This window comes from Methanobrevibacter intestini (assembly GCF_047402955.1).
Classification (GTDB): Archaea; Methanobacteriota; Methanobacteria; order Methanobacteriales; family Methanobacteriaceae; genus Methanocatella; species Methanocatella intestini.
The window spans coordinates 57,672-115,342 of record NZ_CP187956.1; the positions used below are offsets into that span (position 1 = coordinate 57,672).

Consider the following 57,671-nt stretch of genomic DNA (forward strand, 5'->3'; position numbering starts at 1 on the left):
TTATTTAAGGGGATTAATTGTTTGTCACAATCCTTATTTTAATAGATGGTTTTCTGCAATACTGGGAACTCTGTTTACACAACACTCTGTTTACCAGTCACAATCCTTATTTTAATAGATGGTTTTCTGCAATTAAAAGAGGTGATGAATAACTATGAGAAATACGCAGGGTCACAATCCTTATTTTAATAGATGGTTTTCTGCAATATCTTGAAGGTTTAGAGTTTACTGCTAAATACGGCAGTCACAATCCTTATTTTAATAGATGGTTTTCTGCAATATAGTTTCTCAAGATTAGAGCAAATATTATTATCTGAGTCACAATCCTTATTTTAATAGATGGTTTTCTGCAATTTAATAGAAAAATCAGTACAAAAGATAGAGAAATGTCACAATCCTTATTTTAATAGATGGTTTTCTGCAATCTTTATTAATGGGATTGAAACTGTTAAAGTAAAAAAGTCACAATCCTTATTTTAATAGATGGTTTTCTGCAATATTAGGACAAATTATACACTTGAATGTTCAGATGGTCACAATCCTTATTTTAATAGATGGTTTTCTGCAATACCGAATTTCCTGAGTTCAGTAGAATGGATGTTCTCGTCACAATCCTTATTTTAATAGATGGTTTTCTGCAATATTACTAAAACAGGTACTTATAGTACTGCTTATGTTGTCACAATCCTTATTTTAATAGATGGTTTTCTGCAATGCATTAAGTTTCTTTTGGGATGAAGACCCAGGTGAAAGTCACAATCCTTATTTTAATAGATGGTTTTCTGCAATATTTTATTGTGCTTTTGAAGATCAGTTTTCCGAACAGTCACAATCCTTATTTTAATAGATGGTTTTCTGCAATAATACTTTCGTGCATACATCTAAAAAGTTAGCGTCTGTCACAATCCTTATTTTAATAGATGGTTTTCTGCAATCTCTTAGTAATATGTATAACTGAAAAAGCTACATATGTCACAATCCTTATTTTAATAGATGGTTTTCTGCAATAAAAATGTTTGAAAACTATACATTAATTAACATAAAGTCACAATCCTTATTTTAATAGATGGTTTTCTGCAATAGAGTACAGACGAAGATACATGGAGTAATAATCCTGTCACAATCCTTATTTTAATAGATGGTTTTCTGCAATTTAAACAAGATGTTTGGTCAGAAAAAGAAAAAGAAGTCACAATCCTTATTTTAATAGATGGTTTTCTGCAATAAATACACACAAAAAGCACAAAAGCATCAAAATTCGGTCACAATCCTTATTTTAATAGATGGTTTTCTGCAATAACAAAACGATACCTATATAACTGCATACTGCAGAAGTCACAATCCTTATTTTAATAGATGGTTTTCTGCAATGGTAATAAAGAAAAAAAACATATGATTTGTTAAAAAGTCACAATCCTTATTTTAATAGATGGTTTTCTGCAATTTTTGGAAGATTTTAATTTAAAAACTAATAATGATAGTCACAATCCTTATTTTAATAGATGGTTTTCTGCAATAGTCTTACAAGGGATTAACAAAATACGAAAGAAAAGGTCACAATCCTTATTTTAATAGATGGTTTTCTGCAATATTATAATGATTATGATAATTACCATAATCAAACAGTCACAATCCTTATTTTAATAGATGGTTTTCTGCAATATGTCTAATGCAATCTACAGATATCATCATGGTATGTCACAATCCTTATTTTAATAGATGGTTTTCTGCAATCTCAAACTCCTTAGGAGGGTAAACTACTGAATATGTGGGTCACAATCCTTATTTTAATAGATGGTTTTCTGCAATATACAAACAGTAGATACTTACGACGACTATACAAATTGTCACAATCCTTATTTTAATAGATGGTTTTCTGCAATAATAATGTAGTTGTAGTTAGAATAGGAAATAACGATTTGTCACAATCCTTATTTTAATAGATGGTTTTCTGCAATAAAAACTATAACAGCTTAAGGGATTTAAGTAAATTAGTCACAATCCTTATTTTAATAGATGGTTTTCTGCAATTAATATATTTGTTAAATATGCTAATAGTAGTGAAAAGTCACAATCCTTATTTTAATAGATGGTTTTCTGCAATAAAGTATGTGTAGAAAGTATTACTGGACGTGGTAAAAGTCACAATCCTTATTTTAATAGATGGTTTTCTGCAATATCTTTAAGAATATGTATCTGCTGCATCTGAATAAAGTCACAATCCTTATTTTAATAGATGGTTTTCTGCAATTTAAAATGGAATCTTATTACGAAGCAAAAGAAAATTGTCACAATCCTTATTTTAATAGATGGTTTTCTGCAATTCAAAACCAAGGAAATATACCAGGAAAAGGAATCAGTCACAATCCTTATTTTAATAGATGGTTTTCTGCAATATATTACACCTCCTTTTTTTAATAATATTCGATTGTCACAATCCTTATTTTAATAGATGGTTTTCTGCAATAAATAATTAAATAAATAAATCATTAAAGGAGATGACAGTCACAATCCTTATTTTAATAGATGGTTTTCTGCAATATGGCGATGGAAGGGTTCAATGTTGTAGTGTTTAAGTCACAATCCTTATTTTAATAGATGGTTTTCTGCAATCAAAATTATAGAAAATGTTTCTGTTGAGGAATTACAAGTCACAATCCTTATTTTAATAGATGGTTTTCTGCAATAAAGAGGGGAAAAAAAAACATACCATCTGCTAAATGTCACAATCCTTATTTTAATAGATGGTTTTCTGCAATAGCCTCAAAAATTTCTCAAAATTTCACTTTTTTATGCAAAAAACTTGTATTTAGTGACAGTTTCTGTGAACTTTACTTTATCCAACCTCTGTTATAAATTATTGCACAAATTATTTAAATACTTTTCTATTAAAACTAGCTAAAATTAAAGCAATAATTAATATAATATAAGAGCATACTCATCAAAACCACATGATAAAAATAATCTAAAGAAAACTAGCTGAAATACTGATTTATCTGAAAAATAAAAAGTATTAATTAGTTATAAAAAAATATTATCTAAAGAAAAATTAGGCAATCTTCACCACCTTCTTGAAAATCCAACATAATTTTTCTCTTCTCCTGTCAAATATTTTCCAAGTAATCTGCCCTGATAAAGAATTATATCTTCATAACTCATTTTTTTATCATTAAAGTTAATTTTAGAGTTTAGTTTATCCATTATTTTAGCTATTAATAGTTTACGAGCTTTATCCTGAATCCTGATTTGACCTTCATCAAATTCAAAATCATCAACATCAACCTGATTTTTATTTACAATAGCTAAAACTGTTTTATCAACTATCTGCTGTCTGAATTCTTCAATTAAATCAAATACCAAACTTGCTCTTCCATATCTGTCAGAGTGTAAAAAACCGCAGTACGGATCAAGACCTGCCAAATATATGGATTTCCACATTTCACTTTGAAGTACTGCGTATCCGTAATTAAGAAGGGAATTAACAGGATCTGTTGCACCACGACCACTTCTTAGGTTAAAACCCCATTTTTCATCTAAAACATGGTGAAATCCAATCCAGTATTCAACTGATGCTTGTCCTTCAAAACCTAATATTTTACTTCTTAAATTATCGCTTGTATCTTTTTTTAATCCATCTAATTTATCTAAATAATAATTCAGTTTATCCCTTTGTGCAGTTAAAAATTCATCATTTGACCTTGATTTTGCAAGTGTTCCTAAAACTGCTTTTTGGTTTTCAATTTTAGCATTGATAAAAGCTTTTGCTATTTGGCCGCTTCTTTTATCAGCCAATGCAAAAAATTGTTCTTTTTTAACTATCACATTTTTCTTTTCTGGAGGAGTTAATCTGTAATCGACATATCCTTTCCAATTTATTGATACACAGTCTATATCATGATTAGCCAGTAATGTTAATGCATCAAAAGTTATTGAACCTTTTCCAGTTAATAATATCTGAGATACATCTTCTGCTCTGAAATAGTCAACTTCTTTACCATTTTCTTTTATAACAATTTGATTGTCTCTTTTTGCAACAGATTTCCCAAAACCGTCTACAACTAATTTCATTAAAAATCACCTCAAACAAATACATATTCTTCTTTTTGCGGCAGTGACATAGCCCCTTCAATCAAGATGGAATCAACACAGGATTCACAAATTGGAAAAAGAGCTATACTGTCTTTATCTGAAGATAAGTAAAAATCAAACTCACTTGCAAGTTCAAATCTCTCTTCAATTTCCAGCAGCCCACAAAATACTGATTTTTGAATTCTTCTAAGTCCATAGTACCTTAATCTTTTTATAAGATTATTTCTTGGAGCATCTTCTGAAATATCATACATTACAATAACCATCATTTTTATAGAAACCTACTCTTCGTCAATAATTTGTTTAACAGATCCAAAACCCTGTGAAACTCCTTTACCAAATCCAAAGTAGTCAGGGATTTTAAATCTTACTTTAAACTCTCCTGTAAAACCAAGCATTTTAACTGATTTATAATTAACACTAACTGGTTCTAAGTGAGTTTTAACATAAATTCTACGGTTTACAATAATTCCTAAACCTTTTGCCATAGATAATATATTACCTATAAGAATTTTGTTTAAGAATAGTTTCCTTTCCTTCCAGTCATCCATTTTTTTATATTTTTTAAAATTTTGTGTGTTAAGTGCTAACCAAGGAGTTATAAATTTGTAATGAAACTCTTCATTAGATGTATTGATATCAAATTCTTTTTCATGCATAATTTTTTCCTCAATTAAATAATTTTTATCTAATTTAAACTCATATAAATCAGAAGAAATATCTTTTAATACTTTAGCACCTTCACCAACACCTAAAATTAAAGGTTGACCATTGATAATTTTATATTGAACCAATGGATAAGAATATAAAAATCTTTCATTACCATAATGATTATGTAATATAGATTTATCTTTAAACTGATTTCCAATATAACCCCTAATTTTACTAGCAGGAACATTTATCTCTTTATCTGTTTTAATCATAAGACTGCAAATATCAACTTTCATATTATTCTCCCATCACCTAAATTTTGGAAACTCTGCAAGTTTCATATATTTTTCTATATCTGGATAAAATAATTTGGAATTATTTAAAACTTTTTTATATAAATCAACTGCATCATCTTTATTCATAGGATTTAAACCATGAGCCAATATAGAATTATTTCTTTTATTTACTGCTATATTCAGCTGCCTATCTTTTATTGATTGATTGGATAAATTATCATCTAATTTTTCCAATATATTATATGCTTGAGATTTATGAACTTTAAAAGAATCCTTATTGTTTTTATAATCATTAATTCCAAAAGATTCGACCAAATATTTAACATCATCTCCTGTTTTTTTATTGAAATTATTTCTATTAATATGGAATATTTTACTTGTTTGAAATCTATTTAAATCTATTAAACCAAAATCATTTAACCTAATTTGAGCTATTAATTCAATAACACGATATAATCTTGCTACAGCATCATCATAAAAACCTTCTTCAATTTTTCTACAAGCATTATTCAATAAATCCGGAAGATAATAAAACATGGAATCTTTAGCATCTGTTAAAATTTTCAATTTTAAAAACTTTAAATTATTTTCTAATTGATTAATAAATCCATTTACATCCTCAAAGTCATGTTTTAAAAGATTTATAGGGCAATTATTAATAATTTCATTTTCTAAATAAACTGGAAGTTTAGATTTTTCATATCTTTTTGTAGTTTTATTATAATATTTAATTTTATTATTGAATATATCCCAACACTGATAAAATTTAACTAAATTAATATAATACTCTGCTTGTTTTTTTAAATTTGAATCAGATAATTTTAATTTAGCATTTTCAAAATTTTTTAAAGCTGCTTCAAACTGATAATGATTAAAAAAGTTTTTACCTCTTTTAAATTCTAAAAGAGCATAAGTTTTATAAGGATCATATTGGATTTTTATAGATTCAAAACCATTTTTAACAGTTCCAACACCACCTTTATTTCTAGATTTCAAATCAGATTCATCTTTAGAACCTACATAAATATATTCAAAAGAGTTGGTATATTTATCACCAGTTGAAGCTAAAATTAAACCAGTTACCATAGGTTTAGTTCCACCCGTAAAATCAATAGTTATATTATCAAAACCCCTATCGTGCAAATTCCTAAGAACCTCTTTAGATACTTTGTAAGCCTCATCCAAACTTTCATGAAATTTTAATTCTTTTCTTACATATTTATAACCTTTCGTTTCATGAATTATTAAATCAATACTTTTGAAAGATTCTTTTGTATGAATAAAATAAACTAAATCTGGTTTTATTTCATTAATAGAATAAATAAGAGGTTTAGGAGAACCTCCTACAGTCATAACAAGAACTTTTTTATTTGACATTGAACCATATTTCCCCCTTAATTATCTTTAGATAATTGAACCCATCCTAAAGGCATGTCTGAATTGACAATTAATTTTTTAGTTTTGGGAAAATCATAATTATAAAATTTACCTATTCCATTATCATTCCTAAATTTAGTGAAATCATTTAAAGATTTTCTTGAATTTTTAATATTTAACATTTGACTAACTGCTAAAACACCAGACCCCTGTCCTAATCTAATAAACGGTCTTTCAATACTATTTAACTTATAAATGTCATTATAAAAATCTTCAAGATTATATAATCCATTTTTTTCTGCAAAATTAATTTCTTCATCAAATAAATCCATTGAAAAATCATAGACACATTTAAAAATATCATCAATACCATAATTAGATGTTTTTCTATCTAAATTAGGATTTGCTGAATTATAATATTTAAATTTTAAAATTGAACCTCTATCAATTGTTTCTAAAAAAGTAAAAGTATTTCTTTTAGTTCCAAATGATTCAACACCATAAATAGCAGGTTCTTTAATTCCATTAAATGTATCTGTAAAATTTAAATTTCGCATAAAACTATCCAACTTTTTATTTTGAGTCTTAATTAGTTTTTCAACATCAAAATTCCTTTTATCAATCAAATTTAATTTAGAATATAAAATGGAATTCCTAATAGCTCCCTTAATTGAAGACCCCGGAATATAAGATTCATTTTTTGTTTTAATATTTTCTTTAATACAACCAATATTATACTTATCTTCAATATCATTACCATAACATAAATTACATTCATATAATGAATTTTTTAAAAAATTAAAATACAAATTTTTATTAGCTGTTTTAACAGAATTTAAAAGAAATTTATGCAATCCTCTTGGTTCTTCATTATTTCGTTGATTTTTAAAATTATCACCATTTTTTAAAACATCCAAAAAATCCATAAATAACTCAAAATCAAGATTATAAAGTTTTCGAGCAATAAAATCCAAATTTGATCTTGATAATTTAGTTATGCCTTTTCTTTTAATGAAATAAAATTCAGAACAGTAATATTCATTTCCAGTCCCTATAAAAACAGGTGAAAAAACTTCTAATTTAATGTTTTCAGAATTATCATTAAACATGTTAATCCTCCAAATTATATGGAATGTTAAATGCATAGCCAATTTCTACAGATTTTGAACTAGTATCCACTACTGAACCATAAATATTAGCAAAATTAGGGAAAACAGATCCTTCTTTAAAAAATCTAGTTTGTTTCCTTAAGCCATAAGTATCCCTTGATCTTTTCAAACCTAAATCATAATAAGAATTACCAAATTTAGAAATATTTTCTAAATCTAATTTATTTGGAATAAATCTGGATAATGTTACAAAATAGGAATAACTTTTATTAAACTTATTAAACATATCATAATCTTCAATTATAAACTCAAAATGACCATTTCCTGTTGAAATATCTTTTCCAAAACCTCTATCTCTTAAAAAATTTAAAGCAGCGATAAATAAGTTTTCTGAAGATGAATCATTAAAATCTACTAAAAAGAATAAACCTTTATTGTCATTGAATCTATAATTCTCTGAATAAAATATATTTACAGATTCATTAGTAATTCTATTTATAACATTATGGTTGTTAATTTCTTTAGAAAAAAACCCATCGTTTAACAATTCATTTGAATCATAAGTCAATAAAAATTTCTCATTATATTCATTTATAATAAACTCATTACCAATATTATCTAAAACATACCCATAATCATAATTACCATTTAATAAATTTAAAAATATATTTTCTTCGATAAACTCAATTTTTTTAAATTTTTTTAATAAACTAATATCCTTACAAATAGGATCATTAATAATTATTTTAGGATAAAATCTAATGTACTTATTATCATCAATTTTTAAAAATGGGAAAGTCGAAGATACTTTAAATGGAATTTCATCTTTATTTTTAAACATTTGCAAAATATCATTTAACTTATCTGGAAATAATTCTGAAAATGCATAAATTATTGCACCATACAAACTATCTGATGATAAAAATGGGAATCTAGATTTAGGTTCTAAATAAACAATTTTCATTTTTATCCCAACTATATTTATAAATTAAACTCTTGTATATCAAATTCAGAAAGTAAACCTATGTCATAATGACTAATTTCTGCATTATTTGAGATATAACACTCTCGAGATTTAAAACAACATGTTAAATTATCAAAATGAACCTGACCATATCCTCTAGAGCCACTACCTCCCAAATAATTTTCTTCAAGTAGCTTCATTGCTGTGAATATTTCTTTAAAGTTTTCTTTATCTTCATCACAATAAATGCCAAATACTATTTCAAAATCAAATTTCGAAGATTTTGGAATTCTTTCTGAAGGTCTTGGGTTAAAAGCTGATCCTTTAACTCTATTAATCGTATTTTCAACTTTTAATTCTGTACCTCTATTAATATCGTTATTGACATTCCAAAATTCTTCTTTAGTTTCATTATCTGGAAATGCATCTCTAACTATAATTCTTGTGGGGCCTTCATAAATACCATTATCATTTGAGAATCCAAAAATTTTACATGGTAAGCATTTACCACAATTACATGGACCAACATCTTTTTTATCAATCATTTCACTTCTTATATTATTTAAAGAATCTTTATTAAATAATTCAAATAATGATCGTAATTTTCCTTTTAATGAAGAACCTGGAATATATGGCAAATCTGTCTTTTTATCACGCATAACCATTCTATCAATCCCACCAATTTCTAAAGAGTCATTAGATTCTCCGATATATAATCCAGTATCACAAACAATTTTTCCTTTTAATATAATATTTCCTTTAAATTCAATTTCCATATTTATTCCCCCATTATAAAGAACGTGGTTTATTTGCTTTATAAAATGCAACAATAGCTTCTAAAAATTCTACAAACCTATTAAAATCCTCTTTAGATTGTACTTTATTCATTGCTGATTCTAATAAATTATAAAAATCTTCACTGATTAATTTTCTACCTTTAGCATATGCCAATTTAGGCATTAATAAAAAAAATTTAACTTTTAATTCATTCCAATTTTTAGTTTTAGTCTCTAAATTTATTTCTTTAACTGCTGCGAAGAATTTTCTTAATTGTGTTGTTTTTATGTCATCATTTTTTAACTGCCTAGTTAAAATATCAACATCACCATCAAATCTAACAAAATCATCAACATTATACTCTTTTAAACTATTTAACTTATTAATTTTTTTTGTAACTTCAACTATCTTTTTAGTCATTTAATCACCTTAATCTTAAGCTAACCCATGAAACAGGAATTTTAATCCATGGCATAAAACATTTACACTTTTTCATGAACCGATCCCTTAAATTATCATCTTTTATTAATCTTAATTTATACACAAATTTTGGAATAAAACCATTGAACTCTTTTTTATGGCAGTTTTCATCAACCCATTTATCTTCATCATTGATAACCTTTGAATTATATTGAAATGAATTTTGCCATGCAAATAACAATGAATAAACAAATCCTTTTGATACTTTTTCATCAATAACAAGTTTCTCTAAATATGAACTAAATTTCCTAATTTCATCAAAACTTTTAAATTGATTATTATCCCATGGTAAAACTTCATTGAATAAAGTAATTTTACTTTTTCCACAAGATTTTGATCTTTCTAAATAACTTTCAGAAAAATTAACAGCTTTACCAATAGGGAATTTAGGAGCTACAATACTTATCCCTGCAGATAAATCAATTGAAGGATTACATGCAGTCCATTGCTTAAATTCCTTTCTCAATTTACTTGCAAAATCAATGATATCATCATAAGGGCCTAAAACTAATAAATCATCCCCTCCAGAATAAGTTATATGAATTGTTGGAATTGCATATTCTCCCAATTTCTTTTTTTCATTATCATTTAATTCTTCTTTTGGCTTAAAAACATGAATTACATCTTCTGATTTATTATCATTTTGAATATTTAATTTGATTTCATCAAACTTTTCATTATCAAAAACCTTTGAATAAACTTTAAAATCAGATGCAATGTTATTTACAAATCCTGAAAAAAACATGTCCAATTGAGAACTTAATGAAGAAATTCTTGAAATTGAACAATTATTTCCATAAACCTCTCTTAAACCTTCAGATAATATCAAACCTAAATTATCCACATCCATTTTTAAAACACCTAATTTATTAGACCCTTTACTAATTTCTGCTAAATGTTCAAAATATAATGGCATATGATAATATTTTTTAAAATTAGGAACTGTATTGCCCATAAAACTAAAACTAAATGAAACATTATCATTAAATTCATAATTGGCTAAATTTAAAAAGTTTGTATCATTTAACTTTATAACTTCCACTTGTTTACACTTTTTGGATAATCCATTAACTGTATCAACTAATTTAGAATCATTTTTTATAAAATAATAACCTATTTTAATAGGGCGTATAATATAAATCCCTTTATAATTATCATTATTAATAACATCTTCAGAAATATCAATACATTTAATCATATACTTTGCATTAACTGAATTTTGACCTAATTTTTCATGAGATTCACACATATCACAAGTTTTTTCATCAAAGTTACGATTATAAGGCATTCCACAAACTGAACATAAATCATCATATTTAATTTCCTCATCGAAATTAAAGACCTCATCAAGATTATCTGAAAATTTATGTTTTTTATCTTCATTTAATTTATTGGATAATTTTCTAGTTATCTGACCAAATTTATCTAAATCATTACCGCAACATTCTATTGAAACTAAAGCTAAGTATAATTCAGCATTAAACTCATCAATAAAGAATTTATTAATTTTTGATTTGATTTCAGCTAATTTTTCTTTTGCCATTTTGGTATTTGGTCCAATTATTGTAAATCTTCCACCACCACAGAATAAAATGTTAGCTTCGCATAATTCAAGTTCTTCTGCAATATGTGTAGCTATTGCATCACAAAGCAGTGTCAGATAAAGAGATCTTCCTCTTAAACGTTTACTCATTCCGCTTTGTGCTTCCTGAGGTGAAGAGATTTTGAAAATAAATTTTTGAATTCCTGAAATATCTCCTTCAATAGCTAAATAACAGTTTAAATCATTAGTTTGAGTTAATTTAACATCACCATCACGATTAAATAAATATCTGGAAACTGCCAGAGCTGCAGTTGTTTTTGAGTGATCATATAATGAAATATCACTTTTTGATTTATATGCTGCTGAAGGCATAGTTGAAGCATATTTTTTTAATAAAGCAAGTAATGTATTAAAATCAGTTTTATTTTGAATTAATTCAAATTCAGAGTTAAATTCATCCCATAAATTATTATATTCAGGTACTAAATTCCACCCTCCCATAGTGTCCTTTTTAGCTGCAGGTTTTAAATTATTAAAACTTCCATCATCTAAAGACAATTTATTTAATGGGATATACTGTTCGTCAACTTTGTCATTACCTTCCAAAACAATTTTAGAAAATAATGAAATTAAAGGAGTTTTATTAACTTCTTGCGTATCGTCAATATCTTCCCTTTCAGAAGCAGAGTGATGGTCTGCTTTTTTTAAAATACTGCACAAATCAGGATAATTAGATTTTGTATGGTTATGATGATATAAAACCAAATCCACAATATCATCATTGTAGTATTTATCTAAAAAGTCGCAGGACCATTTGGCATGTGCTCCATTTTTACCATAATCATCCTGAGAATATTTTTTATATTCTTCAGAGTGACTCTTGTCTGTTCTTTGATAGAACTTTCCAATATCATGGAGTAATGCAGCAATTTTTAAATTTTCTACATTTTTAATTTTAAATTCCTCCTATCTTATTTAATATAATTCTAGTTTAAATTAATAAACATATAAATTTTTTTAATTGATTTTAAAGACAGATAATAAATTTTCAGCAATTTTACAATTAATTAAAACATTATATAATCCATTAATTCTAACACGTTAATAACAATTATGTACCTTTATTGTATATAAATATTACTAAAATTATTTAAAAAAAGTTATATCCTAAAAATTGAATAACTATCATTAGGGAGTTAAAGCATATGTTTTGTGACAATTGCGGATGTGAACTTGCAGATAATGCAACTTTCTGCTCCAAATGCGGAAAGAAACTAAAAAATAAAAACATATACATTGCACTGATACTGACATTCATACTGACAGGACTTGGTTCAATCTATGCAGGAAATACCAAAAAAGGATTAACATTACTGATACTCAGAGTACTTTTTGCTGCTTTGGCATTTTTTTCAAATATATTCGGCATTTTATCCGTTTTGGTTTGGGTTTACGGATTTTATGAAGTATATAACGATGTTCAAATTGCCAACAGAAATTCCAGTCCGAATCTGATTAATGATTTTAAAAACTGGAATCAGCAAAATAAGATAATAGCTATTTTAATAATATGTGCAATTTTAATCTTAACCCTCAACAGTTTTACCATTTTTTCATCAACAGACAGCTATTCTCCAGGTGATTCAGACACTTCCAACTATGGAAGCTACAGCTATGATAGCTATCCGTCACATTACAGAGGAGTGGATACATCACCGGATACACTTGCCAAAAATGATCCTGACTCATATTATGACTATTATGAATATGGGGACAATCCTGATGTTGATGATTATCTGGAATCAGAAGGTTATGATTAAAATTATAAGCAGTTATTCATATATCATTGAATTTTAAGTAGGAGTACATTTTTAGAAACATACTTCCTACAAGGACCTGCCATAACTTTAATAATTTTGGTGCAGATTATTAAATCAGGTCTATGTTACAATATTGTGTTTAATTAGTATTTAAATATTGTTATTAACAAGCACATAAATAACAGACATGAATGAAAAAAATCTGGTAAAAATATTGGCAGCTGCTGCAGTCATTTTAATGATTGTATTTATATCTCTTTTTTGTATAGATACTCATGAAAGCACCAGCCTAACTGTAAAATCACAGGACACTCTTAAAGACGGTGACTCATACAGTGTAGAGTTATGTGACTCCAAAGGAAATCCCATAGCTAATCAGGACATTTCCATTTCATTTGGATCAAATTCATTTAATGTTACAACTGATGAAAACGGAATAGCTATCCTGAAAATCAATAATGTTCCTGCCGGAGAGTATGATATTAAAATCCAGTATGACGGAAACAGCCACTATAAAAATACTTCAGCTGTTCATCATGCGGTTATCCTGAAAATCGAAAAAACCCGCAGCCTAGATGAAATTCTTCAAAGCGGAGAATACAAAAAAAAGATTGGTGATTACCAAATTGTTGAATACAATTATATGGGAGATATGGAATCTGCACTGGTTGAAGATTCAAACGGCAAAAAATGGATAATGGGCGGAGACGGGTTTACATCTGTTTAAAAAAAGGAGTTTACCATCCCATTTCTCCAATCATGCTGACAACATTTTTGCCCTCATCAGTCAGACGATACAGACGGCCTTTGTGGGCGTCTTCATTAATGCAGACTATTAGGTTGTGTTCTTTTAAATCTGTCAGTACATTGCTGACATGTTTTATTCCTACTCCTGATTCTTCACTGATTTTTGTTGGTATTTTAACATCGTTTTTTAAGGTTTCCAGTACTTTTCGCCTGTAGCTAGAAATTGCAACATAGCTACATTTTTTCAATAATTCATCATTGCTATTCACAGTTACCACATTTTCTCTAAAGTTGCTTTTTAAAAATAAGACCTAATTTTTAATAATCTGCACCTTGCTTTATATTTTATATTAGCATGTAATATATACTTTGTGGTAATATTGTTTTATAAGATATGATAAATTGTCCATGTTTTAGATATTATTTATATGAAAACAACTAAAAATTCATTTGAAAATTGCTGATATGATAAACAAATTTAAGCTTTATCTAAAAAATGTAAAATTAAACAAAACAATACTATTTTTGCAGACAACTATATAATAATTAGAATATTACAAGAATATCGCTATATTAACACAATATATTCTATTAATTTTAACACAGTTGTACAATTCCCGAAGCTGTTCAAAAAAAGCCAGTAATACTTTGACAAAACCCGAAGAATATTTTAAAGAAATTAGAAAATGAAACAAATTTTAAATAAGCAAATTAAAAATGAATATAAATGCTAAAAATAAATTACAATTTGAATATACATCCTAAAAAAACCGAAAGAAACTGAACTTAAATATAAAAACTTATAAAGCATTATTTAAAAAAGATAATAATATGTCTAAGTTAGATGCTTTTTTTAAATTTAAAGAAAATAATACAGACGTGAAAACTGAAATCATTGCAGGTATTACAATTTTTCTGGCTATGGCTTACATATTAATTGTAAACCCTGCAATGTTAAGTGAAACTGGAATGGACATACAAGGAGTATTTATTGCAACTGCACTTTCAGCTGCAATAGCTACAATATTGATGGGATACATAGCAAATTACCCATATGCACTGGCTGCAGGAATGGGTCTTAACGCATTTTTCACATATACCGTAGTACTGACTATGGGATACAGCTGGGAATATGCACTTTTAGCTATTTTTGTCTCAGGTATAATCTTTCTGGTTATCTCACTTACTTCCCTGCGTGAAAAACTATTTTACTCAATTCCCGACTCTTTAAGATTCGGTATATCAATAGGTATCGGTTTATTTATCCTTGCATTAGGTTTAAGCAACCTCGGAATCCTGTCATACTCTTCACAGGTAATAAATATCGGAGATGCAAACTGGGCCACACAGCTAATCGGACTTGGAAGCGCTTCTACTATTTTTACTCTCGGAAACCTTTTGGCATTAATCTGTTTTGTCATCATAATGGTACTGATGAAGAAAAATGTAAAAGGAAATATTTTAATCGGTATTATTGTAACATACCTTATCGGAGTTGTTTTAGAACTGGCAGGATGTCCTGTTTTACCTGACCAGTCATTAATACCAACAGCTATAATCAACAGCAATCTGGGCGGATCACTTGGTAATGTTGCATTTAAATTCGGAGAAGCTACCGGAGTATTTACCGGAGTAAGGGCATTTATTGACTTTATAATTATTGCTGTCACATTTCTGGTAATTTCCCTATTTGATACAATGGGAACCCTGACTGCACTTACTACAAAAGTTGACGGATATGATGAAAACGGAAAACTGCCAAGACTTAAAAAAGTTTTAAGTGTAGATGCACTCGGACCAATGATCGGATCCCTTTTAGGTACTTCACCTGTAGTTACATATATTGAAAGTTCCACAGGTATTATGGAAGGAGGAAGAACCGGCCTTACAGCTATTGTAGTCGGTATTTTATTCCTGCTTGCAATTCCGTTTGCACCAGTATTTACAATCATTCCAACCTTTGCAGTAGCTCCTGCACTTATTGTTGTAGGTATTTTAATGTGCGGACTGTACAAAAACCTTGATACAGGTAATCTTTCTGATTTAATCCCAGCACTGGCTGCCATTATTGTAACTCCACTTACACAAAGTATTACAACAGGTATTATTGCCGGTGTATTTGCATTTGTTATTGTCAAAGTTCTATTTGGTAAAGCAAAAGAAATATCCAAAGCAATGTGGATTTTATTTGCATTATTATTCATTTATATGGTTTTAGAGTTCATAATGTAGGAACTCTAACTTTTTTTATTTTTTGTCAAAATTTTTTTATTAATTAAATTGGAAAATCAGTTAATTAAATGAGTGTTATTAAAAAATTAGCTTGTTTAATTAAAGAAAGTTTAAATATTTTAAAGCAGCTAATTGAAAATAAGATATTTTATATTATATTATGCATATGAGTGTAAATAAAAATTTTTAAAAGAAATGATATAACAAAAAAGAAAAAAAAGGTTTATTTAAAAAACCTTATTGAATTTTAATTGTATTTCCAGTTTCAAATCCATTATACATTGAAGTAATAATGTATTCCCCTTTCATTAACTTAATGTTTAAGGATGCAACACCCTCATCATTAGTAACTTTATTATAGAATACACCATTTACATTAAATGTAACATTTTGGTTAGCTAACGGATTACCCTGACCATCTACAACTTTTGCCCTAAATGCAGAACCATCATTATACTTCATGTTTAAATCACTAGTTTCTAAAGTTGGTAAAACTGTAACAGTGTTTCCTACTTCATACTGACCGTACATAGTAGTGATTACATATTTGCCAGGTCTTAAATTAATACCTAAACTAGCTATACCTTTTGAATCAGTTTCTTTGTAGTAGAATACACCGTTGATGTTAAATGTTACAATAGTTCCTTCAACAGGATATCCCTGATTATCTAAGATTTTAACTGAGAATCTTGAAGCATTTTGATAGTATTTAACTAAGTCATAATTTTCAACAATTTTAGACAATACAGTAACATTATTACCTGTCTGTTCACCAGTAACTAAATTAAATACAGTAATAATATAGTTTCCAGGTCTTAACTGGATGTTTAATTTAGCAGTACCGTTTTCATCAGTAGTTTTGTTGTAGAATACACCGTGAATATTGAATCTGACAGTTGTATTAGCTAATGGGTTTCCATTAAAGTCTAAAACAGTTACATAGAATTGTGTACCGTTTCTGTAGTATTTAACTATGTTTTTACTGATGATTGTTGGTAAAATAGATACTGTGTTATTTGCACTGGTTCCAAAGTATTTGGAAGTTCCATTAAATGTAGTAACAACAGTATAATTTTTACTGTCTAAATTAAGACCCATAAAAGCAGTACCGTTTTCATCAGTCTGTTTGATATAGTCCCTGCCGTTTATTGAAATAGTCACATTCATATTAGCTAATGGATTGCCGTCAATATCTTTTAGGACAACTACAAATCTTGTACCGTTTTTATAGTACATTACAACATTTTCTGTTTCTAAAACTGTTTTAATAGAGTTTATTTCAACATTTTCAGATACATTGATGCTTTGGTAATTGTCTTTTGTGAAAGTTACATTAATTGTGTAATTTCCATAAGTTAGGTTTTTGAAGATTAATGAACCGGTTCCATTAATGTAAGTTAATGTGTAAGATGTATTATTTACAAGAACTGTTAAATTTCCATCAAGTTTTTCAGATAAGTTAACATTTACGGTTATATCTCTGTAATCTTTATCAATAGTTACATTCATGTTGATTTCTTTTTTAGCTACTGTGAAATTAACGCTATTATTAGCTAAATTATATTTTTCACTGCCTAAATAGGATACAATAGCCTGATATTCTCCGGCAGTTAAAATTTCAGGAACACTGAAAACAGCTGAACCATTGATAACTTTAACAGAATATTTTTTATTGTTAACTGTTAAAACAACATCATCAGTTACGTTGATGCCAGCTATTGAAGTTAAATTAATATTAGCTACCGGATTTTCACCATAAATAATGTCATCAATATTAACAGTTAAATTAACATCGGTTTTAGTAACACTGACAGTTTTCTGAACAGAAGATCCATTATATAATCCGTTATCCTGATAGTTAGCTGAAATTATATAATCTCCAACTTCATCAAAGTATACACTGATTTTTGCACTGCCATTAACTACACTGGCTGTATAATTAGTTCCGTTAATGTTGAAAATAACACTGCCTATTTTAGCTAATTTACCATTAGCATCAATTACAGTAGCTATAATTTCACTAAATTCCTGAACTTTAGGAGTAAGGTTATTTAAAGTAACTGTTGTATTCTGTTTATCAGCAACAGTAAATGCTTTAAGGCAGGCTACCTGTGAACTGTATGAATGATCATATCCTGAAAAAGTAAAATCATATAAATCTGTCCATTTTTCACCGTCATGACTGAAGTATGATACTCCAGGAGCATAATAACATCTGGTTGTTGAAACCTGTTCTGAAACAGGAACAACTGCATATCCTTTTTGAGGATTTGTAAGTTTTACAACAATTTTAAAGATATCTCCAACAGCTACAGGAACATATTCTTTTAATGGAATGGTGTAATATCCGCTGCCTTCATGTTTACTGTTTTGGGTAAGCTGCAATACATCATTTACATAAACAGAGATTTCATAATCAACAGTTGTATTGAAAAATGTTGATACAGCAGCAATTGCTTCATTACCTATTGCATTGTAAATATTCTGATACCAGATGGTTTTTTTACCGGTTACCAGGTAATCAGTCATTCCTGCAACATCATACTGGTAGTTTTTAGTATATCTTACAGTATCATTTAAAATATAGGTAAATGCCTGATTATCTTTATTTACAGCAAATAAAACTCTATCATAGTAAGAGATGTAGAAGTAACCATTATCTCCCCATGAAGATCCCCAGCTGTTTTTAACTATAAATGCACCGTTTCCTGCAGGACTATTGTAGAAATTACTTCTTGAATAATTGTCATCCCAACCAACTACAGTAATTGCATGGTTTCCACCGCCGGTGTATGGATCATAATAAGCATTAGTTCTGGAGTTAAGATAATTTGCTGAATGATAATATGAAGCATATAATCCGCCATATTTTAAAATAGCTTCTTTTATAGCATCATTATCAGTATAGCTGGTACGTGCAGGTAAAACATAAATATTTTGAACATGTATTTCACTATCTAAAAGTGGAGATAAAGTTCCCATATCATCAAACGGATCTAAAGTAGCATTAACAGGACCTAACCAGCTAGCCAAATAACCCATCGGCATTCCATTGTATCCTCCATTGTTAGTTTCCATTTGCCATCCATAAGCAGAATACATTTCAATTAAATTTTTCATATTTTCCACAGAGAAATTGAATGTTTTATTACTTGCTTTTAAAACACAGGTTTCAAGAGAAGCAAGTGCTGCAAATGCCCAGCAGTTACCTGAAGCTTGCTGATCTTTAACTTCAGTTACAAAGCCGTGTTCAGCTAAATTATATCTTGCTGGTAATGTACCATTGAATAATGATTTGTAAACAAATAATGAATAATTGTTACTGCTTGATACAATAGGGCTGAAATTAGATTGATTTAAGATATTAGCATTGTAACTGGCTTTATTATCACTAAATATAACTCCATCAACAGTCAATTTAGGATTTGCATTGGAAAATATTGCTCCTCCAAATCCGGTTGCTGCATTTGATACAAATTCAGAGTTTCTAATTTCAAAAGAAGTACAGTTATCACTAAATAATGCACCACCATTTAAAGCTGCATTTTTAGTAAAATTGGATTTAATAACAGTTCCAGAACCATACATCTTATATATAGCTCCACCTTCATATCTGGCAAGGTTATTTGTAAAATTAGAATAAGAAATTAACATTTCAGAATTTAAACTACAGATAGCTCCTGCAAAGTTTGCAGAACAGTTATTGAAAATACTGTCCTTAACTTCCAAATCAGTAGAAAACGCATAAATAGCTCCACCAGCATCATCTACAGATCTGCAGTTTTCAAAAGTTGTGCCGGTAATAGAAATTCCACATTCATTTTCAGAAGCTATAGCTCCACCAAACCAATGTGCAGAGTTATTAATAAACTTACAGTTTGAAATAGACAATTCTCCATATGGCAGGTAAATAGCTCCACCATACATTGCACTGTTATTTAAAAATGTACAGTTATATAATGTATTTTTAGGTGTATTAGTTACATAACCTGAATAATCAGTATTAACATAATTGTAGATAGCTCCACCATATGCATTGTTATATCCGTAACCTGTATCATCAACAGCTACACCATTTTTAAATATCACATTAGTTGCACTGACAGTACCAAAATTCTTAACAGTAGCATGATTTAAGGTTAAATCTTTTAAAGTTAAAGTATAACCAGTTCCAACATTAAATGCAATACCGTTAAACTTAATTATAGTATTTTGAGCACTTTGACCAATGAGTGTCATAGATGAATATATTCCTTTTTTAGCATCTAAATTATAAGTACCGTCTGCAAAATGAGCAGTACATCCTGAAGTTAATCTGTTATACTGCAAGTACTTATATGGACTAGACTGTGTTCCTCTTCCATCACTGTCTGCAGATGCATTGAAATAGATGTCATTAGAACCAGTAAGAACATCAGAAGTATCCCCACTATGACTATAAATAACTCCGCCATCATTAACAGCAGATATTTCAATTTGTTCATCACTGCTAACGACTGTCTGGTTATCAACAGCATCACTAGCAAAAGTAGATGGAACAATTATTAATAATAACAAAAATACTAAAAAAAGTACAATTGACTTATTAACATATTTAACCAATTTTTGTTCCTCCAAAATTTAATTTTATAATATCGTATAAACATATATGAAATATAATTTTATACATTAATACATTAGATTTACTAATATAAAAATACATACAACATTCATTTTAAAAAATAATAACAATGTATACAAATTAGTATTACAACTAAATAAATAAGTTATTAAGAAAAATATCGATGAACACCATATTTCACTTTACGGTTTAATAAAAATAAATATATTATAAAAGAAACTAAAATTAAAATAACTGATTTAAGGAATTATTTTATTATGCTATCTATTAATCAATGCTATTTAGATTTTGTTAAAAAAATCTTAAAGGAAGGAAAAGAAACTTATAAAGACAGCAATCATCATTTAAAAGAAAGTTTAGGTAATTTTTACATAATTGACGACCCGTTAAACTTAAAATTTGCTGCTAAATACCAGCATATGACTACTGATATGATGCTAAATGAAATCAAATCCGGAAAATATGATATTGAAGGATGTCCTATTAAAAGTGATGCATTATATGAATATGTCAGGTCATTTGAAAACAGTGATGATCAGGGATTCGTATACACTTACCCAAACCGTATATTGGCCCATTTTGACACAGACCAATTTGAAGTAATGAAAAAAAGAATGCTTCATGCAATTGGAAGTAACCGTGCAGTAGCTATTACCTATGATCCGAAATTAGACCAGAACCGTGAAGATATTCCATGTTTACAGTTCCTGCAATGTATTGTTCGTAACAATGAATTGACAATCCACTGTTTATTCAGATCCAATGACATTTTCGGTGCTTTTTATTCAAATATGTTTTTTATAGCTTATATTGGAATTAAAATGAAAGAAGAGCTTAACAAAGAATTATTAGGTGAAAAAGTAAACTTCGGAGGCATCCATTACCACTCCACAAGCGGCCATATCTACAGCAATGATATGAAAGCTGCTAAAAAATTAATAGCTATTAACAAATAGCTGATTTTTAACTTTTTTTAAATTGAAATTATTTTTATAATAAAAAAAAGAAGAAAAAAAGTCCAGATTTTAAAAATCTAGAGATAATTATCTGCCCTTTTTTCAAAGTATGCTTTTGGATGAGCGCAAACCGGACATTTTTCAGGCGCTTCTTTTCCTTTAAAGATATGTCCGCAGTTTCCACAAATCCAAACAATTTCTTCTTCTTTTACAAATACGCTGCCTTCCTCAACTTTTTTGAGTAAAACATCATAACGTTCGTTGTGTTCTTTTTCAATAGCTCCAACAGCATCAAATAGATAAGCTATTTCATCAAATCCTTCTTCTCTGGCTTCTTTTGCAAAAGTTGGATACATACTGGTCCATTCGTGATTTTCGCCTTCAGCTGCATCTTTAAGATTAGATGCAGTATCCAGAATACTGCCACCATGCAAGAGTTTAAACCAGATTTTAGCATGTTCCTTTTCATTATGTGAAGTTTCTGAAAAGATATTTGAAATTTGAACATAACCGTCTTTTTTTGCCTGACTTGCATAGTATTCATATTTGGTATGAGCCTGTGACTCACCTGCAAAAGCAGCTTTCAAGTTTGCTTCAGTTTTTGTTCCTTTTAATTCTACCATATAAAAAACCTCTTTAATTAAGAATAAACAATTATTATAAATAAATTTTTCGAAAATTTTTCATTGCTGTCAAGTTAAGGTTTTGCATTTTTTTAAAAGCTGTTTTGGATGTTTGATTTGCATTTTTTGTGATAATATTTCTTTTTATCTCTTTCTTTGTTTGTTGGTGCTTTGATTTTTGTGTATACTAGGTCTTTTCTTGCTATGTCTAGTATTTCTTCTACTATTTGTTTTATTTCTTCTTTATCGTCTGTTAGGAGCCGGGGCATTTCTTCTTTTATGTTTCCGATAAGTGTGTTTACATTGCTTTTGTAAACATATTTGTATTTTGTTGTTTCTTTTGGTTTTCGTGTTATTTCTTCTTCTGCGTCATGTTTGAGTGCTATTAGTATATTTAATAGGTATATGTGGCTGTAGAAGTCTTGTTCGATGATTATTTTCTTTTTTCCTGTGAATTTTTCAATGTGGAGTTTGTTTTTTAATCTGTCGTAGTTTTTTTCTATTGTCCATCTTGTGCCATATAATTCTTTTAATTCTTCTGGTGTTGCTATTTCTTTGGGTAAATTGGTAAATAGTGTTTCTGTTTCTCCGGTTTTGAGTTTTACGAATACTATTCTGACTTTTATTTCTCGTGTTTTTCTTGCGAATTTTTTTACTTCTTCTGTGAAAAAATTGTTGATTTGTGCTTTTTTTATGTTGATTTCGTGTGTTTCGTCGGTTTTTCCTTCTTTTTTCATTTTATTTTGTTGTTTTTTAAATGTGTGTGTTTTTCCACGTATTATGAAGTAAGAGTCTAATAGCATGGTTTTGAACATTATTTCTATGGAGTTATAGAATCTATCATAGGTTGTTATTGTCTTTGTGAGGTCTATTTTATTTTTTGCATCGTCTAAGTGCATTAATGCGTGTTCTATTTCGCTGGTGCTTTTATTGGTTATGTTTGATGAGATTATGAAGTCCCATTTTGTATCGGCCATGCAAGAGATTCTTGCAGTTGATGTATCTTTATTTAGTTCAGTTTTTTCTGGAATTTCAAATTCTTCTCTTGTTATTTTTGTGTTTGGGATTTCAACAATTGATCCATCAATTGCATAGACGTTAAAACCTTTGAAAGTTGTCATTTCGTCTTTATGAGCATATATTTTTGAAATTAAGCTGTCATTCATGTCAATATAAACTTGAGGATCAATAAATTGTCTTTTTTCAGAAACTGCTTGTTTAGTAATTCTAACACCTCTATCGTTCAATTCGTTTCTTAAAAAACGATTAATCTCAATAGATGTTGTTTTTTTATTATTGCACAATGGATATTTAATAATTGACTCTAAACTCAATTTTCCTTTTCGAGTAAAAGCAACATCACTTAATACATATTTTCGTTCAACAAAATTATTAAAATTTCCGAATTCATCTGAAACTATCCTACTTAAAAACATGCCTAAATCAACTCCAATTTAACTATATCAAACTAAAATAAACTAACATACTTAAATAAATATATATAATTACTAATAAATAAAATTAACTATAAAAAATACTTAAAATTAAATATAATTAAAATAAAAATAGATACAATTAAAATAAAAAGAATATAACAAGTTATAAAATAAATAAGCAAAAAATAAGAATAATTAAATGAAAAAAAACTAAAAATCAAAAAAAGCTTAGCTTGACAGCAATGAAAATTTTTAAAAAGAAATATCAATAACAATTTATATACATATTTATACAGATTCAATTTACAATAGAGGTGAAAACAAATGAGCAAATATTGCCCAAAATGTGGAAATGAACTACCTGATGATGCACAATTTTGTAATGAATGCGGATATTCTGTTTTAGTCGATGACAATTCTCCAGTGAAAGAAACTCCTAAAAAAGTTCAAAAAACCGAAGAAACTGAAACTTCTAAAAAAGATATAGATGAATTATTATTTAATGAAGCTCCGGCTGAAGCTAAATCCGACGACAATATGGATTCCAAAATATTCAGCAGCAAAGCTTCATTTAATCTCTCTAAAAATAAAATATTAATTCCTGTTGCAGTTATAGTTATTATAATTATAGGAATAGCCATTTTTAGCAGTAATCTATTTTACAATCCAGACAGTATCTCCATAACAATTACAGATATTTCAGGAACTAGTGATGAAAGCGGTTATTATTACAATGTCAATGCTATTTTTAATAATCTTCCATCAAATACTCAAGGTTACTTCTTAAAAACAACATATTATGACAGTAATGGAAACGCATTAGCTACTACAACTGAAGGATTAAATACGGTAGATAATAGTGAATATGGTTCTTATTTCGGATTTTACAACAGTCATAAATATTTAGCTATAGATCATGCCAAAATTGAGATTATACATGACGGCAATGTCGTAAAAGAAGCTACCGGTAATTTTGATATGAACAAATCAGATTTCTCAATAGATAATAACAACACTACTCAATCCTAAGAGAAATCTTTTAATTTACTTTTTTATAAAAATATTCTGTTTTTTTAAACACATGTTTAAATTTTATTCTATAAAATTAAATAAGACACATAATCCATCATTAATGAAAATAAAACAATACAACTTATTTTAAGAAAAATCAATAAGCAAATTTTATATAATACAAAAGGCATATTATAAATCGTGATAAATATACTTCGTTATATTTATATTAAGAGGCGAGTATTTATGAACAACGATATGAATGGAAAAGTAACGATAATAACTGGTGGAGGAAAAGGAATCGGATTTGGTATAGCTACAGCATTTGCAAAAGCAGGGTCAAACCTTGTAATTACAGGCAGAACTGAATCCACACTTTTAAAAGCAAAAGAAGAACTTGAAGACAAATATGATATAAAAGTATTGGCTATTGTAGCTGACGGTGGATATGAAGACCAGGTAAAAGATGCAATAAAACAAGTTGTTGATGAATATGGAAGAATTGATGTATTAATAAACAATGCACAAGCTTCCAAATCAGGATTAAAACTTGTAGAACATACAAAAGAAGACTTTGATTTAGCCATCAACTCAGGATTATATGCAGTATTTAATTTTATGAAATATGCTCACCCATATCTTAAAGAAAGCAAAGGTTCTGTAATCAACTTTGCATCAGGTGCAGGATTGTTTGGAAGAGACGGACAATCATCATATGCTGCTGCAAAAGAAGGAATCAGAGGTATGTCAAGAGTAGCTGCAACAGAATGGGGTTGTGACGGAATCAACATCAATGTTGTATGTCCACTTGTAATGACTGCCCAATTAGAACAATGGAAGGAAGAATATCCTGAAATTTATGAAAAAACAATACAAGGCATACCATTACAAAGATTTGGTGATGCTGAAAAAGATATTGGTGGAACCTGCTTATTCTTAGCATCGGAAGCTGCAAGCTACATCTCTGGAGAAACAATAACTCTCCAAGGCGGATCAGGTTTAAGACCATAAAGAAAAGATTCCTTTCTTTTCTTTTAAAACTTTTTTTTACATTGAAATTTTACTCCAGACATGTAACATAAACCATACATTTATATATGATGTAAACTTAATTTTACATGAGTAACATATATTTTACATAGTTGCTGAAAAATACTGGAGGAAGAAATATGATACTTGACATATACAATGACAGCATCAAATACTCAATAAAAAACTCAAAATCACTGTTTTACTTTGGACTAACATTATTTTCAATATTTATCCTATGGATGGCATATCTCTTAATATTAATCCATTATCAGAATGCAAATTTAAATTTAAAATTTGCCAGTTTAATTGTACCGGCAGTACTTACATTAATCCCAGGATTTTTATTTTTAGGATATGAATACAAAATACTAGAAATTTCCACCTGCGGAATGATTAATGGAACAGATAAAGTGCCTGAATTCAATAACTTAAAGGAAATGTTAATAAACGGAGCAAAAGTATTTCTTGTTAAATTCATATACTTTGCAATTCCTATAATAATATTAGCTGTTAGCAATATAGCATTTTTAAATCACATCTCCGGAGGAATAATCGGAACGGCAGGAGCAATCATATCCATAATATTGGGAATCATATTATACTTTGTAAGTTTCATAAGCCTGTCAAATATGGCTGCTCATAATAACTTTAAAAAAGCATTTGACTTTAAAGAAATAAAAGAAGTAATCTTAACAATAGGTCCTGCCAGATATATTTTATTTTACATAGGATTAACAGTAATAGAATGTGTAATTGCATTTGTACTGTTTACAATCACCATGATAGCTATGATGATTATCGGAACTTCAGGAATAAATACACTAACATCACTAGAACCTCTCTGGTGGGCAATGTTTATTATTACAAATCTTATATTTACACTGATAATTGCATTAACTGAATTATTTAAAACACGTGGAATCGGTCTTATTTATGAACCAATAGAAGAATAAAAAAAGTGTTATCTTTAATCAGATAACACCTAATTAATATTTACATTTTGAGTATAAATCGGATCACTATTAATCTCATTATATACTTCAATTACTGCTTTTGTAGGGATTTCATTTCCAAAATAAAATGCATCAATTGAATATTTGCCCGGATGAACATTATTTCCATTATAAGCATATGATTCATATAGTGTTAAATTATTAGAATTATAAAAACTAACTTTAACTTCCAAATAATCAAAATCTTTATCAACATTTAATGTTCCAGTTAAATCACCAGAAGTGGTGCCGTATTCATTAGATATAGATGCGCTTAAATCATTGAAAGATACAGAATCTGAAGCAGCCATACTATCTAAAATGCCTAAACCAACACTAACAAGTAAAAATAAAACAATTATGATAATAGTTAAAACAGGAATTAAAAAAAGCTTTTTATCTGTTGTAACTTCCTCTTTAGTTTGCATATATTCAACAATTGCTAAAACACCAGCAACAACAAATATAACACAGCCAATTACGCCATAATAACCAATAGTTATAAAAAGACCAAGTCCAATAATTATATATTGGATTGCAGCTATTCTAATATCCATCTTAGAAATATAAACTCCTAAAAGACCTAGAATAGCTATAATTATTGCTAAAGAACCATAAAATACAAAATCTGAAACCAATCCAGATAAACTAAAAACATTTAACCCTTCAATTATACCAATAATTACAGCTATAACAGCTACAATTGTAGAAATTGTTTTTAAATTTAGAGTAATCTCCATAAAAAATCACCATATTACATAGTATTTATATGAAACATAGATAATATAGCTTTTTAAATAGAAATTATTCTGCATCTACTTCAACAAAGATGTTTCTTCCCATTTCCTGAAGATATTCACTAACGTCTTCCTCAAATTCACCAATATAACTTAATTCATAAGGACTAACATTAGCATCTTCATAAACAATAACAAGTGAGTTCCATTTTTGATAATAGTATATTTTATTTTTTAAAATAGACGTAGTTAGTGGACATCCTTCATCATTAACAGTACTTGGCAATTTAGTAAAGTATTCATGATGAAGATGCTGTTTATAAGTACTTTCAAAAGGACACATGTCAGCTATCTGATTTACTAACTCACAATCCACCATATCTGCATGATACTCATTATCATTAATGGTTATTTTAAATTTCATTTACTTCACCTTATTACATAATATGTTTTAAACAATATTTAATACTATCTTAAAAAAAACAGTAAAGTGAAGTTAAAAATAGTAAATAAATGTGAAATTAATCACAAATTAAATGTTTTTTCCAAATTCAAAAGCTTGCTTTAAAGCATTTTCATTATGGTTAATTTCACCTTCACTTTCAGCATTTAAACCAAAAACAATGCCTTTTTCAGATTCAACACCAATGCAATTTAAAAATCCTCTTAACTCACAAACTGCAGAATCCAATGATTTTTGATTATCAGTAGCTGCTGAAAATAAGAAATAATAATCTTTATCACATAACTGTTTAGCTTTTGGAGTTAATCTGTCAATCATTGTTTTCATTTGTCCGCTGATTGTATTGAAATAAATAGGACTTGCAAATACAATAATGTCTGCATCTGCCATATCCTCTAAAATCTCAGACATATCATCATGAATAACACATTCTCCAGAAGATACACAACCTAAACAGCCTTTACAATAATTAATAAATCTCATTGGAAATGAAATTTTTTTAACTTCATTTCCAGCATCTTCTGCTCCTTTTTTAAATTCTTTAGCTAATATATCACTATTTCCACTTACACGGGGACTGCCATGTAATATAACTACTTTTTTACTCATCTTTTTCACCATACATACTGTCTATTGTATCTTCCTTTTTACTTTCAATAATTTTTTCATATTCCTCTAAAACATCAGTCTTTTCAGCCTTTGAAGTATCTTCTAAAACATTATCTTTAATATTCTCCTGATTTTTATTGATTTTATAAGCATCAGAATATAATAAACCTACTGAATATGAATTAAATAATCTTGTAAATGTTAACATGAAAAATGCGGCTATAATAACTCCAACATATGGAATAAGCATTATTCCTACTGAAATTATAAAAAATATCATATCTAAAACACATATTACAATAAACCATCCGACAGTTTTAAACCAGCCTATTTTTCCAATATCATTAAAAACTTCAAATAAGTCCAATCCGTCAGTTATACTGTTGTTAGCTAACATTCTTGCAATTCCCAAATTAGTAAAAATTATTTGAATAACCAAAACAATAACAGTTACTGAAAATGTAATGAAAACAGCAAACATGAAACTGGAAAGCAATGCTGGCGGAATATCTGCATTTCCATACTGAATATAAGGAGCTATATTAGTCCATATTTCCAATATCCCAGTTCCAAAAACTGTAATAAAAATAATAATCAACGGAATAATTGTATAAACTAAACCTATAACAAGATATTTGAAAAAGTTTAAAATATCTCTACCTACTTTAAAATCAGGAATTTCCTCTTTAACATCAATCCCACATTTGATTACAGAAACAGAATAACCTGTAAGATACATTGAAATTATACCTCCAATTAAAGTAGCTACAATAACTACCCACGGATTATCCGCACCAAATGAAGAGCAAATTGAACTTAAAAAAGAAAAAACAGTTAAAACTCCAAGCATTGCAAACTTGTTATAGTCACATAACGGATATAAAAATGATTTTTTAATATTTTCCCCTAAATTCATATTAACAACCTCTTAAAAATAAAAAGTTCCGTATGTAAATATTTAATAGTAAAGCTATATTAAATTTTAGATAAAAAAATAAATGGTTTATATATTTGAATATAATAAACCAACACATCTGTAATAAAATAAATAGAAATAAGATATAACAATAAATGAAGCAATAATTGAACCGGCAAATGGAATAATCATTGAAATTCCAACTCCAGCAAGGATTATAATAAAACCAGCAATCATCAATACAATTAACCATCCGATGCTTTTAGCTATTCCTATCTTTTTTAAATCTTTAAAAACTTTAGAAAGATTCACTGCTTCAAAAATATCATCATATTTAGCCAGTCTGGCCATTCCAATATTAGCAAATAACATGAAAACTATAGAAAGTACAACTGCTATAATAAATGTAACTGCCATTGAAGTTAAAAATGAATTTGAAATTGAATACATTCCAGTTTCATAATATGATTTCATTATTCCAGCTAAAGACTGTAAAAATCCTGATAAATAAGCTGTAACATATATAAGAATTAATGGAACTATCAAGTAACAGAACTGAATTACAAAGAGTTTTAAACCGTTAACAAAACCTGTTTTAAAATCAAAATCAGGTAACTCATTATCCTGCTTAAATCCATATTTCACAACATCCAATCCATAACCTAAAACTAAAATAATTGCAACAAATGAAACAACATTTAAAATTATCTGTAAAACTGAACTGTTAGCTGCTGAAACATTAAGAGTAGCTAAAACAACAACAATACCGAATATTGCAAATTTTTTAATATCAATAATTGGATATTTAAATGAATCACTAAAAATCTCACTTATATTCATCTAAAACACTCTCCAATGAAATATTATTGCTAATTAACTATTTAAAATTAATCATCAAAAAAAGAAAAAAATTGGTTTTATTCAATAGCTGAATATAATAAACCAACTGATCTGTATACAATAAATAAATTATATGTTGAAATTAAAAATGCTGAAATTAAAATACCTACATATGGAATTGATGAAATAAACATTTCAATAAAGGTAATAACAGCTATAATGACAAATAATAAAATCATCCAACCAATAACTTTACCAATACCAATCCTTGCTAAATCACGAGCTGCTTCAGGAATATCAGCACCTTCAGACAAACTGTTATACTTGGCAAATCTGCAAAGACCCATATAAAACAACAAGGTGAAAATAACAAATAATATTATACCTATAATAATAGTTATTGCTGCAGAACTTACTAAAGACAACATTACATCTTCAGGAATCACATTTACAAAATTAGGACCATATTGGGAAGCATAAGTTGCAATTTCTACAATTTGATTAAAGAAACCAGATGCAAAAGCTACAATAACAGCAATTACAAATGGAATGATATAGTATACAATACTTATTACTGCCATTTTTAATCCATCAACAATATTTGTTTGCAAATCAAAATCAGGAATTTCATCAGATTTTATAATAGCATTTTTTACAACACTTACACCATATCCCAATGTTATAAGAGAAGCTATAACACCAATAAGACCTAAAACAGAAGAAATTATTTCATTTCCAAGTTCTAAAGAACCTAATGAAGATATAACCATTATAACTCCAAGTATGCAAAATTTAGTCATATCGGAAAATGGATATTTTAAAGCATCATTGAAAATCTCAGTTAAACTCATTTTAAAGTCCTCCTTTTTAAATTAATTTAAATAAAAATCACTCAAACTGTGAGTTAATATTTATTTATTGAAAAATAAGTATTTAAACATATTGTATAAAATATTCAGGAAAACTTAAAAAAAGCCTCAAACAGGCCAGAAAAAAATAAAAAAAAGTTATCTGATAAAAGATAATTAAATTTAGTTATCTACACCAAAGGATTTTTTAAGCAAATCTACGTTTACATATCCTTCTTTGTAGACTTTACCAGTAGTTAAATCATTAATAACTACTTCTGCAGGAGCAAACATTCCTTTGTCGATTTTGTAGAAGTCAAATTCAGCTTCTTTAAATACATCGAAGAATGGTTTACCATATCCGTCAGCTGCAGATGAAGGTAATTTAGCTGCAACATCAGCTACATCATCATTTTCATCAGATTCAACATAGTAGTAAGTTCTTCCACCAAATAAAACTGCATCGTTAGTTTTACCCATAGCTTTAAGTCCGTCAGGGTCAATTGGTGCAATAGGAGCAATACCTGCAGCATGTTTTACTTTAGTTACATCAAATTTAATAGCTTCCAACATTTTGTAGGTTCCGTTTTCAACAACCCTTCCGGAAATTTGGATAGAACCAACAAGAGAAGAGGTAGGAGCTACAAGTAAATAAACATCTTTAACATCCACATTACATTCATCAGCAATGTATTGTGCAACATCTTCACCAGGCAATACATCAGCTTCTAAAGTTAAAATAGCTAAATCAGCTTCTGTGTCTTCATAACCAATTTCTTCATAGGTTTCAGCCGGTTTTTTACAGATTGCTCTAGCAGGACCGGAACCAAGTGCAAAGAAATCTCCTACAGATACAGACCATCCTGCTTTTTGAGATCCTAATGTGGAAATAGCTGGAGAATCTGTTTTAATTTTTACGGAAGGAAGAGCGAATTTTTCAGATAAATCACCAGGAATAGAAATTCCAACATCAGCAAGACCACCAAGACAAACTTTAGTGTAAAGTTCACCTGCTTTGAAACTTCCATCAACATTTACACCACAATCAATAATTGTAGCACCATTTGACAATTGACTAACAGCAATGTTTAATTCATCTTGTTTTTCAATCATTACATCTACGGTTTTTTTAGCTTCTAAGTTTACACTTACCATTATTTAACCTCATAATTTACTAAAATAAAATATATTTTTATTACTATTAATATTTACCTAAATGAATTTTAGATTCATCATATCTGTTTTCAGGTTCTTTATCTTCTTTAGGATAACCAATAGCTATTACTGAAAATGGAATAATATAATCAGGAATATTAAAATACTGTCTTAAACTATCTACTCTATCTTCAATTGGGTAAAATCCCAACCAGACTGCACCAAGGCCCTCAGCAACTGCCTGAAGCAGTATGTTTTGTGTACAGGCAGACAGATCCTGCTGAATCATAGGCATTACAACATTATCTTTTGTTGTATTTCCCAAAACAATAATCAGTTTTTGAGCATTTTCAGCTGGTCTTGCATATCTGCTCATTTTAGAAACAGCTTTTAAATCCTCTTCATCAGATACAATAATAAATTCCCATGGCTGGGAGTTGAAAGCTGAAGGAGCCTGCATTCCTGCTCTGATTAAATTTTTTATTTTATCAGTACTGACTTCATCATCACTAAAATTTCTGATGCTTTTTCTTTTAAATATCATGTTCACTGTATCACCTTACTCATTAATTCACCCATTTCATCATTTTTAAAAGGATAAGTTTTGCTGTCCATCAGCATGTGAATCTGATCTGCATAATTTATAGTAATATCCTCATCAGCCAGTATATATTCTCCACCTCTGGTAATTGAAACTACAATACATCCTTTAGGAAAAGGAATTTCCTTAATTGGCTTACCTGTATACTTCCAGCCAGAAGGAACAACATATTCTGATAAAATATGCTTTGAATGGTCTTTTATAAAATCATGACTGTTTTTAGCCAGTAATCTTTCAAATAAAGACTCATAAATCGGGCGGTTATTTAGCAGCATAGGAACTGCATATGCAATAATAGCTACTATCAGCATAGCTACTAATGATTCTGTTGACCCGCACATCTCAGAGAGCAAAACAACACCTGTAATTGGAGATCTTACAGTAGCTGCAAAAAAGCCGGCCATTGAAATAACAATAAACTTGTATATCAGATAGCTTTCAAGACCAAAAATCGGAATTACAACAGAACCGAAAATAGCTCCAATAAATGCTCCTAAAACTAAAAGCGGTAAAAATATTCCTCCAGGAGTTCCGGTTGAAAAGGAAACTACTGAAAAGAGATACTTAGCTACAAGTAAAAATATCAAAATACCCAATGACGGAATAGCTACATCAAGCATATTTAACATATAATGCCCTCCATCCAAGATTTCAGGAATAAACAATGCTACAACACCGGATATTAAAAATACACATACGAATTTAATTTCAAGTGGAACATTCGAGAGTTTAGCCAATCTGTCATTTGCCCTGATCATTCCAACATTATAAACATAACCTAAAATACCTAAAAGCAAACCTAAAACAATCAAAAGCCAGTAAGATGACAGCGGAAGATTATGTAATGGGAAATTCAGAACTGTTGCCTGTCCAAAAAAGGATTTGGATATAAAATCAGCAACAACAGATGCAGTCAGTGCTATAAAAATTAACGTTTTATCAAAACTGTGATTGATTTCTTCAATTATAAAAATTACTCCTGCTAACGGAGCATTAAAAGCAGCTGTAATACCTACAGTTGAACCGGCTAAAATAAGTCTCAGTTCATCTGTTCTTGATTCTTTAAAAATTCTTGAGATTCCCTTTCCGGCCATTCCCCCTATTTGAACAGAAGGACCTTCAGGACCTAAAGACAGACCACCCAGTGCAGTTAAGACTCCTGCACTAATCTTAGCTGTTAAAATTTTCAGCCAGTTAGTGTTTAAAAAACCTTTAACCTCTGCATTGATTTGAGGAATACCACTGCCAATACTATCAGGTTCCCATTTTACTAAAAAAGCTGTAAATAATCCTAAAATAGTTAATATAATAAACCAAAGTATAATTAAAAAAATATTTCCATTAATGAATTCCAAAAAATTTCTTAAAATACTTTCTGAGGAATATAAAAGAAATCTGTATAAACAGACCATTATTCCGGCAAAAATACCTACAAATATTCCCTGAACAGCTAGTTTGAAAATATGTTTGGGATTATCTACAACTGACCTTAATGTCTTCTGAAGCATTTTCATAGTATAATAGTTTATACCTAATAATATTTAAAAAATTAGTTAGAGGATCTCCATGTGTTTCCGCATTTTGCACATCTGATAAAGTTTGTTGGAGCTTCATCTGCAGACCTTGTTTGTACTGTCCACCAGTAACCTTTAGTTCCGCCACATTTATAACAGGTAATTGTTGTAGTAGGCAATGCTACATTCTTATTATCAGTAACTATTACTTCTGCTTTAGGATTTGTTTCTCCCTTAACTTCATACTGGTCTTTAACTTCATCAGATAAAGATTTTTCATATCCGCATTTACATTTTAATTTTTTATTCATAGGAAGTAATATAGCTCCGCATTCAGGACAAAATTCCATTACTTAATCACCTTATCTTATTTTATTTAATTGATTGAGTATTTATAATTTATTATGTTTATGCTGCTGATAGAATAAGAAGAAAATATTGCTTAATTTTTATGTAAAAATGTTTAAAGAAATACTGATAAATAAAATTTTAAAAAAAAAAGAAGTTAAATGTAGAAGGATTAACCTTCTACCATAATCAGTTTCCCTGACGATGGATCTTTATAGACTTTTCCCAGCTCAGTAAAACCTTGTCCAGAACTTTGAGATGTGTCTGGAGTATCATTTAATTCTTGACCTTGAGTAACTTCTGAAACCTGTTTCATAGAATCCATAACTTGCTGCTTTTGGTCTTGGCTCATGTCGGAAAAAATAACACTTTGCATATTCCAACTAATTACAACAAATATTAAAAAACCTAATGCAAGAACAAGCATTGCATCAACAAGGTTTGTTGTACCTGCCATAGGATCTATGTCATCATCAGAAGCTCTTCTCCTTCTCTGTTTTCTTCTAACCATAAAATCACTGTTTATTCATGAAAAAAAGAACTGCATCAGATAATGCATCTAAATCAGAAAGATATTGGTCATACCAACCTCTTCTAATTTTAGAGATGAAATAACATAACGCACCGGAACCGATACCTACAACAGTAGTATCAAATGCAATAGTTAATGCATCTGCAAGGGTATTTACATCCCCAGCACCTAATGCTGCAAGACCAGGACCTAATGGAATTAAAGTACCCATTAACCCTAATGTTGGTCCGACACGGGTAATAATATCTGTATTTCTTAAACTTTTATCAATTTTTTCTTCTTCATGTTCTACTAATTTACGAGCTAAAGCTTCTCTAGAATCACTATCTAGTGCTTCTGATTTTGCAATCTCAGTTAAAACTTTCTTTTGAGATTTTGGAATATCAGAACTAGATATAACATTCATTAAATCATCAATAGAACTTGCTGTATTAATTTTAAATATTAAATCCCTTATTTTTCCGACACCTACTTTTTTCATTGATGTGTATTCAGATATAAATCCACCTAAAGCAATAACAGAAATAATAGCAATTATTAATAATAAAACCATTACAGGAATTGTTAAACTTTGAGATATAACATTTAAAGCTCCGCTTAAATATTCTGTACCAGGTATTGAACTCATTTAATATCACCTAAATCTTATTTTAAGAGATTATCGCTCCTTTTATATAAAACTACACCTACAATTACTAATGCTGCTAAAGCAACCAAAATAGCAATTAAAGATTGAGAACTAATCATAGTTACTCCGCCAAAATGCCCCTGCATTGCTTGAGCAATACTTGGTATTACAATAGCAGACAATAAGAAATAAGCACCTAAAAATAACATGAAGTTTCCCAATATAATCGGATATGGTTTATCAGTTAATTTAACGATTATATTTGATGCAAAATAAGTAACAATCATTACAATCATTAAAGCAACCGCAACAACTATACTAAGTTTTTTAAATCCAAAACCTATAGTTGGTGCTACAATTAAAACAGAAGCAATAATTGATCCAAAACAACATGGACAAGGAGCAACAACAGCTAAACAGGTAGCAGTAGTTGTATTTTTATCATGAACTTTCCATTCTCTTATAGTAAATAATCCTGCAATAATCATAATAGATGCCATGATTATGTAAAAAACAGTATTGTAACTATAAATAGCTTCAGTAATCTGTTCGGCAAAGAATGATGCAATATATGTACATAATAAAACACCACCACCATAACCTATACAGATACCTGCGAATAATTTTTTTGACAAGTTAGCAAGACCGGATGCTAAACCAATTTTTATCCCAAAAATGATTACAGCCGCCAATACACCAAATTGCCATAATACACTCATCATATCCATATTAATTTCCTCGATATAATCAATAACAAATTAATTACACATAACCATTTCTACTTTAAAGTATATAAAATTTATCATTGCTGTCAAGCTAAGCTTTTTTTGATTTTTAGTTTTTTTTCATTTAATTATTCTTATTTTTTGCTTATTTATTTTATAACTTGTTATATTCTTTTTATTTTAATTGTATCTATTTTTATTTTAATTATATTTAATTTTAAGTATTTTTTATAGTTAATTTTATTTATTAGTAATTATATATATTTATTTAAGTATGTTAGTTTATTTTAGTTTGATATAGTTAAATTGGAGTTGATTTAGGCATGTTTTTAAGTAGGATAGTTTCAGATGAATTCGGAAATTTTAATAATTTTGTTGAACGAAAATATGTATTAAGTGATGTTGCTTTTACTCGAAAAGGAAAATTGAGTTTAGAGTCAATTATTAAATATCCATTGTGCAATAATAAAAAAACAACATCTATTGAGATTAATCGTTTTTTAAGAAACGAATTGAACGATAGAGGTGTTAGAATTACTAAACAAGCAGTTTCTGAAAAAAGACAATTTATTGATCCTCAAGTTTATATTGACATGAATGACAGCTTAATTTCAAAAATATATGCTCATAAAGACGAAATGACAACTTTCAAAGGTTTTAACGTCTATGCAATTGATGGATCAATTGTTGAAATCCCAAACACAAAAATAACAAGAGAAGAATTTGAAATTCCAGAAAAAACTGAACTAAATAAAGATACATCAACTGCAAGAATCTCTTGCATGGCCGATACAAAATGGGACTTCATAATCTCATCAAACATAACCAATAAAAGCACCAGCGAAATAGAACACGCATTAATGCACTTAGACGATGCAAAAAATAAAATAGACCTCACAAAGACAATAACAACCTATGATAGATTCTATAACTCCATAGAAATAATGTTCAAAACCATGCTATTAGACTCTTACTTCATAATACGTGGAAAAACACACACATTTAAAAAACAACAAAATAAAATGAAAAAAGAAGGAAAAACCGACGAAACACACGAAATCAACATAAAAAAAGCACAAATCAACAATTTTTTCACAGAAGAAGTAAAAAAATTCGCAAGAAAAACACGAGAAATAAAAGTCAGAATAGTATTCGTAAAACTCAAAACCGGAGAAACAGAAACACTATTTACCAATTTACCCAAAGAAATAGCAACACCAGAAGAATTAAAAGAATTATATGGCACAAGATGGACAATAGAAAAAAACTACGACAGATTAAAAAACAAACTCCACATTGAAAAATTCACAGGAAAAAAGAAAATAATCATCGAACAAGACTTCTACAGCCACATATACCTATTAAATATACTAATAGCACTCAAACATGACGCAGAAGAAGAAATAACACGAAAACCAAAAGAAACAACAAAATACAAATATGTTTACAAAAGCAATGTAAACACACTTATCGGAAACATAAAAGAAGAAATGCCCCGGCTCCTAACAGACGATAAAGAAGAAATAAAACAAATAGTAGAAGAAATACTAGACATAGCAAGAAAAGACCTAGTATACACAAAAATCAAAGCACCAACAAACAAAGAAAGAGATAAAAAGAAATATTATCACAAAAAATGCAAATCAAACATCCAAAACAGCTTTTAAAAAAATGCAAAACCTTAACTTGACAGCAATGAAAATTTATTTTAAAAATGTATAATATTCAATAAAAAATATATTTAAAGCTAATAAAACATAATATAATATTATTAAAAATAAAATGAGGCCAATTTATGTTTTGGAATGAGAAAATCGAATGTATGCCAAGGGAAGAACTTGAAGAACTACAATTGAAAAAGCTTCAAAAAACAGTAAAACGAGCTTTTGACAAAATTCCATATTACAATAAAAAATATACAGCATGTGAAGTTTTCCCTGAAGATATTGAAACTTTAAAAGATATAGAAAAATTACCGTTCATCACAAAAGATGATTTAAGAGAAAGCTATCCTTATGGTCTTTTTGCAGTTGATATGAAAGACATAAAAGAAATACATTCCTCTTCAGGAACTACCGGAAAACCTGTAGTATCAGGATATACCAAAAAAGACTTGGATACCTGGGCAGAAACAACTGCAAGAGGTTTGGGAATGATGGGCATCGGTGAAAATGACATTATCCAAAATACTCATGGATACGGATTATTTACTGGCGGATTTGGTGTTCATTACGGATCACATAAAGTTGGAGCAACAATAGTGCCTATATCAACAGGACAGACCAGAAGACAAATTGAAATAATGAAAGACTTTGGAGTAACCTGTTTAATTGCAACACCATCTTACGGAATTCATTTGGCTGAAGTAGCTGAAGATGACGGAATCAATCCCAAAGATATGAATCTTAAAGCTATCGGATTTGGAGCTGAAATGTGGAGTGAAGAAATCAGACAAAAACTAGAAAATCTCTTTGGAGCACCTGCATACAACATTTACGGATTAACTGAACTTATGGGACCAGGTGTAGGAATGGAATGCAGTGCTCAAAAAGGATTGCATATAGCTGAAGATATTTACTATCCCGAAATAATTGATTCAGCAACCGGCAAAACCTTAGGAGAAAATCAGAAAGGAGAACTTGTATTAACAAACCTTGAAAGAGAAGGAATGCCTATAATCAGATTTAGAACAAAAGACCTGACTTCACTTAACTACGAACCATGTGAATGCGGAAGAACCAGTGCAAGAATGAGCAGAATAACCGGCAGAGCAGATGATATGATTAAAGTAAAAGGAGTAGCTATATTCCCATCTCAAATAGAAAAAGCATTACTTAAAGTAGGTGATGTAGAGCCTCATTATTTAATTATAGTTACAAGACCTGGAACTTTAGACCAAATAGAAGTAAAAGTGGAAGCTTCTAAAAACCTTTTCTTTGATGGAGTAAAGGAAATGGTTAATATTCAAAGCAAAATAGCCAAATCTATTGAAAATGAAACTGGAATAAGAGTAAAAGTAACATTAGTTGAACCAAAAAGCCTTCCAAGATATGAAGGAAAAGCTAAAAGAGTTATAGATAAAAGAAATTTACATTAAGGGGATTAAAATGAACAGTATGAAAGTAAAACAATTATCAATATTCTTGCAAAACAAAAAAGGAAGCTTATATGATGCTCTTGAAACTTTATCTGAAAATGATATAAATATAAGAGCTCTTTCACTTGCAGATACTTCTGATTTTGGTATTTTAAGAGTTGTAGTAGATAATCCTCAAAAAGGAGAAAAAGTACTTGAAGAAAACTATCTGGTCAAAACAACTGACATAGTAGCTATTGAAATGACAGATTCACCTGGCGGATTGTCATTTGTTTTAAAAACTATAAAAGAAAATAACTTAGATTTAGAGTATTTATATGCATTTACTCATGATAAAAAAGATAAAGCAATCTTACTTTTGCATACAGATAATTTAGATGCATTAATAGATGCTTTAATTAAAAATGAAATAGTTATAGTACCTCCAGAGGAAGTCTATAACTTATAAAAAAAGGTAAAATATTACCTTTTTAATTTTCATCATCTGCTGGTGGAGTGTAAACACGGCTAGCAAGTTCACTGTCAAGTGTATACATCAAATCAACAGAATTTTGTGCTCTTTTTACTTTACCTACCAATTCCATTGCATTTTCTTCCTCTTCAACTTGTTCTTCAACAAACCACTGCAGGAAATTATTGGTAGCATGATCTTTTTCTGTAATAGCAATATCAACTAAATTATTAATAAGACCAGTTACAGTTTGTTCATGAGATAATACATGTTCAAATGCAGCTAATGGAGAGTCCCATTTAGTTTGAGGTCCTTCAATAGCTTCCAAAGTAACAGAAGCTCCTCTCCTAATTATATAGTCATAGATTTTCATTCCATGTTCCAGTTCTTCCTGAGCTTGTACTCTCATCCAATTTGCAAAACCAGGCAAATCTTCATCTTCAAAATAAGAAGCCATTGACAAATAGAGATATCCAGAATACAATTCTGCATTTACTTGTTTATTTAATTCTAATTCCATATTATTAGAAAGCATATTATCACCTTTACTAAATAATTGGAAATACCTATTATATAAAATTTGAGATTATACGAATAAAAATAAACAAAATATATTAAATTAAAAAATTAAAAAATCACATAGTGTGTGGTAATATGGTTAAATGTAATAACTGTGGAACATCAATTGAAGAAAGCGACAATTTTTGTATGAATTGTGGAAATAAAATTGAAAAAAACAATGAAAATGACATACTTCCATTAGTAACCTTAATTAAATGTCCTAACTGTAAAAAACAGATATTGAATGAATGGAAATACTGTCGTTTTTGTGGATATGACACAAATCAACCAAAAGGAACATCATTAATTAAAAAAATAGTTGATGATGTGGCTTATGATTCAAATGTTTTAAGATTTTGCACTTCCTGCGGTAAAAAATATCATGATGATTCAAGTATCTGTCAAAATTGTGGAAATGAAATTCCAAAACCAAAAGAGAATTATTTCGGAGACTTATCTTATGAAAACTTCCAATTACTTTATATAAACCAGATTCTTATTCCATTATCCACACATTACAGTACAAACTTTAGAAAAATTCTTATAAAAGACCATTTTAACATTTCATATGATGAAGAATCCCATATACTGTATTTACTAATTGAATATGCAATACATAATCCTAATGAAAATATCATCCCATATTTTGAAAAAATATTAAATGAAACAAAAGAAAATTTTAAAGATATTGAAAATGCTGCTTTAAATAAAATAAAACCTCAAATAGAAGAATTATTTAATACAAAAGGATTAACCTTTAAAAACAAAAAACAGATTAGTGCTGCTGAATACCAAACTATTAAAACACCGATTACAACAGATAAACACGGGGGAGGTACAAAAGCACTGGCAACATTTGGTTTCGGACTTTTAGGATATGCAGCTTCTTCAGGTGTAAAAACTGAAGTAAAAACTGAGAAAATTAAAACACAGGATGCAAAATACTGTTATACAACCATCAATATTTCAAAAAAATATGTGGATATTGATATTGCCGTATCCAGAGAAAATAACACTAAATTTATTCTAAAATGGAAAAATATATCCCTATTTAGCGATGATAACTACTTTGTATTAGATTCAGGAGAAACCTTTAAATGTGAACTTTACAGTGATGAAATTAATGAAATAATCACATCATCACTTCTTGACATTGCAGTTACCCATGATTCCAGATTAATTCACAAATACCGTCCAGAAATATTATTAAAAGTACAAAAATTTTTAAATGAACTAATAAACCGGGAAATTAACAGTTCTAAAATAAATGAATCTTCAAAATCAACTGTTAATCTTGAAAAACTAATTGAAATGTATGATAAAGGATTATTAACTGATGAAGAATTTATTGCTATGAAGAAAAAAATTAATTAAAAAAAGAGGGTTTATTTAACTGCATTAATTACAGTTCTTCCACCCATATAAGGAACTAAAACATCAGGAACTTTAACACTTCCATCTTCCTGCTGATAATTTTCAAGTAAACAGCAGATAGTCCTTTCAGTAGCTATTGCAGTACTGTTTAAAGTATGTAGAGTCTGTGCATCTCCGGAACCTGCTTTTCCAAAACGTGTTTTGGTTTTTCTTGCCTGATAATCCTTACAGTTAGTACATGAAACTAATTCTCTGTAAGCTTTGGAACCGGGAAACCATGCCTCAAGATCATATTTGATAGCTGCATTATCATTAAGTGCTGAGGACACAATAGCTACTACCTGATAATGTAGGCCTAATTTCTGATATATTTCTTCAGTTACTTCAAGCAACTTTTTATGAGCATTTTTGGACTCTTCCGGAGTTGTGTAAATAAACTGTTCAATTTTTTCAAACTGATGAACTCTGAATATTCCTAAAGTATCTTTACCGTGAGATCCTGCTTCTTTTCTAAAACAGGTTGAAAGAGCACAATACTGAATAGGCAAATCTTCAGGAGCAATAATTTCATCTCTGTGAAGTGCAGCTAAAGTCTGTTCTGCAGTAGCTATCAAATATAAATCTTCATCAGCTACTTTATATAAAGTTTCTTCAAATTCACCTAATTCAGAAGTTTCTGCAGCTACTTCACCTTTAACGAAAAATGGAGTCTGAAGAGGAATATAACCTTTAGATTCCAATTCATTTAGAGCAAATTGAATCAAAGCTAAATTAAGATGTAAAATATCCTGCTTTAAATAATAAAACCTTGCACCAGCTATTTGAGCTGCTGTTTTCATGTCTGCACCGTCAATTTTTTCAATTAAATCTACATGATTCAACGGTTCAAAATCAAATTCAGGAATTTCACCGTATTTCTTTACAATTTCATTATCATCTTCAGTATCGGAAATCGGCACATCTTCATCAATAATATTTCCTACTTTATATCTGTAATCATCGCGTAATTTTTTATATTCCTCAATTTTAGGCCCTAATTCTTTAATTTCATTAGCTACTTCCTTAGATTGGGCAATGACTTCTTCTAAATTACCTTCTTCTTTAGCTTTTTTAAATGATTTAGATAATCTGTTTTTTTCAGAACGTAAAAAGTTTAATCTTTTTTCCCCTTCTCTCCATAAAGTATCATATTCAATAACTTTTTCAGCAGTTTCTGTTCCTCTAAATCTTTTTTTCTCAGAATCAAAAATTAATTCCGGATTTTCTCTGAATAATTTTATATCTAACAAATATGTGTCCCCTAATTAGTTAATCATATTATAATTTATTTTTTTTATTTTTTATATTTAATGATTTTATAAAAAAAGCTTGAAAAGTTTTTAGACATATAAACTTGAAAAAATTTTAAAAAAATCTTTTAAAAGTTTGTATTTAGAAATAAAAGACATTTTAAAGTGATAATGTAAAAAATTTAAAGTTGAAAGAAGAGATTAATTAAAATCTCTTATAATTATTGTGTTTCCTGTTTGGAAGTCATTCCAGTAAGATGTAATAATGTATTTTCCACTCATTAATCTGATTCCTAAGCTTGCAATACCATCTTTATTAGTAACTTTGTGATATAAGACACCATTTACATTAAATGATACATTTTGATTAGCTAATGGTTTACCTTGACCATCTAGAGTTAAAGCAGTGAAATTGCTGCCATCTAAATATTTCATATCTAAATCTTTAGTTACTAAAGTCGAAATAACAGTTACATTATTACCTACATCCAAAGCATCATACATTGTTGTAATGGTATAGTTTCCTGGTCTTAAAGCTATTCCTAAGCTTGCAACACCATTTGGATCAGTTGTTTTAGTGTAAAATACACCATTGATGTTAAATGTTACATTTTTACCTACTGCTAAGGATCCGTTTTTATCATAGATAGTTGCTTGAAAAGCAGATGCATTCATATAATATTTAGTTATATCATGAGCCGCAATTAATGATTTTACTGTTATGTTAAATCCTTTTTCTTCACCAGTTACAGGGTTGTAAGCAGTTAAAATGTAAGTTCCAGGTCTTAACATAATACCTAAATCAGTTACACCATCTTTATTAGTTGTTTTAGTGTAGAATACTCCATGGATGTTAAATTTAACAGTAGTGTTAGCTAGTGCTTTTCCAGTGCTGTCAGTGAATTTAGTGTAGAATCTTGTAGCGTTCTGATACATTTTAACTAAATTATCAGCTACAATAGTTGGATTAATAGTTACAGTGATATTTTTGGAGATTTTGCTGTATATATCAGATTCATTATAAGTTACAGTTACTGGATATATACCAGATTCTAAATTAAGTCCCATAGATGCAGTACCATTAGCATCAGTAGATTTAGCATAGTCCACACCATTAATATTGAAGTATATAGTAGCATTAACTATTGGTTTACCTTGAGAATCTGTTAATTTAGCAACTAAAGGAGTTCCATCATGATAAAACATTGCAACATCATCAGCACTTAAATTAAAATTAGGGACAACTGTTATGTTTCCTTTTTTAGCCATCAAATCATATTTAGCATCACCAGAGTAAGTTGTAGTGATATTATACTCTCCAACACCCAATCCAGGAATATTTACTTTTGCAGTTCCCTTAGTTACATTTGCAGTGTAATTTTCACCGTCAATTTCAACAGTGACGGTTCCAGTTGCATCTTCAGGCAAATCTACAACAACAGTAGAATTTACTCCCTCTTTAGCTTCAGGAACAGCAACATCCATATTATAATCAGATATTTTTAATACAGTAAATTTAGTTGTGTTTTGAGCACTATTATAATTGTCATCACCTATATATTTAACAAATACATCATAAATACCCGCTTTAAAATCAGATATCGTTTTAACTACACTGCCATTTTCAATAGCTACATTATAAACTTGATTATCAACACTAATGGTTACATTTCCAGTAGTATCACTAGCTAAAGAAACTGTGACAGTTACATTTTCACCAACTCTAATATCGTCAGCACCAACACTAACTGTTGAATTTATTTTATTAATCTTAAACTTGCCAGAATCAGCAGTTAAATTGTAATTATCATTTCCATCCCAAATAGCGCTAAAATTATAAACACCTGCTCCTAATTTATCTCCTAAAAGAGTACCTTTACCATTAACAACTTCTACAGTGTAATTTTTATTATTAATAGTGACAAATATGTTTTCAGTTAATTTAGCATTATTAACACCAGTTAAAACAGTGTCAATAACATATACATTACCATAATCAACATCATTAACAATGACATTTAAAGAGGCATTTGCTTTAGCTACTTTAATATTTTTAGTTGCATTAACTGAAGTGTATTTATCACTACCTTCATATTTAACCACAATCATATGATTGCCAGAATCTAAATCTTTAACAGCATAATTAGCTTTACCATTTACAATAACAAGAGTTTTTTCAACATCATCAACAGAAAAAATGACATTATCATTAACATCCTCAGGCAAAACAATATTAACAATTGCATTTTGGCCAAAAACAATATCATTAACAAGTACATCTATTCTAGGAGCTATTTTATTAACTTTAAAACTACCTGAAGTATTCGTTCCATTATAATTATCATTTCCGCTCCAAGCAGCACTAAAATTATAAACTCCCGCAGGTAATTTATCACCAATAGCTATGCCTCTACCATTAACAACTCCCACAGTGTAATTTTTATTATTAATCGTCACATCTACCATGCCTGTTAATTTATCATTATTTGCACCATTTAATATAACCTCAATAATTAAATTTTCACCATAATCCACATTTTTAATAGCTACCTCAAGCTTTGGTGATGCTTTAGCTACATTAATGTTTTTAGTAGAATTAACACTAGCATATTCTTTATTGCCCCCATATTTAACTAAAAGTGCATAATTATCAGAAGATAAATTAGAAATAACTTGGCGGGCTTTACCATTTTTAACAACAGAAATGTAATCTTTATTATCAATAGTAATAGTTACATTACCACTAGCTTCTTTAGGTAAAATAACATCAACAGTTAAATTTTGGCCAAATGTAATATTATTAACAATTACATCCATTGTAGGAACCATTATAGATACTGTAAAAGTTGCATTAACATTTACTGCATTATAATTGTTATCACCACCATATTTAACAGCTACATTATAATCACCTACTTTAAGTCCGCCTATTACTTTAATTGCCTGACCTTCATTAATAGCTACTGTATAGTTCTGATTATCAAGCGTAATAGTTACATTGCCTGTAGCATCACTATCTAAATTAACACTAATAGTTGCGTTTTCCCCAACTTTAATATCTTTAACATCAACAACAAGTGCAGGATCTATTTTATTAACTTTAAAACCGCCAGAAATATCAGTTCCATTATAGTTATCATTTCCAGCCCAGGTAGCACTGAAATTATACAATCCCACAGGCAGCTTATCAGCAGAAACATTTCCCTTACCGTTAATAACCACTACAGAGTAATTTTTATTATTAATTGTTACAATTACATTACCGGTTAAATTAGTATTATTTACACCTTTTAAAGTAGCATAAATAGTTAAATTTTCACCATAGTTAACATCTTTAATAAATACATTAAGATTTGGATTAGCTTTAATAACATTTACAGTATGAAAAACTTCAACTGCTTCATATTTATTATTGCCCCGATATCCAATTTTAATATATTGAATACCTGCTTCTAAATCAGTCATATTCCATAATGATACGCCTTCATCGTCAATTTTAACATAATAATAAATTTCACCAACAGACATCAGCACCCAACTAGGATTAGCATCCTTAGGTAATTCAACTTTAACAGTTAAATTTTCACCAAAGATTATACTGTCCTCAGCAATTACATTCATTTTAGGCTTTTCTTTAGATACAACAGTATTATTCCCATCATACTTAAAAAAAGCATTATTACTGTTTTTATTTTCTAAAACGCTTCCATCTTTTCCATCATATAACACATTAGAAGTGGCATTTAAATTTTTCCCATCAGTTATGTGAAACTCATCATTTACTGTGTCATTAACCATACTGGAAGTTACATTTTCTGCATTAACTGCCGAAATAGATAGTATGAATAAAATCATAGTTGAAATTATTAAAATTTTACTTTTAAGCATTTTCTACCTCCCAAAATAATAAAAAAATATTATTTCTCAATATACTTATTCCTTTAAAAAAATGTAGAAACAAATATCGTAAAAAAACATGAATAACAAAACATCATAAAAACAATCTTCTTATACAAACAAATGTATATGCATTTAAATATTTATATATTGTTAAAAATAATAGTATATGGCTTTAAAAAAGTAAAAGAGATATTATAAATTTATTCTAAAAATGATTTGAAAAATTTTTCAAAATCCTCATCATCCATAGGTTCCGGTGTTGTGAAAACTTTATTCTCCATAATATTTGTAGCTAAGACATCATATTCATTAGCTTCCTTAGATTCAGGGTATTTTTCTACAACGGTTTTTGCATCTAATTCACTTTCCTGAATTAAATTACTTCTATTGATAGTTCCAATAATACGAGTGCCTATCTTTGATGCAAATTCACTGACAATTTCCTTTTCATGATCAACATTTCTGCAGTTGCAGATTATTCCGCTTAAATTTCCTTTAAGTTTTTTAATTCCTTTAACAATATTATTGGCCGCATATAAAGACATATATTCTCCGGAAGTTACAATTATTACTTCATCAGCGTACTTTTCACGTAAAGGTACTGAAAAACCTCCGCAAACAACATCTCCAAGTACATCATAAATGACTACATCCAAATCCTTATCAAAAACCCCTAAGTTTTCAAGTCTTTTCATAGCTACTATTACACCACGTCCTGCACAGCCAACACCGGGTTCAGGACCTCCGCTTTCAACACATAAAATATCATTGTATCCTTTTACAACAATATCCTCTTCAGCAGGTTTTCTGTTATTTTTAAGTGTGTCTACAACTGTCGGGATTCTTCTGCCACATAATGTACGTGTTGTATCAGCTTTTGGGTCACATCCTATAACCAAACAGTTCAAATCATTATTTGCATAAACTGCAGATAAATTAGCTACTGTTGTACTTTTTCCAATTCCGCCTTTTCCATAAATAGCTATCTTTTTAATCAATTTAATTTCTCCTTTTATGTATTATTCTTAGACCTGATGATATAATTGCACATGCTGTAATAAATATGCATAACATTAAATTTACAGTTACAGAAACTTTAAAGAAGTTTAATAAAACAATTACACATGGAAGAGCATAAAACATTAAAGCTACTAAAGTTCCAAATTTTTCATATTCCAAGCCTTCAGAGCTTGTTTTGAAAAACTCTATTAATTTCAAGGTTATTATAATTAAAAACCAAAAGGGCAGTAAATTTGCATAACATAATGCAAAAGAGCTTAATATAATAAATGCAAAATCTGATAAAACATCTACTTTTGCCCCATTATTTTTATTATCTATTTTGTATCTGCGAGCTATTCTGCCATCTAAAACATCACTTAAAACAGCTAAAAAGTAAATAACCAGTATAACGAACAGATTGCTGTTTAAATAAAAAACACCATAAGCAAATAAAATTCCGAAAATTATCCTGGACAAACTTAAAGTATCTGCCAAATGCCGTTTATTCATAAATATTACCTTTTAACTAGTTTATAAACAAAATCATGCTCCCTTACTTTTGTTGAAATAGCTACTCCCACATTATTACCTTTTTCAACATTTTCAACATTTTCACCATTGATTTGCATTGAATCAATTTTATGTTTTATGGAACCTGTAGTTTTTCCCTGTATTAAAATTTCATCTCCAATAGCTAAATCATCCCATATTTTAAGTTCTGCGACTTTTACTTTGTTAAAATAATTAACAACCTGACCAATATCTTTTTTAATGAATTTTGACTGGTTATTTTCACTTGTTTCAAAAGGAGTGTTGAAGTAAAATCCGGTGTCAAAACCGCGGTTAAATACACTTTTAAGCTCTTCAATCCATTGAGGATTTATTTTGTACTCTTTAGGACATTCATAATACTTATCAATAGCCTGCCTGTAAACATCAGTTACCATTGCACCATAATCAGGACTTCTGGCTCTTCCTTCTATTTTAAATGAATCAATTCCCGCTTCAATTAGCTCCGGAATATGTTCTATCATCATCATATCCTTTGGTGAAAAGAAGTTCGTTCTGTAGCTGTCGTCATATGATTTGGATATTACAAATGACTCGTCATTAACTTCAGAGAGGTTTATTACACTGTCATTATTATCCTCTTCAAAAGTCATCGTCCAGTTTTTACGGCATGGCTGCAGACAGTCACCACAGTTTGCACTACGGCCATATAATCCTGAACTTAAAAAACATCTGCCAGATATTGCCATGCACATTGCACCATGTATAAAAACTTCTGTTTCAATTGGAGAATTTTTAACTGTCTTTTTAATATCTTCCAAACTAAGTTCCCTTGATAAAATAGCTCTTTTAGCACCTAACTTCTTAAGTGTTTTTAAGATGAAAGAATTGGAAATATTTTCCTGAACACTTATATGTGCTTCAAGTCCGTTGCCGACAACTTCTTCTATTAATCCTATATCTGATAAAATAATCCCATCAATTTCAGATGCTGCAATTTCCCCCAGGTTATTTTTCAATTCCATAGCTCTATCTTCATTTAAAACAACATTGCTGCACAAATAAGTTTTGGCTGAATATTCTTTAGCTATTTTAGAAACTTCAGATAAATCATTTAAAGAAAAATTTTTAGCATTTGCCCTCATATTAAAGTCATCAAGACCAAAATAAGTGGCATCCGCCCCATTTTCTAAAACTGCCCTAAGGGAAATAAAATTTCCTGCAGGAGATAACAATTCAACCATAATATCTTAAGGTTTATAATATGTTTCAGCTTCAATATCATCAGGAAGCTCTGTCGGATAACATTCATTTAAACAGCCCAAACATAAATCTTCTTTAGGCATTCCAATAGCTTTTACCAGTGATTCCAAACTGATATATCCTAAAGTATCAATATCTAACTGTTGCCTTATCTCTTCAACAGAATAATTAGCTGCAATTAATTCTTTTTTACTTGCCATAGCTACACCATAATAACACGGAGCTATAACCGGAGGACAGCCTACCAAGAAGTGTATTTCAGCAGGTTCTGATTCCTTTACAAAATCAATTAAAGATTTGGAAGTTGTTCCTCGAACAATACTGTCATCAATTAAAACTATTTTTTTACCTTTAATAGCTTCTTTAATTGGATTTAATTTAAGTCTGACAGCCAGTTCACGTTCTTCCTGAGTAGGCATGATAAAAGTCCTTCCAACATACCTGTTTTTAATTAAACCTTCACCATAAGTAATTCCAGAAGCTCTTGAATACCCGATAGCTGCAGGAATTGAAGAATCAGGTACAGGAATAACTACATCAGCATCAATCGGAAACTGTTCATATAACTGTTTTCCAATGTTTAATCGTGTCTGATATACATTAACATTATCAATTGTACTGTCAGGTCTTGCAAAGTAAACATATTCAAACATGCAATGAGCAAGAGGAGTTGAATCGGCCAATTCCAGCATGGAACTGCGAATTTCATTATTTTCAAAATATATAATTTCTCCAGGTTTTACATCCCTTATGAATTCAGCATTAATTACATCAAAAGCAACAGTTTCAGAAGCTATAATAAAATCATCCCCTCTTTTAGCTATTGCTAAAGGTTTTATTCCAGCAGGACCTCGAACCCCATATAACTCACCATTAACAAGTATAGTTAATGCATATGATCCTACTAATTTTTTAGAAACTGCTTCAATGGATTCTATAATACTTTTACCATTAGCATAATGTTCCTTTCTTAACATATAACAGATTACTTCAGAATCTGTACCTGATTTAAACTCATAACCTTCACGAATAAGCTCATCTCTTAATTCAGCGGAATTTACAATATCTCCATTATGAGCCATAGCTATAAACCCATCATCAAAATCAGTTACAAAAGGTTGTGAATTTTCAAGTTTGGATTCGCCTGTAGTTGAATACCTTACATGACCAATAGCCATGTTTCCCTGAAGATTATTAATTTCATAATCCTTAAAAACATCAGTCACTAAACCCATACCACAGTAATAATTTAATCCCTTATCTGGACTAAAAGTAGCCATTCCTGCAGATTCCTGACCCCTATGCTGAAGAGCATATAAACAATAATAAACCAAAGAAGAAACATCCTTAGAATCATCTACAGAATGTATTCCCACAACACCACATTTATCTTGCATTTCCCCTTGCATTGACAATCTCCCATATATCATATAATATTAATTATAAATTTTCTTTTTAGTAGTATAAAATTATAGTGATTTAATCCCAAAAATTTTCAAAATTATTTGAGATATCATAATCATCTTCAACTTCTGAAGTTTTATTTAAATCTTTTTTTAAATCCTCTTCATCATTTCCAACAAAGATTAAAGCTGTTTTAATAATTTTCAGCCAGTCTATTGCATCCTGTCTTGACTGAGCACCAATATAACCCTGACCAACAATAATATTTTCCGGTTTAAACTTATTTGTAGCTATTGTAACTTTATCTGCATCTGCAAGATTTTCTCTAAAGACTTCCTGCCACAAATCATTTAAATTGTAAATTTCAAGAAATTCCTTTGAGTAAATATCCTCATAACGGGACTTGAAAGAAGTAAAATCAGATTTTAAATTATCAATAGTTTCCTGCAATTCCTTATTTTTTAAAGATACAACATCATAATCTTCAATAAGTTTATTGTAATCATCAAGTAAGCTATTGTATTTATGAGTTAAATTTAATAATTTATTTTCTAAAGTATGTACATTAACTAAATTTAAAGAATAAGATAAAGCTGCACGTATAATTGAATTCAATATTTCATTAGCGGCTAAATTTGAGTCAACAGTTTCATTTTTAATAATGTTATTATAATCAAATAATCCAACATGATTAAAATCAGTTTTTAAATCATTGAAAAGTAAATTGTAATTCTCATCCTGGCCATAACCTCCAATGAGAATAATATCTCCACCAGCAGCTACTTTTTTTGCTATTTCAAAATTATTTGTAGGAATAATTGAAGAAACAATTATATTATAATCATTTTCAAGCTGAGTATTATCTACAGATTTAGATACAACTTCAGCAATATCCAATCCGGACACAATTATACGTACATCAACTTTTGAAATTACGCTATTTTCATTTTCCATAGCTATAACCTAGTCCTGATATATTTTTTTATGCCAGTTCCAAGCAGATTCAACAATAGTTTCCAAATCGTACTGTGGAGTCCAACCTAATTTATCTTTAATTTTTGTTGCATCAGCTATTAAAATATCAGGATCTCCTTCACGGCGTTCATCTAATTTAACCGGGAAATCTTTTCCAGTTACTTTTTTAACCATGTCAATTACTTCTTTAACAGAAAATCCTTTTCCATTACCTAAATTAAATACATTAGATTCGTTTTCATTACATAAATATTCATAAGCATCAATGTGAGCTTTAGCCAAATCATTTACATGAATATAATCACGGACACATGTTCCATCAGGAGTATTATAATCAGTTCCAAAAATAGAAATGGAATCTCTTCTTCCAATAGCTGCATCTAATACTAAAGGAATTAAATGAGTTTCCGGTTCATGTAATTCCCCAATTTCACAATCAAAATCACATCCTGCAGCATTGAAATATCTTAAAGCCACATAATTAAAATCTCCTTTTGCAGCTTCACGTTCCAATGCCTTTTCAGTTATGAATTTAGAATGACCGTATGGATTAATTGGTTTTAATTCCTGATCTTCTGTAATAGGAACCTTTTCAGGGTTTCCATATACTGCAGCAGTAGATGAGAGAATAAACTTATTAACACCAAATTCTCTCATTATTTGTAAAAGATTAATTGTATTTTTATAGTTATTTTTAAAATATTTTTGAGGTAATTCAACGGATTCAGCTACTGATGAAAATGCTCCAAAGTGCAAGACCCCATCAATATCATACTTTTCAAAAACTTCTCTTAAATCTTTACTTCCAAAGTTGTAGTTTTCAAAATGTCCCCATTTAACAAAGTCTTCATAACCTTTAACAAGATTATCAACAACGACAGTTTCATAACCTGCCTGATTTAGGGCTTTATTAGTATGAGCACCTATGTAACCTGCTCCACCAGTAACTAGAATCACAAAATCACCTTAAATAAATTTACCTAATTTCAATAAAGCTTTAGGAGACACTTTAACTAAAGCTTTAACAAGTTCAGTAGTTGAAATTTTCTCAAAGTTAACATCCTGGAATGCATGAGCAATATTGTCAAGTTCTTCATCAGATAAAGTTAACATGTACTCCTGAACTTTTTTATATTTGTCAATTTCATGAGATAAATCATCACGAGCTATTTTGTCATATTTTTTAAGGAATTTTTTAGAATGATTACCTTCTTTAATAGATTCAGCAGCGACCTGACCTGCATACATTCCTCCAGTCATACCGCTGATGATTCCTCCACCGGTTAATGGGTTTACCTGACCTGCTGCATCCCCACAAACCAAAATGTTATCATCATACATTTTTTTAGGCATTCCACCAACAGGGTCTCCACCAACATTTAATTCAACAGCCTGAGCATTTTTAGTTGCTGGACATTTAGCTATAAAATCATCTAAGTATTCAATAGCTGGTTTTGTTGCTTTATGCTGGAGAATAGCTAAACCTACATTAGCTATGTCATCACCTTTAGGGAAAATCCATACATATCCTCCAGGTGCACATGAACCGAAATAGAATTCAATAACTGCTTCCCTGTCAAATTCAACATTTACCATTTCATATTGAACTCCAGATTCCATTTCTTTAGCTTTAGCACTACCTTTAAGACCAGCCCATCTTGCAACATGACCTTCAGGACCATCTGCAGCAATTACTATTTTAGCTTTAATTTCTTCAGTTTTACCCATAGATTCTGTAGAAACAATGAAACCATCTTCAATTTTATCCATTCCAGTAGCTAAAGTTTTGATTCTGATTTCAGCTCCAGCTCTTGCAGCATCCATAGCCATATGTTTATCAAATACTTTTCTTTCAAGAATGTAACCTGCTTCAGGCAATTCAATTTCTTCTTCTGTTAACCATACATCAGTTCCATCAGGAGAAGTAAGTCTTACTCCATCAATTTCTTTAGTAATCCAGCGTGGGCTTGGTTCAATACCAAGTTTTGCAAGACCTTTTTTAGAAACACCTTCAGCACATCTTTTTGGAGCACCTATTTCAGATCTTTTATCAACTAAAATAACTTTTGCTCCACCAAGAGCTGCATGTTTTGCTGCTGAAGAACCTGCTGGTCCTCCACCAATTACTAATACATCAGTTTCAATCATAGAATAATCTCCCTAATCTTCTTTCTCCAAAGCATTAATAGGACAAGCATCAACGCATGTACTACATTCTCTACACTCACTTTCATCAAATACTAAGCTATACTCTTTAACTTGTATTAAATTTCTCGGACAAACACCTGCACATTCTCCACAGAATGAGCACCAATCTTTTACAATCATAAATTAAGAGTCTCCTTTTTTTATAAAAAATAAAATAGTTTATGTTATGAATAATTAAGTTTATTATAATATTTAAATTCTTTTACACAACTTTTTATCTAACTAAAACAACAGGAACATCAGAAGTTCTTAAAAGCCTTTCACTAACGGAACCAATCTGATTTTGAGATACTTCATTTTCTTCAAAAGAAACAAATCTTTTGTTATCTGAACCAAATGCATGAATAACAACTAAATCAGCACAGGTCTGATTAATAATAAATTTCATGTCTCTTAAAGCATCAGCAGTTAATAAATGCTCAACAGTTTCTATTCCTTCAGCATTAGCTTTCTCAGTAACTTTTGCTAAAATTTCATCACCGCTGTCTTCTGATTCATCATAACTGCTAAAAGAAAATTCTTCCAAAACATGAATAGCAGCTATTTTGGAACCAAATTTTTTAGCTATTTCAATAGCTACGTCAGCTGCCTCATATCCATATTCAGACCCATCAACAGGAACTGCAATAATATCAAACATTTAATTAATTCTCCTTTAAATAATCAGCATGACATAAGTTAATAAAGTTGTCAACAGCCTTATCAACATCTTCACTATCATCTACTATTTTGCCGTCTTCCATAAGGAGAGTTCTATTACTTACTTCCTTAACAAAGTCAGTATTATGTGAAATCATTATAATGGTAATATTATATTCCTTAGATATTTTTTTAAGAGAGTTGGCTACAATCCTTAAAGTAATTGGATCTAAATCACCAAACGGTTCATCTAAAAGTAGGAATTCAGGTTTTGAAATTAAAATCAAAGCAAGCATTACTCTAACTTCCTGACCACCGGATAATTCATATGATTTTCTATATAAAATATCCAAAGGCAAATCAAGCAATTCAAAAATATCTTTTACTGCTTCTTTAGTAGCTGTTTCCGGGAATTTAGGGAATAAATCTTCTAAAATATCTGGCATTAAACCAATTTTAGCTAAAAGGTCTCTTGCTTCACTTTCAGGCAAATCAATTAAAGCATAAAGTGAGTCCAATAATTCTTCGCCTAATCCTAATTTTTCAGCTTTTTTTCTTGCCTGTTTTACAACATTCTGATTTTTATAACCTAAACGAGTAGCTAATTGACTTAAAACAGTTGCATAATAACTTAGGGCAAATTCCTGATACATAAAACCTAATTTTCTTCTTACATCCATACGTTGCATACTTGGCATTGAAATATCTACCCAATCGCCATCTACTTCATAAACAACCTTTCCTTTATCAGACAATTCCAAATCAGCCAGCATTCTAAGTAAAACTGTTTTACCTGCTCCACTAGGACCAATAAGACTTACAATATTTTCATTTTTGACATCAAAGTTTACATCCTTAATCTGTAAAACTTCTCCTCCAGAGAACAGATAGAACCTTTTATAAATATTTTCTACTTTAATAACGGTTTTATCAGTTGAAATGTTTTCAATATCTACAGGGGCTTCCATTTTACTTAAAAACTCATCAATAATATCATCAGGATTGCCGTCTTTTTTAATTTCACCATTTTCAAGTAAAATAACTCTATCCGCCAAATATCTTTGAATTTCAGGTAAATGAGACACAACAACAACTGTAATATTTAATTCTTCATTAATCTTTTTAACAGCATCAAGAATTTCTTGTTTTGTTTTAGGGCATGCCATTGTAGCAGGTTCATCAAGAAGCAATACTTTTGGCTGTTTTGCAAGCTGTCTAGCTATAATCAATCTTTGTTTTTCACCACCACTTAATACGGCAGCATAATGATCAGCTTTATCAGTTAAAGAAACCATGTCCAATATCTTATCTGCTTCATCACCAAATTCACTTTCAGCTACATTAAAATCCGTGCTTTCTTCATCAAAATATTTACGAGCATATAATTTTCTTAAAACATTTTCACGAACTGTTTCCGGCCATATACCGAATGACCTTTGAAGATGAATAGCTGTTTCTTTTTTAAGTTGATTATAATAAAATTGAGAATCACCAGCATGAACAGTTGCATCACCAACAGTTATGCATCCTTCATCGAGTTCTTCAACTCCTCTAAGCAATCTTAAAAGAGTAGTTTTACCAGAACCGCTTCTTCCCATTATTCCAAGGATTTCTCCTTCTTTAACTTCAAAACTAATATTTTTAATTCCGATAACTTTATCTTTGTTATCTAATTCATATGTTTTACTAATATTGTCAACTTTAATCATTTTTTATGCCCCAACAATAATATAAATAATTTTATAATTGAAGCTATATATATTTTAATTAAATATATTTTAAAATAAGTGATTAAAATGACTAATAACAATAAAATTCAAGAATATATTGACACTTTAGAAAATGACAAGCTAATGATTGAAACACATTTTGCAAATATTGAAAGAATATTAAAAGAAAATAGTGATTTGAACCAGGAAAAAGTAATTGCCTTATTGTCTAATTTCAATACTTTCAATATCCAATATGATCAGTTATGCCATGATTTAATTACATTTATAAAAATATTCCAACCAGATAAAGAAGAAATAAGGATATATAAAACTGAAGAGCTTATTGAATTATTAGAAGCTAAAGTTAATGAAGTTTCCAACTAATAATTATAATTAATAACCACACTACCTGTTGAACTAGTAGTTGAGTTTTCAGCTACTACATTTCCATTTTTAAGAAGTTCTACTTTAAGTTCATTAGAACTGCCGTCTGATTTTTCAATTACAATATTTACTTTATCCCATGGTGCACAATCTAAATTGTATGATTCATCACCATGACCTGATACTTCACGAATATAATTTGGATCTCCTACTTTACCTGACCAGGTTCC

52 protein-coding genes and 1 CRISPR repeat array (2 of these 53 cut by a window edge) are annotated in these 57,671 nt (G+C 29.3%); of the genes, 12 read left to right on the forward strand and 40 right to left on the reverse strand.

The window, feature by feature from the left end:
• Positions 1-2,759: a CRISPR direct-repeat array (repeat unit 37 nt; unit sequence GTCACAATCCTTATTTTAATAGATGGTTTTCTGCAAT); it begins 414 nt to the left of the window's first position.
• Between the two features lie 301 nt (positions 2,760-3,060).
• From cas1 to cas10, 9 genes are read right to left on the reverse strand one after another with little or no spacing between them, the layout of a single operon-like run.
• Positions 3,061-4,068 carry a CRISPR-associated endonuclease Cas1 gene (cas1, locus tag ACMC9J_RS00360; protein ID WP_304170729.1) on the reverse strand — a complete coding sequence of 336 codons (1,008 nt, stop codon included), beginning with the start codon at positions 4,066-4,068 and terminating at the stop codon, positions 3,061-3,063.
• Between the two features lie 11 nt (positions 4,069-4,079).
• On the reverse strand, positions 4,080-4,343 hold the full coding sequence (cas2, locus tag ACMC9J_RS00365) for a CRISPR-associated endonuclease Cas2 (protein ID WP_019268275.1): 264 nt from the start codon (positions 4,341-4,343) through the stop codon (positions 4,080-4,082).
• A gap of 27 nt (positions 4,344-4,370) precedes the next feature.
• Positions 4,371-5,036, reverse strand: a complete 666-nt coding sequence (locus tag ACMC9J_RS00370) for a CRISPR-associated endonuclease Cas6 (protein WP_427003337.1) — start codon at positions 5,034-5,036, stop codon at positions 4,371-4,373.
• 12 nt (positions 5,037-5,048) lie between these two features.
• Positions 5,049-6,413, reverse strand: a complete 1,365-nt coding sequence (locus ACMC9J_RS00375) for a TIGR02710 family CRISPR-associated CARF protein (RefSeq protein WP_304170733.1) — start codon at positions 6,411-6,413, stop codon at positions 5,049-5,051.
• 17 nt (positions 6,414-6,430) lie between these two features.
• Positions 6,431-7,522, reverse strand: a complete 1,092-nt coding sequence (gene csm5, locus ACMC9J_RS00380; protein ID WP_304170735.1) for a type III-A CRISPR-associated RAMP protein Csm5 — start codon at positions 7,520-7,522, stop codon at positions 6,431-6,433.
• 1 nt (position 7,523) lies between these two features.
• Positions 7,524-8,486 carry a type III-A CRISPR-associated RAMP protein Csm4 gene (gene csm4 / locus ACMC9J_RS00385; protein WP_427003338.1) on the reverse strand — a complete coding sequence of 321 codons (963 nt, stop codon included), beginning with the start codon at positions 8,484-8,486 and terminating at the stop codon, positions 7,524-7,526.
• 17 nt (positions 8,487-8,503) lie between these two features.
• On the reverse strand, positions 8,504-9,262 hold the full coding sequence (gene csm3 / locus ACMC9J_RS00390) for a type III-A CRISPR-associated RAMP protein Csm3 (RefSeq protein WP_304170739.1): 759 nt from the start codon (positions 9,260-9,262) through the stop codon (positions 8,504-8,506).
• A gap of 13 nt (positions 9,263-9,275) precedes the next feature.
• Positions 9,276-9,683, reverse strand: a complete 408-nt coding sequence (gene csm2, locus ACMC9J_RS00395) for a type III-A CRISPR-associated protein Csm2 (RefSeq protein WP_304170741.1) — start codon at positions 9,681-9,683, stop codon at positions 9,276-9,278.
• 4 nt (positions 9,684-9,687) lie between these two features.
• Positions 9,688-12,240, reverse strand: a complete 2,553-nt coding sequence (cas10, locus tag ACMC9J_RS00400; protein ID WP_427003621.1) for a type III-A CRISPR-associated protein Cas10/Csm1 — start codon at positions 12,238-12,240, stop codon at positions 9,688-9,690.
• A gap of 251 nt (positions 12,241-12,491) precedes the next feature.
• Between cas10 and ACMC9J_RS00405 the strand changes: the two genes are divergently transcribed.
• Both ACMC9J_RS00405 and ACMC9J_RS00410 read left to right on the forward strand, forming a co-directional pair.
• Positions 12,492-13,106: a zinc ribbon domain-containing protein gene (locus ACMC9J_RS00405; RefSeq protein ID WP_427003339.1), complete on the forward strand. Its 615-nt coding sequence runs from the start codon at positions 12,492-12,494 to the stop codon at positions 13,104-13,106.
• 187 nt (positions 13,107-13,293) lie between these two features.
• Positions 13,294-13,833 (forward strand): adhesin, encoded by a 540-nt coding sequence (locus tag ACMC9J_RS00410; protein ID WP_427003340.1) that lies wholly within the window; start codon positions 13,294-13,296, stop codon positions 13,831-13,833.
• Positions 13,834-13,843: 10 nt separating this feature from the next.
• On the opposite strand, the gene ACMC9J_RS00415 is transcribed toward ACMC9J_RS00410, so the two are convergent.
• On the reverse strand, positions 13,844-14,122 hold the full coding sequence (locus ACMC9J_RS00415; protein WP_011954735.1) for a winged helix-turn-helix domain-containing protein: 279 nt from the start codon (positions 14,120-14,122) through the stop codon (positions 13,844-13,846).
• Positions 14,123-14,684: 562 nt separating this feature from the next.
• Between ACMC9J_RS00415 and ACMC9J_RS00420 the strand changes: the two genes are divergently transcribed.
• Positions 14,685-16,085 carry an NCS2 family permease gene (locus ACMC9J_RS00420; protein WP_019268265.1) on the forward strand — a complete coding sequence of 467 codons (1,401 nt, stop codon included), beginning with the start codon at positions 14,685-14,687 and terminating at the stop codon, positions 16,083-16,085.
• 237 nt (positions 16,086-16,322) lie between these two features.
• Here ACMC9J_RS00420 and ACMC9J_RS00425 read toward each other — a convergent pair whose 3' ends face one another.
• The gene (locus tag ACMC9J_RS00425; protein WP_427003341.1) at positions 16,323-20,687 is read right to left on the reverse strand and encodes a lectin like domain-containing protein; all 4,365 of its coding nucleotides are present in this window, start codon (positions 20,685-20,687) and stop codon (positions 16,323-16,325) included.
• A gap of 276 nt (positions 20,688-20,963) precedes the next feature.
• Between ACMC9J_RS00425 and ACMC9J_RS00430 the strand changes: the two genes are divergently transcribed.
• Complete coding sequence (locus ACMC9J_RS00430; protein WP_019268496.1) at positions 20,964-21,662, forward strand: thymidylate synthase; 699 nt, start codon at positions 20,964-20,966, stop codon at positions 21,660-21,662.
• Positions 21,663-21,739: 77 nt separating this feature from the next.
• Here the strand turns inward: ACMC9J_RS00430 and rbr are convergent, their stop codons facing one another.
• Both rbr and ACMC9J_RS00440 read right to left on the reverse strand, forming a co-directional pair.
• Positions 21,740-22,285: a rubrerythrin gene (gene rbr / locus ACMC9J_RS00435; RefSeq protein WP_019265530.1), complete on the reverse strand. Its 546-nt coding sequence runs from the start codon at positions 22,283-22,285 to the stop codon at positions 21,740-21,742.
• Between the two features lie 92 nt (positions 22,286-22,377).
• The gene (locus tag ACMC9J_RS00440) at positions 22,378-23,721 is read right to left on the reverse strand and encodes an IS4 family transposase (protein WP_427003342.1); all 1,344 of its coding nucleotides are present in this window, start codon (positions 23,719-23,721) and stop codon (positions 22,378-22,380) included.
• A gap of 324 nt (positions 23,722-24,045) precedes the next feature.
• Between ACMC9J_RS00440 and ACMC9J_RS00445 the strand changes: the two genes are divergently transcribed.
• From ACMC9J_RS00445 to ACMC9J_RS00455, 3 genes are all read left to right on the forward strand, one after another.
• Positions 24,046-24,750, forward strand: coding sequence for a zinc-ribbon domain-containing protein (locus ACMC9J_RS00445; RefSeq protein ID WP_427003343.1), 705 nt, complete (start codon positions 24,046-24,048; stop codon positions 24,748-24,750).
• 228 nt (positions 24,751-24,978) lie between these two features.
• Positions 24,979-25,743, forward strand: coding sequence for an SDR family NAD(P)-dependent oxidoreductase (locus tag ACMC9J_RS00450; protein WP_427003344.1), 765 nt, complete (start codon positions 24,979-24,981; stop codon positions 25,741-25,743).
• Between the two features lie 158 nt (positions 25,744-25,901).
• A complete protein-coding gene (locus ACMC9J_RS00455) occupies positions 25,902-26,717 on the forward strand; it encodes a DUF4013 domain-containing protein (protein ID WP_427003345.1) in 816 nt (271 codons plus the stop codon).
• A gap of 29 nt (positions 26,718-26,746) precedes the next feature.
• Here the strand turns inward: ACMC9J_RS00455 and ACMC9J_RS00460 are convergent, their stop codons facing one another.
• The 13 genes from ACMC9J_RS00460 to ACMC9J_RS00520 form a co-directional block, all read right to left on the reverse strand.
• Entirely contained in the window at positions 26,747-27,496 is a 750-nt protein-coding gene (locus ACMC9J_RS00460; RefSeq protein WP_427003346.1) for a hypothetical protein, read from the reverse strand.
• A gap of 64 nt (positions 27,497-27,560) precedes the next feature.
• Complete coding sequence (locus tag ACMC9J_RS00465; protein WP_019265525.1) at positions 27,561-27,917, reverse strand: cyclophilin-like fold protein; 357 nt, start codon at positions 27,915-27,917, stop codon at positions 27,561-27,563.
• A 108-nt stretch (positions 27,918-28,025) separates the two neighbouring features.
• On the reverse strand, positions 28,026-28,565 hold the full coding sequence (locus ACMC9J_RS00470; protein WP_427003347.1) for a flavodoxin family protein: 540 nt from the start codon (positions 28,563-28,565) through the stop codon (positions 28,026-28,028).
• The gene (locus ACMC9J_RS00475) at positions 28,558-29,481 is read right to left on the reverse strand and encodes a DUF4013 domain-containing protein (RefSeq protein ID WP_427003348.1); all 924 of its coding nucleotides are present in this window, start codon (positions 29,479-29,481) and stop codon (positions 28,558-28,560) included. Before ACMC9J_RS00475 ends, ACMC9J_RS00470 begins: the two co-directional genes overlap by 8 nt.
• Before the next feature lie 87 nt (positions 29,482-29,568).
• Positions 29,569-30,321, reverse strand: a complete 753-nt coding sequence (locus tag ACMC9J_RS00480; RefSeq protein ID WP_427003349.1) for a DUF4013 domain-containing protein — start codon at positions 30,319-30,321, stop codon at positions 29,569-29,571.
• A gap of 77 nt (positions 30,322-30,398) precedes the next feature.
• Positions 30,399-31,172 carry a DUF4013 domain-containing protein gene (locus tag ACMC9J_RS00485; protein ID WP_250416142.1) on the reverse strand — a complete coding sequence of 258 codons (774 nt, stop codon included), beginning with the start codon at positions 31,170-31,172 and terminating at the stop codon, positions 30,399-30,401.
• A 180-nt stretch (positions 31,173-31,352) separates the two neighbouring features.
• Positions 31,353-32,324, reverse strand: coding sequence for a methenyltetrahydromethanopterin cyclohydrolase (mch, locus tag ACMC9J_RS00490; RefSeq protein ID WP_427003350.1), 972 nt, complete (start codon positions 32,322-32,324; stop codon positions 31,353-31,355).
• Positions 32,325-32,370: 46 nt separating this feature from the next.
• On the reverse strand, positions 32,371-32,868 hold the full coding sequence (locus ACMC9J_RS00495; protein ID WP_019268255.1) for a nitroreductase family protein: 498 nt from the start codon (positions 32,866-32,868) through the stop codon (positions 32,371-32,373).
• 2 nt (positions 32,869-32,870) lie between these two features.
• Complete coding sequence (locus ACMC9J_RS00500) at positions 32,871-34,439, reverse strand: ClC family H(+)/Cl(-) exchange transporter (protein WP_304170684.1); 1,569 nt, start codon at positions 34,437-34,439, stop codon at positions 32,871-32,873.
• A gap of 35 nt (positions 34,440-34,474) precedes the next feature.
• Positions 34,475-34,789, reverse strand: coding sequence for a transcription factor S (locus ACMC9J_RS00505; protein ID WP_004035169.1), 315 nt, complete (start codon positions 34,787-34,789; stop codon positions 34,475-34,477).
• A gap of 170 nt (positions 34,790-34,959) precedes the next feature.
• Positions 34,960-35,298 carry a DUF2149 domain-containing protein gene (locus ACMC9J_RS00510; RefSeq protein ID WP_019265519.1) on the reverse strand — a complete coding sequence of 113 codons (339 nt, stop codon included), beginning with the start codon at positions 35,296-35,298 and terminating at the stop codon, positions 34,960-34,962.
• A gap of 4 nt (positions 35,299-35,302) precedes the next feature.
• Positions 35,303-35,947 (reverse strand): MotA/TolQ/ExbB proton channel family protein, encoded by a 645-nt coding sequence (locus ACMC9J_RS00515; protein ID WP_094516529.1) that lies wholly within the window; start codon positions 35,945-35,947, stop codon positions 35,303-35,305.
• 17 nt (positions 35,948-35,964) lie between these two features.
• Positions 35,965-36,675: a DUF2162 domain-containing protein gene (locus ACMC9J_RS00520; protein ID WP_019265517.1), complete on the reverse strand. Its 711-nt coding sequence runs from the start codon at positions 36,673-36,675 to the stop codon at positions 35,965-35,967.
• A 320-nt stretch (positions 36,676-36,995) separates the two neighbouring features.
• Here ACMC9J_RS00520 and ACMC9J_RS00525 point away from each other — a divergent pair, with 320 nt between their 5' ends.
• The 3 genes from ACMC9J_RS00525 to ACMC9J_RS00535 all read left to right on the forward strand — a co-directional run bounded on the left by ACMC9J_RS00525 (position 36,996) and on the right by ACMC9J_RS00535 (position 40,217).
• Positions 36,996-38,339, forward strand: a complete 1,344-nt coding sequence (locus ACMC9J_RS00525; RefSeq protein WP_427003342.1) for an IS4 family transposase — start codon at positions 36,996-36,998, stop codon at positions 38,337-38,339.
• 128 nt (positions 38,340-38,467) lie between these two features.
• A complete protein-coding gene (locus ACMC9J_RS00530; protein ID WP_019268493.1) occupies positions 38,468-39,769 on the forward strand; it encodes a phenylacetate--CoA ligase family protein in 1,302 nt (433 codons plus the stop codon).
• Positions 39,770-39,779: 10 nt separating this feature from the next.
• Positions 39,780-40,217: an ACT domain-containing protein gene (locus ACMC9J_RS00535; protein ID WP_250416131.1), complete on the forward strand. Its 438-nt coding sequence runs from the start codon at positions 39,780-39,782 to the stop codon at positions 40,215-40,217.
• Positions 40,218-40,239: 22 nt separating this feature from the next.
• Here the strand turns inward: ACMC9J_RS00535 and ACMC9J_RS00540 are convergent, their stop codons facing one another.
• Positions 40,240-40,755, reverse strand: a complete 516-nt coding sequence (locus tag ACMC9J_RS00540) for a ferritin (RefSeq protein WP_427003351.1) — start codon at positions 40,753-40,755, stop codon at positions 40,240-40,242.
• Positions 40,756-40,874: 119 nt separating this feature from the next.
• On the opposite strand from ACMC9J_RS00540, the gene ACMC9J_RS00545 reads away from it, so the two are divergent.
• Positions 40,875-42,155 (forward strand): zinc-ribbon domain-containing protein, encoded by a 1,281-nt coding sequence (locus ACMC9J_RS00545; RefSeq protein ID WP_019268248.1) that lies wholly within the window; start codon positions 40,875-40,877, stop codon positions 42,153-42,155.
• An 11-nt stretch (positions 42,156-42,166) separates the two neighbouring features.
• Here the strand turns inward: ACMC9J_RS00545 and serS are convergent, their stop codons facing one another.
• The 12 genes from serS to ACMC9J_RS00605 all read right to left on the reverse strand — a co-directional run bounded on the left by serS (position 42,167) and on the right by ACMC9J_RS00605 (position 57,054).
• Positions 42,167-43,444: a serine--tRNA ligase gene (gene serS / locus ACMC9J_RS00550; RefSeq protein WP_094516532.1), complete on the reverse strand. Its 1,278-nt coding sequence runs from the start codon at positions 43,442-43,444 to the stop codon at positions 42,167-42,169.
• Between the two features lie 201 nt (positions 43,445-43,645).
• A complete protein-coding gene (locus ACMC9J_RS00555; protein WP_427003352.1) occupies positions 43,646-47,332 on the reverse strand; it encodes an Ig-like domain repeat protein in 3,687 nt (1,228 codons plus the stop codon).
• A 212-nt stretch (positions 47,333-47,544) separates the two neighbouring features.
• Entirely contained in the window at positions 47,545-48,342 is a 798-nt protein-coding gene (gene cfbC / locus ACMC9J_RS00560; protein ID WP_094516534.1) for a Ni-sirohydrochlorin a,c-diamide reductive cyclase ATP-dependent reductase subunit, read from the reverse strand.
• Between the two features lies 1 nt (position 48,343).
• Positions 48,344-48,856: a CDP-alcohol phosphatidyltransferase family protein gene (locus ACMC9J_RS00565; RefSeq protein WP_427003353.1), complete on the reverse strand. Its 513-nt coding sequence runs from the start codon at positions 48,854-48,856 to the stop codon at positions 48,344-48,346.
• A 5-nt stretch (positions 48,857-48,861) separates the two neighbouring features.
• Entirely contained in the window at positions 48,862-50,100 is a 1,239-nt protein-coding gene (locus ACMC9J_RS00570; RefSeq protein WP_295872311.1) for a peptidase U32 family protein, read from the reverse strand.
• 6 nt (positions 50,101-50,106) lie between these two features.
• On the reverse strand, positions 50,107-51,549 hold the full coding sequence (gene purF / locus ACMC9J_RS00575; RefSeq protein WP_019265501.1) for an amidophosphoribosyltransferase: 1,443 nt from the start codon (positions 51,547-51,549) through the stop codon (positions 50,107-50,109).
• Positions 51,550-51,598: 49 nt separating this feature from the next.
• Positions 51,599-52,477, reverse strand: a complete 879-nt coding sequence (locus ACMC9J_RS00580; RefSeq protein WP_019267090.1) for a hypothetical protein — start codon at positions 52,475-52,477, stop codon at positions 51,599-51,601.
• Between the two features lie 9 nt (positions 52,478-52,486).
• Positions 52,487-53,455, reverse strand: a complete 969-nt coding sequence (gene galE / locus ACMC9J_RS00585; protein WP_303999939.1) for a UDP-glucose 4-epimerase GalE — start codon at positions 53,453-53,455, stop codon at positions 52,487-52,489.
• Positions 53,456-53,464: 9 nt separating this feature from the next.
• Positions 53,465-54,646 carry an NAD(P)/FAD-dependent oxidoreductase gene (locus ACMC9J_RS00590; RefSeq protein WP_019265497.1) on the reverse strand — a complete coding sequence of 394 codons (1,182 nt, stop codon included), beginning with the start codon at positions 54,644-54,646 and terminating at the stop codon, positions 53,465-53,467.
• A gap of 12 nt (positions 54,647-54,658) precedes the next feature.
• Positions 54,659-54,826 carry a 4Fe-4S binding protein gene (locus ACMC9J_RS00595; protein ID WP_004033656.1) on the reverse strand — a complete coding sequence of 56 codons (168 nt, stop codon included), beginning with the start codon at positions 54,824-54,826 and terminating at the stop codon, positions 54,659-54,661.
• Between the two features lie 94 nt (positions 54,827-54,920).
• Positions 54,921-55,346 carry a universal stress protein gene (locus tag ACMC9J_RS00600; protein WP_019267087.1) on the reverse strand — a complete coding sequence of 142 codons (426 nt, stop codon included), beginning with the start codon at positions 55,344-55,346 and terminating at the stop codon, positions 54,921-54,923.
• A gap of 4 nt (positions 55,347-55,350) precedes the next feature.
• Entirely contained in the window at positions 55,351-57,054 is a 1,704-nt protein-coding gene (locus ACMC9J_RS00605; protein ID WP_427003354.1) for an ATP-binding cassette domain-containing protein, read from the reverse strand.
• 87 nt (positions 57,055-57,141) lie between these two features.
• Between ACMC9J_RS00605 and ACMC9J_RS00610 the strand changes: the two genes are divergently transcribed.
• On the forward strand, positions 57,142-57,441 hold the full coding sequence (locus ACMC9J_RS00610) for a hypothetical protein (RefSeq protein ID WP_019267085.1): 300 nt from the start codon (positions 57,142-57,144) through the stop codon (positions 57,439-57,441).
• On the opposite strand, the gene ACMC9J_RS00615 is transcribed toward ACMC9J_RS00610, so the two are convergent.
• Positions 57,438-57,671: the final stretch of a zinc-ribbon domain-containing protein gene (locus tag ACMC9J_RS00615; protein ID WP_019265493.1), read on the reverse strand. The gene runs 360 nt beyond the window's last position; only the last 234 of its 594 coding nucleotides appear in the window; its start codon lies off the right edge, out of view; the stop codon is at positions 57,438-57,440. The genes ACMC9J_RS00610 and ACMC9J_RS00615 overlap by 4 nt on opposite strands.

What these genes read in the sequence shown, in the direction of transcription:
- cas1 (WP_304170729.1), bottom strand. Translation starts at nt 4,068, where the DNA reads ATGAAATTAGTTGTAGACGGTTTTGGGAAATCTGTTGCAAAAAGAGAC.
- cas2 (WP_019268275.1), bottom strand. Translation starts at nt 4,343, where the DNA reads ATGTATGATATTTCAGAAGATGCTCCAAGAAATAATCTTATAAAAAGA.
- ACMC9J_RS00370 (WP_427003337.1), bottom strand. Translation starts at nt 5,036, where the DNA reads ATGAAAGTTGATATTTGCAGTCTTATGATTAAAACAGATAAAGAGATA.
- ACMC9J_RS00375 (WP_304170733.1), bottom strand. Translation starts at nt 6,413, where the DNA reads ATGTCAAATAAAAAAGTTCTTGTTATGACTGTAGGAGGTTCTCCTAAA.
- csm5 (WP_304170735.1), bottom strand. Translation starts at nt 7,522, where the DNA reads ATGTTTAATGATAATTCTGAAAACATTAAATTAGAAGTTTTTTCACCT.
- csm4 (WP_427003338.1), bottom strand. Translation starts at nt 8,486, where the DNA reads ATGAAAATTGTTTATTTAGAACCTAAATCTAGATTCCCATTTTTATCA.
- csm3 (WP_304170739.1), bottom strand. Translation starts at nt 9,262, where the DNA reads ATGGAAATTGAATTTAAAGGAAATATTATATTAAAAGGAAAAATTGTT.
- csm2 (WP_304170741.1), bottom strand. Translation starts at nt 9,683, where the DNA reads ATGACTAAAAAGATAGTTGAAGTTACAAAAAAAATTAATAAGTTAAAT.
- ACMC9J_RS00405 (WP_427003339.1), top strand. Translation starts at nt 12,492, where the DNA reads ATGTTTTGTGACAATTGCGGATGTGAACTTGCAGATAATGCAACTTTC.
- ACMC9J_RS00410 (WP_427003340.1), top strand. Translation starts at nt 13,294, where the DNA reads ATGAATGAAAAAAATCTGGTAAAAATATTGGCAGCTGCTGCAGTCATT.
- ACMC9J_RS00420 (WP_019268265.1), top strand. Translation starts at nt 14,685, where the DNA reads ATGTCTAAGTTAGATGCTTTTTTTAAATTTAAAGAAAATAATACAGAC.
- ACMC9J_RS00430 (WP_019268496.1), top strand. Translation starts at nt 20,964, where the DNA reads ATGCTATCTATTAATCAATGCTATTTAGATTTTGTTAAAAAAATCTTA.
- rbr (WP_019265530.1), bottom strand. Translation starts at nt 22,285, where the DNA reads ATGGTAGAATTAAAAGGAACAAAAACTGAAGCAAACTTGAAAGCTGCT.
- ACMC9J_RS00440 (WP_427003342.1), bottom strand. Translation starts at nt 23,721, where the DNA reads ATGTTTTTAAGTAGGATAGTTTCAGATGAATTCGGAAATTTTAATAAT.
- ACMC9J_RS00445 (WP_427003343.1), top strand. Translation starts at nt 24,046, where the DNA reads ATGAGCAAATATTGCCCAAAATGTGGAAATGAACTACCTGATGATGCA.
- ACMC9J_RS00450 (WP_427003344.1), top strand. Translation starts at nt 24,979, where the DNA reads ATGAACAACGATATGAATGGAAAAGTAACGATAATAACTGGTGGAGGA.
- ACMC9J_RS00455 (WP_427003345.1), top strand. Translation starts at nt 25,902, where the DNA reads ATGATACTTGACATATACAATGACAGCATCAAATACTCAATAAAAAAC.
- ACMC9J_RS00460 (WP_427003346.1), bottom strand. Translation starts at nt 27,496, where the DNA reads ATGGAGATTACTCTAAATTTAAAAACAATTTCTACAATTGTAGCTGTT.
- ACMC9J_RS00465 (WP_019265525.1), bottom strand. Translation starts at nt 27,917, where the DNA reads ATGAAATTTAAAATAACCATTAATGATAATGAGTATCATGCAGATATG.
- ACMC9J_RS00470 (WP_427003347.1), bottom strand. Translation starts at nt 28,565, where the DNA reads ATGAGTAAAAAAGTAGTTATATTACATGGCAGTCCCCGTGTAAGTGGA.
- ACMC9J_RS00475 (WP_427003348.1), bottom strand. Translation starts at nt 29,481, where the DNA reads ATGAATTTAGGGGAAAATATTAAAAAATCATTTTTATATCCGTTATGT.
- ACMC9J_RS00480 (WP_427003349.1), bottom strand. Translation starts at nt 30,321, where the DNA reads ATGAATATAAGTGAGATTTTTAGTGATTCATTTAAATATCCAATTATT.
- ACMC9J_RS00485 (WP_250416142.1), bottom strand. Translation starts at nt 31,172, where the DNA reads ATGAGTTTAACTGAGATTTTCAATGATGCTTTAAAATATCCATTTTCC.
- mch (WP_427003350.1), bottom strand. Translation starts at nt 32,324, where the DNA reads ATGGTAAGTGTAAACTTAGAAGCTAAAAAAACCGTAGATGTAATGATT.
- ACMC9J_RS00495 (WP_019268255.1), bottom strand. Translation starts at nt 32,868, where the DNA reads ATGATATTTAAAAGAAAAAGCATCAGAAATTTTAGTGATGATGAAGTC.
- ACMC9J_RS00500 (WP_304170684.1), bottom strand. Translation starts at nt 34,439, where the DNA reads ATGAAAATGCTTCAGAAGACATTAAGGTCAGTTGTAGATAATCCCAAA.
- ACMC9J_RS00505 (WP_004035169.1), bottom strand. Translation starts at nt 34,789, where the DNA reads ATGGAATTTTGTCCTGAATGCGGAGCTATATTACTTCCTATGAATAAA.
- ACMC9J_RS00510 (WP_019265519.1), bottom strand. Translation starts at nt 35,298, where the DNA reads ATGGTTAGAAGAAAACAGAGAAGGAGAAGAGCTTCTGATGATGACATA.
- ACMC9J_RS00515 (WP_094516529.1), bottom strand. Translation starts at nt 35,947, where the DNA reads ATGAGTTCAATACCTGGTACAGAATATTTAAGCGGAGCTTTAAATGTT.
- ACMC9J_RS00520 (WP_019265517.1), bottom strand. Translation starts at nt 36,675, where the DNA reads ATGGATATGATGAGTGTATTATGGCAATTTGGTGTATTGGCGGCTGTA.
- ACMC9J_RS00525 (WP_427003342.1), top strand. Translation starts at nt 36,996, where the DNA reads ATGTTTTTAAGTAGGATAGTTTCAGATGAATTCGGAAATTTTAATAAT.
- ACMC9J_RS00530 (WP_019268493.1), top strand. Translation starts at nt 38,468, where the DNA reads ATGTTTTGGAATGAGAAAATCGAATGTATGCCAAGGGAAGAACTTGAA.
- ACMC9J_RS00535 (WP_250416131.1), top strand. Translation starts at nt 39,780, where the DNA reads ATGAACAGTATGAAAGTAAAACAATTATCAATATTCTTGCAAAACAAA.
- ACMC9J_RS00540 (WP_427003351.1), bottom strand. Translation starts at nt 40,755, where the DNA reads ATGCTTTCTAATAATATGGAATTAGAATTAAATAAACAAGTAAATGCA.
- ACMC9J_RS00545 (WP_019268248.1), top strand. Translation starts at nt 40,875, where the DNA reads ATGGTTAAATGTAATAACTGTGGAACATCAATTGAAGAAAGCGACAAT.
- ACMC9J_RS00555 (WP_427003352.1), bottom strand. Translation starts at nt 47,332, where the DNA reads ATGCTTAAAAGTAAAATTTTAATAATTTCAACTATGATTTTATTCATA.
- ACMC9J_RS00565 (WP_427003353.1), bottom strand. Translation starts at nt 48,856, where the DNA reads ATGAATAAACGGCATTTGGCAGATACTTTAAGTTTGTCCAGGATAATT.
- ACMC9J_RS00570 (WP_295872311.1), bottom strand. Translation starts at nt 50,100, where the DNA reads ATGGTTGAATTGTTATCTCCTGCAGGAAATTTTATTTCCCTTAGGGCA.
- purF (WP_019265501.1), bottom strand. Translation starts at nt 51,549, where the DNA reads ATGATATATGGGAGATTGTCAATGCAAGGGGAAATGCAAGATAAATGT.
- ACMC9J_RS00580 (WP_019267090.1), bottom strand. Translation starts at nt 52,477, where the DNA reads ATGGAAAATGAAAATAGCGTAATTTCAAAAGTTGATGTACGTATAATT.
- ACMC9J_RS00590 (WP_019265497.1), bottom strand. Translation starts at nt 54,646, where the DNA reads ATGATTGAAACTGATGTATTAGTAATTGGTGGAGGACCAGCAGGTTCT.
- ACMC9J_RS00595 (WP_004033656.1), bottom strand. Translation starts at nt 54,826, where the DNA reads ATGATTGTAAAAGATTGGTGCTCATTCTGTGGAGAATGTGCAGGTGTT.
- ACMC9J_RS00600 (WP_019267087.1), bottom strand. Translation starts at nt 55,346, where the DNA reads ATGTTTGATATTATTGCAGTTCCTGTTGATGGGTCTGAATATGGATAT.
- ACMC9J_RS00605 (WP_427003354.1), bottom strand. Translation starts at nt 57,054, where the DNA reads ATGATTAAAGTTGACAATATTAGTAAAACATATGAATTAGATAACAAA.
- ACMC9J_RS00610 (WP_019267085.1), top strand. Translation starts at nt 57,142, where the DNA reads ATGACTAATAACAATAAAATTCAAGAATATATTGACACTTTAGAAAAT.